The organism is Chryseobacterium sp. HNCC26DJ238 (assembly GCF_057180465.1).
Genome location: NZ_JBXUGI010000017.1, coordinates 1 through 57,671, shown reverse-complemented (window position 1 = coordinate 57,671; position 57,671 = coordinate 1). Strand labels below are relative to the sequence as shown.

The following is a 57,671-nucleotide window of genomic DNA, read 5'->3' as shown; positions in this document are numbered from 1 at the left end:
AAGTTTTTTTAAAAGCAACAGAAGTGATCGGTTTAGACTGATTCGCAGAACTGATAGCTAATGGGATCTGATAAATTCTGGGATTAGTCCCTCCTGCAGCATCCATAGCATTTGAAGTGCGGTTGATTCTTCCGATTCCCTGTATTGCAGCGCTTGTCCCACCGTACCAGTCTTGAAAGCTTACGTTCGCGAAAATCTGTGTCGTGCCATCCTGAAAATTAACTGTGATTTCTCCAACCGAAGGACCGCTTCCGCTTACTGCAAGAACATAAACATTATTCGCAGTATAAGGAACTGCCAGTGTAAGAGTTCCTGTGTCATTCGTATTGGGAAGCCTCAAAGAATTTTTTTCCGAATAGGAAGCCAGTTGAAAAGACAAGCCTGCTGTCGTTGTTACTGCTGAAGCAATCAATCCTGTCTCGGGCAGACCGTACGTGAGTGATGTCGCTGATGAATTTACTTTGAAATCTTTAGACATATACGCAAAATTATCCGTATCCTTATCTATACTTGCAGTCGTGGAACCTGAAGCCGCTCCAACACCATTTGCAATAACATCAAAGTTAAATCCGGATACAGTTAATTTTTGATAAGTCTGAGCCTGCAGCTGGGTCAAGGCGAATACAACACCTAACGAGAATAGTTTTCTTTTCATAATATGGAATATTTAAATGGTTAGTATCAGATTTTTGATTTGACTCAAAATAAATTTTGAGCAAAAAACTTAAAAAGTATTGTTCATTATCTAATCAGCCAGCATTTCCACATTGCTCATTCTACATTTAAAAACAGATAACACGTTAAATAATCAAACAAAATACCTCATCAATTACAATAATCATATAATTATTTCAAATATATAAAATTAATAACAATCAAAAACACATCAAATTTCACACTAAAAATCACTATACATTGATAATTATTATAGATTTATTTTTTTTGATGAATAAAATGAATAAAAATTCTTTTTCAACTAAAAAAAGTTTTGGTTTTGACTTTATTATTTTATTTTCAGCAAAAATCAACATACTTTATGACAAAAAAAACAGCAGATAAGACTGCTGCCTGAATGAAAGATTATTAATTACCTTATTTTTATCCAAATATCCTTTTATCCTAAACTGATCCTTATATTCCATTGTCATTATTATGCTGAAATCCGATTGCTCTCCTTGGTACCTCTACTGCTTTATAAGATTCGAGCTCAGATTTCAGAGAATGGATTCTCATTTGGAAATCATCCAAGTTATTGATGATGACATCACTTAAAAACCTGGCAATCTGGTTTAGGTATTCTTCGGTCAGTTTGGCACCAGCATCACGCAAAGCTCCGTTTAAAAGAGCGTCATCAATGATCATTTTCTCATCTTTTGTTTTCTGGTAACGGTTTTTAATCCGCTTTTTCAGGCTCTGTGTAAAATCAATCAGCATCGTGTTGCTGAATACTTTCATTTTGGAAGCAATCGTGCTCCAGAAGGGGATTTTATCTGCTTTATTATGCTTAAGAATTTTGAAAAGTAATGAATCCTTATCAAGATTTTTGGTCATAGAATACAAAATAATCTCTGACCGCTCTGCCGCATTGGGCGGGAAAACCGGGATCACGACATCAAATCTTCCCGGCGCCAGAATTTCTTCATCAATATCACTGACTGTATTCGCAGAGCCTACCATTAAAACATCTTCACTTTCAAATTTTGAGATATGATGAAGAATAACTTCCTGGGATTCAAGATTGCAGGAGGCAACGTCTGTATCTGCACTTCTGGCCATCATAATTTCGTCAAAGTCTTCGAGAAAAAGCAGTACCTTATCCTGTTTCATTATGTTTAAAAGAAAATCATTAAAAGTAGTTTGATTTCCGTCTACTGATGAAGTTCCCAGGTAATGTTTTTTAACTTCCTTAAACTGATAACTGATGATTTCAGCAATTTTGTTTGCCCAGAAAATCTTTCCGCTTCCAGGAGGACCGTACAGAATAATCCCGACAGGTCTGTTGATTCCCCAGTCTTTGATCTGCTGCGGATTCAGAAACGGCTCCAGGACCCCTGAAATATAAAAGAATAGATCTCTGTAACCGATAAAATCCCTTTTCTGCAATTTCGTTTTATTTCCGAAATAATTGTAGACAAATTTATAATTGCCTCCCAGCTTATTGTCAATTCCATAACTTGAAACCGAAGAACGGAAAAAACCGTTGTCAAAAATATTGGATTGATTTTCAAGTATCGCTTTTTCAATCTTCTCTTTCGGCTGATTAATGGTCTCAGCGATCTGCTCTACTGTTTTATGTTCATCTAAATCTTTTTCATACTGCTTTAAAAAATCTGCATTTTCACGGGCAAACTTTTCAAAATCTTCTTTCACTTCAAATTGAGTGGAAATACAGTCGATAAGGTCCAGATCAAAATCCTGAATAAACTGTTTGATACTCTCCGGTGAAACGTTGAGCTCTTTTGCAAGTTCGATTAACTTCATAAATCATCTTTGAATCAAATTTAATGAAAATTTTCAGAAAACGCGTGCCTCAGGCAGGAAGCATGAAGTTGCTGATGCATATTTTCATTTTCTAATATTCTGCACCCTTTCTCTGTTGAAATATTTCACCGCTGATAACCCTGCGCTAACTTCCATTCTTGACGATTTTGCCTGTTCAAAATAAATTTGGCATGCCCTGTAACATTTCACAAAAAAGAGAAACCTATTGTACATACAAATAAATTACATGGAAAAAGTTTTATCGGTCAAAAACCTGACTAAAAAATTCAAGAGAGTTGTTGTCAACAACATTTCCTTTGACGTAGAAAAAGGAAATGTGTACGGATTGCTCGGTCCTAACGGAAGCGGAAAATCCACCACTTTCGGGATGCTACTCTCCACCATCAATCCTACAAGCGGTGATTGGTTCTGGTTTGGCAAAAAAGGTACAGATGCCGAGACGCTCAAAAAAATTGGTGCGATCATCGAACAGCCCAATTTTTATCCCTATTTAAGTGCAGAAACCAATCTTAAAATTGTTGCTGAAATTAAAGGCACACCTTATTCAAGAATTGATGAAGTTTTGCAGACGGTAGGTCTTTTGGAAAGAAAGAAAGACACTTTTAAAACATTTTCTTTAGGAATGAAACAGCGTCTGGCAATTGCCTCGTCTTTGCTTAACAATCCTGAAGTTTTGATTTTGGATGAGCCAACGAACGGATTGGATCCTGAAGGAATTATCCAGATCAGGGAAATCATCGGCACCATTGCGAAACAGGGTATTACGATCATCATTGCAAGTCACCTTCTTGATGAGATCGAAAAAATATGCAGCCATGTTATTGTTTTAAAGGAAGGGAACGCAATCTATTCAGGAAGTGTAGACGGAATGACCACCAACACAGGATTTTTTGAACTGAAAGCGGATAACAACTCTCTGCTCCTAAGCGCACTGGAAGAACTTCAGTGGTTTACCTCCGTAAAAATTGACGGGGAATTAGTGAAAGCTCAGATTCGTGATGATGCATCCATCTCCGCATCCGGCCTGAACCAGAAACTTGCCGAAAAAGGTATTTTCCTGTCTCACCTGGCGAAGAAAAAGCAGTCTCTTGAAACTCAATTCCTTGAACTTGTAAAAAACAAATAATCATGATGAAACTATTAAAACTGGAATATTATAAAAACCTGAACTACAGACCATTCAAGGTTTTCACGATCTTATATTTCACTATCCTTATCGCATTACTGTTCATCGGCCTTGCTGATCTTAAACTTTTTGGAAGCTCAATCAATTTGAAAGAACAGGGAATGTATAATTTTCCGGATATCTGGAACTTCACCACATGGACAGTCGCTTTGCTGAAAATTTTCTTAGGACTGATCATTGTGTTTTCTATTTCGCAGGAATTCAGCAACAGGATGTTCAAACAAAATACCATTGACGGCTTAAGCCGTGAAGAATTTATCGGTTCAAAATTGCTTACGATTACGATCTTCACATTGGTATCTACGATTTTAGTATTTGTGATTACCTTATTTTTAGGAAAGAGTTATTCTACCGTTACAGATTCTGAAATGGTCTTTAAGGAGATTTTTTTTGTGGGTAATTATTTTGTAAAACTGTTTTCTTTCTTCTGCTTCCTGATGTTTTTATCTATTCTTCTGAGAAAATCTGTCTTTGTTTTCCTTGCTTTTTTCGTCATCTGGATCGGAGAAGCAATCCTTGGAGGAATTGAAGCCTATACAAGATTGACCGGAATGCAGGGTGCTCAGAGAAATGAAATTCTTCAGAATGAATTTTTCTTCAGCAAAATTTTGCCTTTGGAAAGTATGTCAAGCCTGATCCCAAACCCAATGCTGAGACTCAACATGGCAAAAGCAATGGGCTTAAAGTATGAATTTACCTATCCTACAGAGAGCTTAATTGCCTGCCTGGTATGGTGCGCCATCTTTATTGTAGCTTCATACTGGATCTTAAAGAGAAGAGACTGGTAATTTTCAGTTATCCGATATAAATTATTCAAATAGCAAGTGACTCAATATTGAGTCACTTTTTTGTTTAAATTTAAACCTATGATTTAAGGTAACAAGATCTATTATGTTCCGGGATTGATCAACGCGCTCTCATCTTCCCAAAGCTGCTTACCTGATGTTTTTCAGCTTTTTACTGTTCCTGCACATCTCCATCTTAAATTAAAAAAAGCTTTTCTAAATAAAAAAAGTTGTCTTTCGACAACTTTCATTTTTATTTTTTTGTTTTAGGAAGCGCGTTTGCTTTTTTAGCCTCTTCAAAAAGTCCCGGTTCGATGTGACAATATCCTCCCGGATTTTTATCCAAATAATCCTGATGATAATCTTCTGCACTGTAGAAATTTTTCAAAGTTTCAACTTCTACAACAACGGGTTTAGAATAATTCTTCGCTAATTTTTCAACCTCCGCCTTTACGGTTGCTTCGGTATTTTTATCGGTGAAATAAATTCCGCTTCGGTAATTATCACCCACATCATTCCCCTGTCTGTTCAGCGTAGTCGGGTCAATTGATTTAAAATAAAGTTCGATCAGCAGTTTCAGATCTACCTGGTCTGCGTCATATTTTACTTTTACGGTTTCTGTAAATCCTGTTGTATGGCTTACCACTTCTTCATAGGTAGGGTTTTTGGTTTTTCCGTTGGCATAGCCAACTTCTGTTCCTACAACGCCTCTCACCTGCTGAAATAAGTGTTCCGTTCCCCAGAAACACCCGCCTGCGAAGTAAATTTCTTTTACATTTCCTGCCTCCATAATTTTCTTATTTTCTTTTTCCTTATTAATTTCGTCTGTTTTTAATTTTTTAGAATCTCCGCAACTTGCTGCAAAAACAGCGATTCCGAGAAACAATCCGAGTAGTATGAATATGTTTTTCATTTTTTGTTTATTATGCTTAATCATTTTGTTGATATAATTTTCGAACACTTCTGTTAGATGCAAATTTCACGCTAAAATTAAATCAGCCTTTTATAAATTTTCATCTAAGCATTTATTTGATATTATATACGAAAAATTTTGAAAAAAGGTTTGTTTAAATGGTTTATGATTCCCGGTATCAATGATAATACTTAATTTTAATGCTAAAAACACAGAGATTTGTCAACTACTGACCGCTTTTAACTTGCACAACCTCCTGTACACGATAATTTTCATTAATTCACATTAACTGTATTTCGCAATCACTTAAAAATATTAAATTTGCATCCTTATCAATTTTTTTGATATTAAAAGCTATAAAAAATGACTTCACAGGAAATACGCCAACAGTTTTTAGACTATTTTAAAAGTAAAAACCACCTTATCGTGCCATCAGCTCCGATCGTGCTGAAAGATGATCCTACGCTGATGTTTTCCAACTCAGGGATGACGCAGTTCAAAGATTATTTTTTAGGTTACAAAGAACCTAAAGCCTCAAAAATTGCCGATACCCAAAAATGTTTAAGAGTTTCCGGAAAGCATAATGATCTGGATGATGTGGGTCGTGATACCTATCACCACACCATGTTTGAAATGTTGGGAAACTGGTCTTTCGGTGATTATTTCAAAAAAGAAGCCATCTCCTGGGCCTGGGAATTGCTGACAGAGGTGTACGGAATCCCTAAAGAAAATTTGTACGTCACCATTTTTGAAGGCGACGCAAAAGAAAATCTTGAAAGAGATACTGAAGCGTATGATCTTTGGAAACAGTTTGTTTCTGAAGACAGAATCATCAACGGGAACAAGAAAGATAATTTCTGGGAAATGGGCGCCAGCGGACCTTGCGGACCCTGTTCTGAAATTCATGTGGATTTGAGAACCCTTGAAGAAAAAGCTAAAATTTCCGGTTTGGAATTGGTGAATAACGATCATCCTCAGGTGGTTGAAATCTGGAATCTGGTTTTCATGCAATTCAACAGAAAAGCGGATGGTTCTCTGGAAAACCTTCCTGCAAGACACATTGATACAGGAATGGGATTCGAGCGTCTCTGTATGGCTTTACAGCAAAAAGAATCCAATTATGACACGGATGTTTTCACGCCGCTGATTGCTAAAGTTGAAGAACTTTCAGGAAAAAAATATACCGGAATTTTAACAGACGAAAAAGATATTGCGATCCGTGTTGTGGTAGATCACATCAGAGCCGTTTCGTTTGCAATTGCAGACGGACAGCTTCCTTCCAACGGAGGAGCGGGTTATGTCATCAGAAGAATTTTAAGAAGAGGAATTTCTTACGCTTACAGATTTTTAGACAGAAAAGAACCTTTCCTTTTCGAACTGGTAGCTGTGCTTCAAAATCAAATGGGAAAATTCTTCCCGGAGTTGGAAAAACAAGGCAAATTAGTTACTGAAGTGATTAAAAGTGAAGAAGAATCTTTCTTAAAAACAATAGAAACAGGTTTGTTGAGAGTTGATAAATTGATTCAGCAGACCATTTCAGAAGGTTCTAAAGTTCTGCCAAGTGTAGAAGTTTTTGAATTGTATGATACGTACGGTTTCCCGGATGATCTCACGAGAATTATCGCAGAAGAAAAAGGCCTGACCATTGACGAAGCCGGTTTCGAAGCTGAAATGGCAAAACAGAAGCAACGTTCTAAAAAAGATTCTGCTTCTAAAGTATACGATTGGGTTGTTTTAGAAGAAAAACCTGAAAACTTTGTAGGTTACGACCAAATCGAAGCAGAAACGTACATTACAAGATACAGAAAAGTAGAAAATAAAGACGGTGAGTTTTACCAGGTGGTATTGAGCAACTCCCCTTTCTATCCTGAAGGCGGTGGGCAGACCGGTGATAAAGGTGTGCTGGAAAATGCAGTTGAAAGTTTTGAGGTTTTAGAAACCAAAAAAGAAAACGGACTGATTATTTCCTTAATCAACGGACTTCCGAAAGATGCCGGAGCTGTTTTCTATGCTAAAGTCAATGCAACCGAAAGAAAAAATTCTCAGGCCAACCACTCTGTAACCCACTTGCTGCATGAGGCTTTGAGAGAAGTTTTAGGAACGCACGTTGAGCAGAAAGGTTCATTCGTCGGTCCGGATTATTTACGTTTTGACTTCTCGCATTTCAGCAAAATGACGGATGAAGAACTGGCTTTGATTGAAGAAAAGGTCAATGCAAAGATCAAAGAAAATATCGCTCTGCAGGAGTTCAGAAATATTCCGATTCAGGAAGCGATTGACAAAGGTGCGATGGCACTGTTTGGTGAAAAATATGGCGACAGCGTAAGAATGATCCAGTTTGGAAGTTCAAAAGAACTCTGCGGGGGAACTCACGTAAAACATACAAGTGAGATCGGTCATTTCAAAATCAATTCTGAATCTTCTGCAGCTGCAGGAATCAGAAGAATAGAAGCGATTTCCGGAGATCAGTCTGAAGAATATTTCAAAAATTTAGAAAAGCAGGTTGTTGAGTTGTCTCAATTGCTGAAATCAAAAGACCTTGTAAAATCAATTGAAAAATTGATCGAAGAAAATACAGCGCTAAAATCTGAAGTTGAATCGCTGAAAAAAGAAAAAGCGAAAGGAGAAATCGGCGACTGGAAAACGGCTTACGAACACAAAGGTGACAAACAGCTTTTGGTTAAGAAAACTTCTCTGGATGCCGGTTCGGTAAAAGATATTGTATTCCAGCTGAAAAAGGAGATCCCGACTTCTGTAACGATCGTTTTGTCTGATTACGACGGAAAACCGATGATTACGGTTGGAATTTCCGATGATCTGGCCTCAAGCTACCAGGCGGGAACGATCGTAAAAGATCTTGCTAAAGAAATCCAGGGCGGCGGCGGCGGAAATCCGGGCTTTGCAACCGCAGGAGGAAAAAATCTTGACGGTCTGGAAAATGCCTATCAGAAGGCTTTGAATCTTTAATATTTCCTAATAAAATCACCGCTTTGCGGTTTCTATAAACAACACTCCCTTTCAGTAGCTGAAAGGGAGTGTTTATTTAATGACATCTCACTGCTCTGCCGTCACTTCGAGTAGGTTTTGCAAAAAACCGTAGCGAGAAGTTTTGATTTAAAGACAAATTTTGTCCGTGGTTCACGGGTTCTCGATACATTTTTCTTCGCTTCGCTGCGAAAAACACTCGAACTGACGGAGCTCGAACTGACGGAACGATCTTAATTCGGGTAGACAGGACGTCACTTCGAGTAGGTTTTGAAAAAAACCGTATCGAGAAGTTTTTGTTTTAAAGACAAATTTTGTCCGTGGTTCACGGGTTCTCGATACATTTTTCCGCTTCGCTGCGAAAAACACTCGAACTGACGGAGCTCACTGATGTACAATAACTGATGATGAAAAAAATATTCTAAAATCCAAAAAATCCCTTTCACAAATGAGTTGTGAAAGGGATTCTTTTATATTGCAAACCACATATGGGGTTTAATATACTTTTTTTTCTAACTTCAAAATAGTATTTGAGTAGGTTCACTATTTTTTTACGAAAACATCTCAATTCTTTATTTATTTTTGATCAGATCTTCAAGTCTTGCCATCATATCATCTCTTTCTTTCAGCATTCTTTCGTAAAGTGCAATTTTTTCTTCATGCAGTTCAAAAAGTTTATCAATAGGATTATAATTATTGACGATTACTCCACCTGTAGCACTGTCATTAAAAGTATTGGTAATGATATTCACAGCTTTCTCCTCATTAAAGTTCTGGAATGCTTCTACAGGAATTTTCAATAGTTCAGCTATTTTTTCAAGTAAACGATCTTCGATGACTTCTTTCTGTTCCAGCAAAGAAACTTTCTTCTGATTCCAATCATCACCTAAGTCGAAAGCCAAAGCTTCCTGCTTGATCCCCAACATCTCTCTGAATCTCTTAATGTTTCTTCCCTGATGTACTTTCTGTTCCATTTGTGATTTATTTTGAAGTATGAATTTGAAATTTGATTAGTAAAGATAAAAAATTATAGCGGATTGGGAAATTTTGAGTTGAAAACCTCACAAAGAGTAAAAATTTAATTCTTACAGTACAGAATGTTGACTGTTATTTAATATTAATACAAAATTTTTGACTTTACAAAGCAATGTTTTGAGATCATCAATCAATTATGAAATTTTGGTTTGTCTTGGATTCCAGTTACTTCACTCCAAAACTAAAACTGCACGGTTATTTTATAGATAATAAATTTGTTTACAGCCGATTATTATTTTCACAAAACATTATATTTCCTTTTATAGTTTGTAACTTTTTTATCAATAGTTTTCAAACCCGTGAAAATCCGTCAAATTCACATCATAAATTAAATATCCAATAAATTTATCCAAGCATAAACTTTTTGGTTTCTGTTTTGTTACTGTATTTCACTAAAATATTATTTATATGAAAAACGTATTCATTATTCTTTTTGCTTCGTTGATGCTTGTGGCGTGTAAAACGAAGGAAGACAAAGTTCAGGATTTTGTCAAGATGTACAACAACTCATCCTCAATGATGGTCAACCAAATGATCAAATCGACAAAAGCGAGTTCTACCTCAGCGGAATTGGTCAACATCGATGTGACAACAACGTATCAGAGTGGTGATATGGAAACTCAACTGGTCAGTAAATCTCTTCCCGACCTGATTGCCCAGGCAATTCAAAGTGAAAAAATAGGAAAAGAGCTTTTTGAAGAAGGCGTTAAATTTAACCTGAAAGTTCACAGTGCAGATTCCAAAATTATTATTGATAAGACCATTGATAAGAATAATGTCAATAAATCTGTAGATTTTAAAGCGATCGCTTCAGGTGATAAGCCAAGCACCAATGATCTGAACCAGATTTTAGAAGCATTCAACAAAAATCTGCCGATGGTAGATCCCTCTACAGGAACAAAAATAGTAAGCATCAAAGCGGATAAGGATAAAAACCTTATTTATACGAACGAAGTTCCGGACAGCTATGTTCCAATGCTGAAAGTGGATGGTGCAGAACAAAAAATGAAAGAAGAAATGATAAAAATGCCTCAGGTACAGCAGGTATTCCAGCAGACTGCCGTTTTAGGAGTTAACAACCTAAAATATATCTACACCGATTCAAAAGGGACAGTCATTAAGGAAATTGTAATTTCTAAAAGTGATTTGAAATAAGAAAAACAGTATTAATACTTAATAATTTAAAGATTTAAATCATTTATTAAATACAACAATGCCGGGTAACTCCGGCATTTTTTATTTGGATTGATTCTAATTATTGAAGTTCCCGTAACAATATGAACCTAATCCTATATTAAAGTTAATTTTTTGGTATTCACGACGTAAACTTAAGTTCATATAAGACTCATAGTTTTGTCACAACTTAAACTATAGAAAATATGATGAAAGTTTCTCAATCGATTGCTGCATTATTGTTCGCCGCAGCGGTATTTCAAAGTTGTAATGATGACAAAGACAACACCGAAAATACAGTCAATGAAAACATTAAATTTGAAAACCTTTCAAAAGAGCCTGCCTTTGCTTTCGGAATGTCCGGTTTTGAAGATCTGAAGATCACAACACTGATCTCAAGTTCTGACGTCCTTGCCGGATCACCTAATTTTGTTTTCGCAGGTCAGCCTGACGGAATGGGAATCATGAAAGACCCTGCTTCAGACGGATATTTAATGATTACGAATCACGAGATCACACAGTCGGTTTCCAGAGTATATCTGGACAAGACATTCAAACCTGTCAAAGGCGAATATATCTTAAACGGAATCGGAGGAATGACAAGATTGTGTTCGGCAACACTGGCAACTCCTCAGGAACATGGTTTCAGCGCATTTTTAACTGCCGGAGAATCGGGTGAAGAAAGTATGGTACACGCCATCAACCCAATGGCTGCTGCATCACAGGCATCAGACAAAACAAGGGTAAAACCAGCATTAGGAAAAGCTTCCATGGAAAATGCGGTACCGCTTCCTAAAGATATATCCAACGGAAAATCTTATATCTTAATCGGTGAAGATCAGTCCTACTCTACTTCTCATCAGTCGGCAGGCCAGCTGATCATGTACGTAGCCAACACCCAGGGAGATCTTGATAACGGTAAATTATACTCTCTAAAAAGAACAGACAACAATACAACGGAAACCAATATTTCAAAAGGTTCCCAGTATGATGTTGAATTCGTTGAAATCCCGAATGCAAAAAATCTTACGGGAGCTCAGATCAATCAGAAAAACCTTGATATTAATGCGATCCGCTTTTCAAGAGTTGAAGATGTAGATTACAGGAAAGGAGCAGGAAAAGGAAGAGAAATCTACTTTACGGCAACCGGAGAATCTTCTGACGGGGTGACTCCAAAACCGGGACTGACGATGTGGGGAAGAGTCTATAAACTGGTTCTTAATGAAAGCAATATGCTGACCGGGAAACTGGAAGTTGTTGCCGAAGGTGACTCAAATCCGGGGAATAACCTGATCAATCCAGACAACCTCTGTGTGACCGAAAATTTCGTTTACATTCAGGAAGACGGAGATTCTTATTATCCTGCCGCAGCACACGATTCTTATATCTGGCAGCTGAATATCAGCACAAAACAGTATAAGCCATGGTTAAATATGAAGCACAACAGAAATGACGCTGCTTGGCAGACTGCTTACAACCAATCCGGAAATTTACAGAAATTCGGATCATGGGAATACGGAGCGATGATCGATGTTTCAGACATCATTGGCGTTCCCAATACTTTTGCAGTAAATATTCACTCTCATACATGGCAGAAAGATGCTTTCAAAAATGCTGACGGAGCCGGTGTAAATACCAATAAAGAAGGTGGACAGATCATTCTTATCAGAAACGTTCAGAAGTAGTTTTTAACCTTTTAAATAACCAGGTATCAGTAGAATCTTCTCTACTGATGCCTTTTTATATTCCATGAAATTTATCCTAAAATATCCTCTCGCCCTTTTTCTCGCTGTAACCTTTATCTTCTTTGGAATTTTACAGTGCCAGACGGATCAGAAACCCATTGTCAATGATCTGGTGAATATTAAAAAAGAAATTTTTAAAGATAATGTTGAGTTTTCAGCACAGGTCAACGAATTGATGACCCTGGTTTCAAAAGATGCTGACAACGCAGTTCTTCAGGAAAAATTCAGGCAGCTCAGAATAACCTATAAAAAGATGGAGTGGGCAATTGAGTATTTTCTTCCCAATACGGCAAGGTTCATGAACGGTCCCGCACTTCCTGAAATTGAAATGGAAGAACACACCGTCATCGAACCGGAAGGGCTCCAGGTAATCGAAGAAATGATCTATCCTTACGAAAAGAAGAATAAAGACGAACTCATCAGGATCATGAAAAAGCTGACAGCCAAAAGCAGTGCAGTAAAAGCTAATTTCCTGGTGATCACCATCAGCAAAGACCAGGTGTTTGATGCCTTGCGGCAACATATTTTCAGAATTTCAAGCCTCGGAATCGCAGGTTTTGACACCCCGCTCAGCGGAACATCACTGATGGAGATCCCAGCTTCTTTAGAAAGCATACACCGTACGCTGAAACAACTTTCAACCGAAAAATCAAAGGGAAATTCACTGAAACAGATCATCAATGAGATCAGGGTTTCCATTAACCTGCTGACGAAAAATCCGGATAAAAATACATTTAATTATATTGATTTTATCCCCGGTCATTTAAACAAAATTTCTTCCCTTCTGCTTCAGTTTAAAAAAGAAGAAAACATTCCTGATATTGAGGTTACTTCAGCCTTACATAAAAATGCCTCTACCTTTTACTCTAAAAACGCATTTGATCCTAATGCCTTTGTTCCGGGAAAAGAATATGAAATGTCCCCTGAAAAAGTAAGCCTCGGAAAACAGCTCTTTAATGATAAAATATTATCAGAGAACAATTCCAGAAGCTGTGCCACCTGCCATATCGCAGAAAAAGCCTTCACCGACGGTTTAGAAAAATCAATGTCACTGGAGAATTCTGCCCTGAAGAGAAATACGCCCTCCCTCAGCTATTCTGCATTTCAGCACGGGCAGTTCTGGGATATGAGAAAAGATGATCTTGAAGGACAGAGTTCTGATGTGATCACCAACAAAGAGGAGATGCACGGAGATATGAATGCAATTATTGCAAAAATCAATCAGGATAAAAAATATCAGAAAAATTTCGAGAAAATTTACAGAACCCAAAAAACAGAAGTCTGGCAGCTGCAGAATGTTCTTGCAAGTTACATCCGCTCACTGGCGACTTTCAATTCAGATTTTGACCGATACATGCGTGGAAACCCTTCGGCAATGACCGAAAAACAGAAAAAAGGATTTAATCTTTTTGTAGGAAAAGCGCAGTGTGCGATCTGTCATTTTGTTCCGTTATTCAACGGCACCGTTCCGCCCAACTTTTCCAAGACCGAACAGGAAGTTTTGGGTGTTGCAGAAAATGCTTCAAACAAAAAAGCCGACACCGATCCCGGCAGAGGAAAATTTCATGAGACAGTGGAATTCCTGCAGAATTCATTTAAAACACCAACCCTGAGAAACATCAGCAAAACAGCTCCTTACATGCACAACGGCGGTTATAAGACCTTGAAAGAAGTCATGGACTTTTACAACAGAGGCGGCGGTAAAGGATCAGGATTAAAAATTGAAAATCAGACACTCTCAGATGCAAAACTGAATTTAACCCCACAGGAAATTGACCAAATCATTGATTTTATGAGTGCTTTAAACGATCAATAAATCTATTTTTACCGCAAAAGGCACAAAAGAAATACTTGATAAAAGTAATAACAAAGTTATAAAAAGCGAACTCCTTATTCTATCATTTTGCCTGCTTTTGAATAGCTCAAATCCTATTAAAATCTTTTGTTTCTTTTGCGGTTAAAAAACATCACTCATCATTTTCCGCAGTTAAAATCAATATGCAAAACTTCATCCCAAAAACTTTCTTACGCAAAGAAATATCAGTAATTTTGTGGTAGATTTTTTTCATGAAAAAGGGGCTTGTTTTTATATTTCTGTGGGTATTTGTTTTTGGTTTTTCACAATCAAAACTCACAGTAATTAATGAAGCAAATGGAACACCGATTGCCGATGCCACTGTTTCCTGCAACGACAAAATCCTTGGCAAAACAGATGATAACGGATTTTTAGAATTTAAAGCCAAATGTAAAAACATTCAGATCACTGCAGCCAGTTATTTTAAGGAAAGCGCATTGGTGGAAAATGAAATGACCGTTACGCTCATCAATACCTCATCAAAAACACAGTCCATTGAAACGGTGATCCTCGAAGATAAAAGTGATCCTCAGGCGCTTGAAATTCTCAGAAAGGCAGACCAGCATTTTAAAAGCAATTCACCCAAAAGTTTAGATTCCTATTCTTATAAATCTTATGATAAGATTTCCTTAGATATTGATCAGGACAGTATTTCAGCATACAATGAAGTGTTTAATGACAATTTTAACCTGTTCAGAAAACAGAAAACCAAGGATTCCCTCAACGATGTTTCGGCCCGAAGGATATTTTCAAAAAGCAAGCTGTTTCTCTGGGAAAGGGCTCAGGAATATTTATATTCAAAAAAATCCGGTGAAAAAGTCAACATTTTAGACAACCGTATTTCGGGACTGAAACAGCCGATCTACGAAATGATTGCCCTGCAGGGAAACAGGGATAAAGTTCCCAGTCAGATCAAACCGGAAAACCGTGGTCTGTACCGTTTTTACCTCACAGACACTCTTGAGGTGGACGGCAGAAAAAACTTTGTGATCCGTTTCCGTGAAGTGAGTTATAAGAAATCTGTTAAAAGAAGAAAATTCAGCGGTTATTTATATATTGATACAGATACTTACGGTATCAAAAAGATCGAGAGCATCAGCAAAGATAAAAATGACGGTAACATCACGAGCACCTGGACTTTTTTCAATAACAAATGGTTTCTGGCAGAAGAGCGTGTAAAGTTGAGAATGGGCAGAATGAGCATGAATAATGCTGCGCCAACAACAGAAGATACAGAAACCCATCAGAAAAAACATAAGAGAAGCTTCGGAACCTATGCATATCTGAGTTCGACCTATTTCGACTACGAATCACCGATCGAAGAGGATCCGAAAAAATTTAAGGGATACACTTTTACGGTAAAAAATGCAGACGGAAGGACGCTTGAGAAATACCGTACAGATCCTTTATCTGAAAGAGAAAAAAACACCTATTCTGTGATCGACAGTCTCGGAAAAAGATATAATGTTGACCGAAAAGCCAGAATCTTAACCGGGCTGATCAACGGGCAGGTGCGTGTCGGAAGTTTCGATTTTGATATCGGAGAAGTGATCAATTATAACCTTTATGAAGGTTTCAGACTGGGTCTGAAAGGAAAACTGAATGAAAACTTCAATCCTTATTTCTCACCGGATTATTATTTTGCATACGGACTGAGTGATGAAAAACTCAAATATGGAATCGGACTTGATATCAAAACAACGCTGGATAAAAATTCTTTTTTCAGAATTGAATATTATGATGATGTCAACTCCTCCGGCGAATTTTACCGCAGACTCTGGACCTTCAGAATGCGCATGATGAATTACGGGAACAACATCAACAATGATAAATATTACCGTTACGAAGGTGCTTCTGTATCGTATCTGAATGATGTCACCAATGGCCTCACACTCGCCTTTGCCGCCAGAAGGAATACGGAGGAAGCAAAATTTGATTACAATTTCAGAAACAGCGGTTCCACTTTCGAGAATTTCAATACCCTTGTAACCCTGAAGTATTCTCCCAATTCCACCAACATCATGACACCCCAGGGAAAATCAGTGATTGATCAGAAATATCCGGAACTCTACTTTAATTTTGAGCAGAGCTTCAAAGCATTGGGCGGTGATTTTAATTACACCCGTTTCGACGCGCTTTTTGTGCAGAATTTTAAAACCGGCTTAGGCACCACCGGACTCAGACTCTATGGTGGATTGGTTTTGGGTGAAGCTCCTATCTGGAAACATTTCACAATGAATGGTCTTGCATCGCCGAGTCGGGACATCAACTTCAACCTTACCTCATACCTGGGGTTTGCAACACTGGAAGGAGGGAAATTTTACAATGACAGATTTGTAGCCTACTATCTCACGCATAAGCTTCCATGGTATTTTAAAAGTATCGGGCAGAATGTATCGAGTTTTGATTTTGTTGTACGGGGAACCATTGGTGACATGAAACATCCTGAATACCATGATTTCAGATTCAGAAAATTAGACCACCTCTATCAGGAAGTGGGGCTGGAATGGAATAATTTCCTTTCATCGTATTTTAACCTGGGTGTTTTTTACAGAGTCGGATATTATACAACCTACAGTTTTAAACAGAATTTTGCATTTCAGTTTAAACTGAAACTTTTAGAATTTTAAGAGGAGTAAATAATTAATAATCCGATTTTTTATCATCGGTCTACATCAGACAGAGATTTTATGTTCTCTGTTGAGTAAAAGAAAATCGCCTTCTTTTCAGTCAGCGAATTTTACACATAATCTTGGTTGACGGACAGTCAGGATAAATAATATAAAAATGAAAAAAATAGAAATTAAAGCAGAGCAGTTTTTCGAGTTACTGAGATTAAAAGACACTTCAATGTGGGCGATTTTCTCCCAGATGATCGATGGTGAAGAAAAAGAAATGATTTTCTTAGACAAAGAAGATAAAATTCTTTTCAATTATATTTTACCGGAAAATCAGGAGAAACTGGAAGAAGACAGAATAAAATTTTCTAAAGAATTTGCAGAAAAACAGGCTCATCTTAACTGATGCATAATTTTATTAAGAACTTTTAACATCTGCGGCACTTTATTTGCCATAGCTGATTTGATTTACGTGATTTTCGATTCATGAAATGATGGAAAAGTAAATCATTACTAACCAATCAAATTAATTGTCAGAGATTCTTTATGAAAAAATTTTATATCCTGCTGCTGTCATTCGGATACATCAGCATTTTCTCACAGTCGAAAATCACCGTTAAAAGTTCCGGAGATCAGTTAGTGATCCCCAATGCATCCGTTTTCTGTAATGACAGAATTATAGGAAAAACCGATGCATCCGGCGTGCTGAACTTTAAAACGAAGTGTAAAAAAGTAGAGGTTTCGGCAAGAGGTTTTTTTGAGGATGATGTGGTAGTGGATAAAGTAATGGAAGTCTTTCTGAGCAAAGCAGATCCCAAAACAAAAAACATCCAGACCGTAATCCTTGAAGACAAAAGTGATCCCAGAGCTTTGGAAATTTTGAGAAAGATCAACGAAAATTACAAACAAAACTCTCCTTTGAGCCTGGACTCCTATTCATTTAAATCCTATGAAAAAATTTCTCTGGATTTTGATGAGGACAGCATCAATGCATACAACGCTTATATTGCCAACAGAATCGATTCTTTGAAGAAACTGCCTCAGCAGCCGATGAAAGTACAGGAAAGAAAAGATTCTCTGGAATCTGTTAATCTGATGAAACTGGTCGGCAAAAGCAAAATGTTTTTGTGGGAAAGAGCTTCGCAAAGTTTATATTCAAAAAAATATGGTGAAAAAACCAATATCCTTGATAACAAAATTGCAGGTCTTAAAGAACCGATCTATGAACTGATGGCATTCCGTTCCAACAGAAATGTAATCCCTAAAGAAATAAAAGAAGAAAACAGAAATCTTTACCGGTTTTTCCTTACCGATTCCATTGAAATCGACGGTAGACAGAATTATGTGATCCGTTTCCGACAGGTAGATTACAAAGAAGCGGTAAACCGGAGAAAATTCAACGGATATATTTATGTGGACAAAGACACCTATGCTTTGAAAAAAATTGAGAGCAACAGCAAGATTAAAAGCGAAGGAAGCATCACGAGTATCTGGAAGCCTATTGAGAACAAATGGTTTTTAGTAAAGGAAAATTATAAGATAAAATTTGGTTCAACCACTTTTGACACTGATGACAAATCAGATAAAAAGAAAACCAAAGAAGAAAAAGAAGCCGATAAAAACAACATAAAGAAATTTGGAAGCTACGGTTTTGCAACGGCAGATTATTTTGATTTCAAAACTCCGATTGAAGAAAACCCCAAAGACTTTAAAGGATATACGATAGATGTTAAAAATTCAGACGGAAATCTTATTGATCAGTACAGGACTGAAAATCTGACGGCCCGTGAAGCGACAACCTATACAAAAATTGACAGTCTGAGCAGCAAATACAAACTGGATCAGAAAGCAAAAGCCCTGACAGGTTTACTGAAAGGAAAAATAAGAGTAGGCATTGTTGATTTTGATCTGGCAAGACTGATCGGCTATAACAAATATGAACATTTCCGTTTTGGGGCAGGAGCAAAACTGAACGAAAAATTTAATAAATATATTTCTCCGGATGCCTATTTTGCCTATGGAATTTATGATAAAGATTTTAAATTCGGTGCGGGGGTTGACATCCGTACGACACTTGAAAAAAATTCATTCTTCCGTGTTGAGTATTTTGATGATGTCATGGCTGCGGGCCGTTTTTCAGAAAACTTATGGAATTTCAGAATGAAAATTATGAATTCCGGAGTGGCCCTGAACAACGGAGTTTTCTTTGGTCACCAGGGATTCAAAGTGAGTTATGAAAATGATATCACGAATGGACTGACCATCAATGTTGCTGCTAAAAGAACTCAGGAAGAGTCAAAATTTGCGTACAGCTATAAAGGTCTCGGAAGCCAGTTTGATATTGCTTCTTCTACCATCACTTTAAAGTACTCTCCCAACTCAAAAAATATCATGACCCCTACCGGGAAATACACTTATGAGCAGAACCTTCCCGAGCTGTATCTGAATTACGAGCAGGGATTCAAAACATTAGACGGAGATTTTAATTTCAGCAGGTTCGATGCACTTTTCGTTCATAATTTTAAAACTAAATTAGGAGTTACCGGCATCAGAGCATACGGTGGTATCATCACGGGTGAAGCGCCAATCTGGAAAAATTTCACAATGAACGGTTTAGGAAACGGACATGGCGGATTAAATTTTAATCTCACCTCATACCTTGGTTTTGCAACAATGGAAGGAGGAAAATACTACAATGACAAATTTGTGGGTGCCTATCTTACCCACAGACTTCCATGGTATTTTAAGAGTTTCGGTAAAAATGTATCCAGCTTTGACTTTATCTACAGGGGAACCATCGGTGATATGAAGAATCCGGAATTCCACCAGTTTGAATTTGAAAAATTAGATCACCTGTATAATGAACTGGGTCTGGAATGGAATAATTTCCTTTCCTCTCAGTTTAACTTAGGCTTTTTCTACAGGGTCGGACATTACAACACACCGAAATTCAAAGATAATTTCGCCATTCAGTTTAAGTTGAAATTATTAGGATTTTAGATCATCAATATCAGTTATACACCCGGGACAAGATTTTGTTCCGGGTTTTTTATTGTTTCCGGAGATTTGCAGGGATATGATTTTTGGGTGATTCATAATAAAAATAAATTCGTTACAGAACATCGGAATGATTACTGATTTCAGTATACTTTCCATCATTTATCATGGTGAATCTCAATAAATCTGCATGATCTTTATAATTAAAACTAAATATTCTTAATAGTTTAAAATTGTATAAATCCTGAAATCAAAATATAGTTTTCAAAAATTAATATATTTGATAGAGAAAACAGGAACAGCTTACAATCAGCATCAAAAGCTTTAAAAAATAAAAAAACAGTTTTAGAAATTAATATATTTAAAATACCTGAAAAATGAAGAAACAGCCCTTACTGTCTTTCATAGGATTATTGGTTTTCATCCTCGGAAATGCACAAAATTATAAAAAACCCCTTACCGCAGCCATCAGGGAAACTGATCTTCGAAAAGATATGTAAGAGTTAGCAGCAGATCAGTTTTGGGGTCGTGAAGCAGGAACTTTAGATGAGTTAAAAGTATCCATGTGGCTGGCTGACAAAGCAAAAGAAGCAGGAATGAAGCCTGCAGGAGACCATGGAACTTTTTTTCAGTTTTTCGATATGTACAGACATCAAGTCAGTCCGCAAACCATTCTTAAGATCGGGGACCGCCAGCTTCAGTTATGGAAAGATTTCCTGGTTGCCGAACCGGTAAATGCCAGCATCGATTCTGACATTATTTATGCGGGGAACACAGAACCTGAAAATCTTTCGCAGCTAAATATAAAAGGAAAAGTACTCGCGGTAAATGCATCTGATAAAAATATAGATAAGGACATGACGCTTTTCGTACGAAGATATCCCGGATTTGTAAGAACAAAATATTACAGTAAAGCCTTTGAACTCGGCGCAAAAGGCATCATCTTCATCACTGATGACATTTCGGAAAAAAGCTGGGTAGAAGTTCTTCCGCAGATGACCAGAGGCAGTTACGGAGTGGAAGGTCTCAGAGAAAAGATCACAGGTAACATTCCTGTCTTGTGGATCAGAAAAGAAAATGCAGACTGGGTAAAAAACAATCCTCACCTCTCACTTAACCTCCTGACTGATACTTACAGATACCCTTCTGTCAATGTTATCGGTAAAATAGATGGAACCGATCCTGAATTAAAAAACGAATATGTACTCCTCAGCGGCCATCAGGATCATGACAGGATCAGACATCCCGTAAAAAACGACACGATTTACAACGGAGCTGATGATAATGCAAGCACGTGTGTAGCTATGCTGGCAATGGCAAGAGCTTATAAAAAACAGCCTTCAAAAAGAAGTATCCTGTTCGTATTCCATGGTGCCGAAGAACGAGGACTGCTGGGATCGAGATGGCACGCAGCCCATCCTGTTGTTCCTAAAGAAAAGATCATTGCCGTTCTGAACGGAGACATGATCGGGAGAAATGATAATAATGAAGCAGCTTTATTAGGAGGGAATGCTCCGCACAAAAACTCAGAGGAACTGGTAAAGATGGCTGAAGACGCCAACAGTGAAAGTACAAAATTCAAATATCTGAAAGACTGGGATTCTCCGAACCATGCAGAATACTTCTATTTCAGAAGCGATCATCTTCCTTATGCTAAAGCAGGTATTCCGGCTATATTTTTCACAAGCGTTCTGCATGATCAGTACCACACACCGCAGGATGAATCTGAAAATATCAATTATAAAAAACTCCACAAAATGACGGAATGGATGTACAGAACATCCTGGAAAGCGGCCAATGAAACTGAGCGCCCGAAGGTAATTCCTAATTTTACTTTGGAGAGATGACCGAAATAGTAATATAGCAATTTCGTTGAATGCTGTAAATCAGTTTAAATTATTTTTTTAATATTTTAATGAGCTCTTCAATCTGCTGACTTAGTTTTTCTGCAATTTTTTTATCCGAAAGATTAATGATAATACGTTGCTGAGCTATATTTTCATCAGTATCAATGAATTTATCAAATTTATTTTTTGGTTTTTCACTAAACAAATCATTCAGGTCAACATTAAAAATATTTGCTAACTTAGGAATATAACTTGATTTTATCTCTGTCGTTCCATTCTCCCAATTAATATAGGTAAGTCTATCAACATTGAGTATATCTGCAATTTCTTGCTGAGAATATTTGGTTTTACTTCGTAATTTTTTAAGATTTGCACCTATTTTCATCATTTTTGTTTTGTACAATTTATAAAATTTGTTTTAGAATATAGAAAATTCTACAAAATTTGTTGAATTTTCTATACATTGTTTTAAATGACATTTTTCTAATTTTAAAAAATTAATTAAAATATGAATGATGATGAAAAACCTTAAAAAACTAAGCAGAAATGATTTGAAAACAGTAATTGGTAGAGCTGTTGCAGCAACATGTTGGGTACATGTAGAGAAACAGAAAGGATTGGAAGTTAATTATGGTGACACAGGAGGGGGAAGTTGCCCAACACCCCCTAGTGGATATTCCTGTAAATACTTTCACGCATCTGGAAGCTGTTAAAAAAAGACTGTTTTTAATTTTATTAAAAACAGTCTTTTTGCTGATTTTTTAAATTAAATTTCTATCATGAAAAAGACAGTACTGATTTTTCTCCTGATTTTAAGCAGTTTTGTAAAATCTCAAAATTACAGGTTCTTCTATCATTTGGATTTTGTAAAGGATACTCTTGCTCAAGATCACGAGAAAAGGAATATGGTCGCATGGGTTAACAATGATAATTTTATTTTTTGTTCTGATGAATTATTAAAGACAGATTCAGCCTACTCGTATGATAAAAAGAAGATTTATTTATCTCCGGATGAAATTGAATTTATGATTATGAGAAATCAAACCGTTACTTATCAATATCACTTTATAAACACTCAATTATACAGAATAGCCGAGAAATTTCAGCCTCTGAACTGGGAGATAAAAAATAAAATTAAAAACATAGGCGGCCTGACCTGTCAATTGGCCACTGTTGACCATGCAGGGAGAAACTGGGAGGCATGGTTTTCGAAAAGCCATACAACAACATTCGGCCCTTATGTGTTTCATGGTTTACCCGGAATCATCGTTGAATTATATGATACAAAAAGACATTATACTTTTTCTTTACAAAAAATCAAAAATGAAGACAGAAAAATATCCGAATCAATTTTTGGAGGATCGAATTCTGATTTTCAAAAGCCTGTAACCGTTACACAAAATCAGCTTCAAAAAATTTATTTAGCGTACTACAGTGATCCTTACAGAATACTTAAAGAGAAAGGCATCATTGAAATGTATGACGAAAAAACAGGAACTGCCGAACCTCCTCCCGATTTCAATATCCTTTCAAAACAAAAACAGAAATATATCCGAAAAACGAACAATCCTATTGAACTCGATAAGGCGGTTAAATATCCAAGTAAGTAATCTGATAATTTTTTAAAAATTCATCAACCGTTTTCTTAGCTTCGGCAACATCATGCACCCGCAAAATTTTAGCACCCTGCTTCAAAACTTTCATATGAAGTTTTTGGGTTTCTTCGTTGATATCCAAAGCAGATTTACCCAAAGGTTTATAAATAAAAGATTTTCTTGAAATTCCGATCAGAACAGGAAAGCTCCCAAAACCGAAGAATTCTGTTTCATCGGTCATCTTCATCTGATCTTCGACGGTCTTCCCAAATCCAAATCCAGGATCCAGGATAATATCTTTGATTCCCTTTTTCAGTAACTCATCGGTTTTCCGGGAAAAATACTGATTGACGGAGAGAACTATATCTGCAAAAGAAGTTTTATCATGCATCGTTTCGTATGACGGGTTGACATGCATTACAATATACGGAAGTCCGGATTTTGATACCGAATCAAGCATCTCAGGATCAAACTGCCCTCCCGATATATCATTCACCAGATCAATCCCTTCATTAAACCCGAAACTGACCGTCTGAGCATAAAAGGTATCAAGAGAAACCAGCGCTTCAGGAAATTCTTTTTTGATCAGTGATATGATTCCCCCAATTCTCCTGATTTCTTCATCACTGCTTAGAAACGCTGCATTCGGACGTGTTGACTGCGGTCCGATATCGATAATTGAAGCACCGTCTTTTAATAATTTTTCAGTCTGACGGAGCGCATCTGTTTCGTTATTGAATTTTCCGCCATCCGAAAAAGAATCGGGTGTCAGGTTCAGAATTCCCATCAATCGGGGTAAAGTCAAATCTACCAGTTTCCCGTTGCAGTTGACTAAGTGAAATTTTTGAGGCGCAGGAACAGTGGAGTGCGGAAGAATTACATTATTTTTAAACATCCCGATGTGTCGAATTTATTATTGCAAAATTAAACTAAAACTTTAAAAATTTTTCACCGGAATTAACTTTTAGACATAAATAATACAAAACTGCTCAACACTTACCCTAAATAGTACAGTCCTCAACACTCCCACACTCAGATACCCTACCCTCGAATTCAAAAACTCTCTGCCTTTTTCCTCTCAGCTAAAACCTAATTCGTATATTTGAACTATTAAGAGAATGTATGCTAAAAACTTCAATACAGTACGGGAAAATCATCAGTGAGTGCCGTGATCTTTTCAGTAAAAAATTACAGGATTATGGTGCTGCATGGAGGGTTTTGAGACCAAGTTCAATTACCGATCAGATTTACATCAAGGTCAACAGAATCCGTACCCTGCAGATGACTGACGTTCAGATGGTAGATGAAAGTGAAGAGGGTGAATTCATCGCTGTAGTCAACTACTCAATTATCGGACTGATCCAGTTGGAAAAAGGTTTTTCAAATGACTTTAATGAAGACAGGGATGAAATCCTTCGACTCTATGATCAATATGCACAGGAAGCCAAAGCATTGATGGAAAGAAAAAACCATGATTACGGTGAAGCATGGAGGGATATGAGAATTTCATCAATAACAGATCTGATTTATCAAAAAGTTTTAAGAACAAAACAAATCGAGGATAATCAGGGAATGACCATCGTTTCGGAAGGTCTGGATGCCAATTATTTTGACATGCTGAATTATGCCGTTTTTTGTCTGATCAAATTCTCGGAAAAAGAAAACAATGTAGAACATCAAATTATTTAATATGATCAAAGGTTTATTACGCTTCGTTATCGCTGTCATTTTCATCCTTTCAGGATTTGTTAAAGCAGTGGATCTGGTCGGTTTCTCATTTAAAATGGAAGAATATTTTGCACCTTCCGTCTTCAATATGCCCTTTCTGGAGAAGTTTGCCTTACTGTTTTCAGTGATTGTCGTCGTCCTCGAACTTTGGCTTGGTTTTATGCTCCTCATTCGTTTTAAATTGAAATTCACCCTTTCTGCACTTATTGCACTCTGCGTTTTCTTTGGATTTCTGACCTTCTATTCTGCTTATTTCAATGTGGTGACAGACTGCGGATGTTTCGGAGATGCTATTAAATTTACGCCATGGGAAAGTTTTGTAAAAGATATTGTGTTATTGATCGGACTTTTAATTCTTTTTGCTTTATACCGTAAAGAATTCAGCAAAAAAAATGATTACACGAGTAAACCTAAAAACAACAAATTTTTAGCAACCGCATTCGGGCTGTTCTCAGTCATCATGATTTTCATTATGGCTCAGGGAATAATAAACGAACCGGTTATCGATTTCCGGGACTATAAAATCGGAACAGATATGAAAGCTGAAAAAGTAAAAATCAGCCAGAACCCTTCCGAATACAAAACTTTTTACACGCTGAAAAATTCAAAAACAGGAGAAGTTTTAAAAATAAACCAGGATGACTATATCAATCAGACAAAATACTGGGAAGAAGGTTCACCCTGGAAAATCGAAGAAGGTAAAAATGAATCTAAACTTATCAAAGAAGGGTATAAATCTGAAATTGTGAAATTTAAAATTGAAGATCCGACAGGAATTAACCTTACTGATGAGATCATCAATGCTCCAAAAGCGATTTTAGTTTTTTCTTACCACCCGCAGGAAGTTTCTCATGATCTCCTTCAGAAAGTAGAAGCTAAAGTAAATACTGATAAAACTGCAGTTGTTTATGGAGTCTCAACAATTCCGACGACTTTCAAAACCATAAAAAATGCAATGATGGACGGCACTGCCATCAAAACTATCGCTAGAAGCAATCCTTTTGTACTTACCTTACAGAACGGAAAGATTATCGATAAACAACCCGCTAAAAATTACGTTGATTAGTCAACTTCAAACTTTAAATCTATTCAAATGCAGAAATCAAATAAATCAATTGCCGGATACCACCTTTTAATGATTCTTTCTTCTGTAGACGGAGAATTTGCTCCAGCAGAAGGAATGCTCGTTCAGCAGTATCTGGCTGACGAATTTCCTTTTAAAATCAATCTCGATAACGAATTGGAAAGCATCGCACTGCTTCAGCCCGAAGAATGGAAAGATCATTTCGAGTTTCACGGACGCTGTTTTTTGGAAGACTCAACAGAAAAAGAACGTAAGAATTTTATTCAGTTTGCAAAAACACTCATCAAAGCTGATGATGTCGTTAGTGACGAGGAACATACTTTCTATATTCTTTTGAAAAATCTTTGGAATCTGGCTTAAACTAAAAAAGAAAGTCATGAAAAAAATTTATACAGGATTATTGGCCATGAGTATATCAGCAACCTTCCAGTCTCAGAAATTCCCTGATTTGAAAGCGCCTGTAGCAGAAAAACAGGAACACATAAGAAATATCCATTCGGATCAGGTAAACGATCCCTACTACTGGATGATCGACTATTTCAAGAAAGCAAAGGATTCAACAAAAGTCGTTGATTATCTGAAAGCAGAAAACTCTTACTGGGAAGGTATGATGAAAGATACAGAACCTTTCAGAGATCAGCTTTTTAAGGAGATGAAAGCCAGAATCAGGGAGAAAGATGAATCTGTACCGGTTTTTAAGAATGGATATTATTACTACAGCCGTACCGAAACCGGAAAGCAGTATTTCAAATACTGCAGAAAAAAAGCAAATCTCAATGCTCCTGAAGAAATCCTGCTTGATGTCGATCAGATGGCAGAAGGCCACGCCTACTATTCTGCATCAGGTTTCAGCATCAGCCCTGATAATACAAAAATGATCTATGGAGTTGATGACGTATCAAGAAGACAGTATACATTATTTATAAAAGATCTTACCACAGGAAAGACCACTGACCTGGGTATTAAAAATACCACAGGTTCCGCAACCTGGGCAAATGATAACAAAACCGTTTTTTATACCTCAAAAAACCCTGAAACCCTATTAACTGAGAAAATTTTCAGACATTCATTATGGACAGATGCAGCTAAAGATGTTTTGGTATACGAGGAAAAGGATAAAACCAATTACATCGGCGTCGGAAAATCAAAGAATGAAAAATTCATCATGATCTATTCCGGAGCAACAACATCTTCAGAAACAAGGTATCTGGATGCCAACAAGCCAAGCGAATCGTTCAAAGTTTTCCAGCCAAGAATGAAGGATGTCCTGTATGAGGTAACTCCTCTGGAAGACCGTTTTTTAGTTACCACCAATAAAGATGCACTAAACTTTAAAGTGGTAGAAACTCCTTTGGACAAGACCGGAGTAGAAAACTGGAAAGATTTTGTGCCGCACCGGAAGGAGGTACTGATGGAAGGAATCAGTGAGTTTAAAAATTACCTTGTTTTTAATGAGAGACAAAACGGACTTTCACAACTGGTCATCTATGACCAGAAAACGGGTAAAAAAGAATTTCTGAAATTCGACGAACCGGCTTATACCGTTTATCCTTCAGGAAACCCTGAGTACAATACGGATAACTTCCGTTTTGGCTATACTTCGATGGTTACTCCGGCTTCTCAGTTTGAACAGGACCTGAAAACAGGAAAAAGAATTTTACTGAAAGAACAGGAAGTTTTGGGCGGATACAATAAAGCCGATTATACAACTGAAAGGCTTTTTGCAACGGCTAAAGACGGAACAAAAATTCCGATTTCCATTGTTTATAAGAAAGGATATAAAAAAGACGGCAGCAGTCCGCTTCTGCTCTACGCTTACGGATCTTACGGAAACTCGATGGATGCTACATTCAGCAGTACCAGGCTGAGCCTTTTGGACAGAGGTTTTGCTTTTGCCATTGCGCATATCCGCGGAGGCCAGGAAATGGGAAGACAATGGTATGAAGACGGTAAGATGATGAAAAAGAAAAATACGTTTACGGATTTCATCGATGCCGGAGAATACCTGGTAAAGGAAAAATATACTTCGCCGAAACATCTGTATGCTCAGGGAGGAAGTGCCGGAGGTTTACTGATGGGGGCTGTAGTCAATATGAAACCCGATTTATGGAATGGCATCATTTCTCAGGTTCCTTTTGTAGATGTTGTCAATACAATGCTTGATGAAAGCATTCCGTTGACCACGAATGAATATGACGAATGGGGAAATCCCAATAATAAAGAGGCTTATTTTTATATGAAATCTTACTCTCCGTACGAAAATATTGAAAAGAAAAACTATCCGAATATTTTGGTTACGACAGGTTTACACGATTCTCAGGTACAGTATTTTGAACCTGCAAAATGGGTTGCAAAACTGAGAGATTTAAAAACGGATAAAAATATAGTATTACTAAAAACAGATATGGCTTATGGTCATGGTGGTGCATCAGGAAGATTTGATTACCTGAAAGACACTGCTTTGGTGTATGCTTTTATGTTTAAACTGGAAGGAATTAATAAATAATTTAAATAAACTATGAGAAGAAAAATAGTTGCAGGAAACTGGAAAATGAACAAAAATGTAATTGAAGCACAGCAATTGATGATTCAGTTATTAAGTTATAAAAACGACAATACAACCAACTGTGAAGTTTGGATCGCTCCTCCGTCTCTTTATCTGATGATGGCAAAAGACATTTTCGAAAAAGACGAAATCGGAGTTTTTTCCCAGGATATGAGTGAATTTGAAAGCGGTGCCTACACTGGTGAACTTTCTGCAGACATGCTGGAATCCATCGATGTGAACGGTTCTCTGATCGGTCACTCTGAAAGAAGACAGTACCATGGCGAAAATGATGAAAGCTGTAACAAAAAAGTAAAATTAGCGTTGGATAAAGGCCTTATACCTGTTTACTGTAACGGTGAGACCCTTGAACAGAGAAAAGCAGGACAACATTTAGACGTTGTAAAAAATCAGACAGAAACTGCTCTTTTTACCCTTACTGCTGAAGAAATCAAGAAAGTGGTGATCGCTTATGAACCTGTGTGGGCAATCGGAACCGGTGAAACGGCAAGTCCTGAGCAGGCACAGGAGATTCACGCACATATCAGAAACAGTATTGCTGAAAAATATGGTCAGGAAGTTGCTGACGAAATTTCTATCCTTTACGGCGGATCAGTAAAACCTGACAATGCAAAAGAAATTTTTTCTCAACCTGATATCGACGGTGGACTGATTGGCGGAGCAGCTTTGAAACTGGAAGATTTTTCTAAAATTATTGAAGGTTTTAATTAATCAAACAGGCTTAATCGCATTTCTACTGAATAAAAAAACACGTCAATCGACGTGTTTTTTCTTTTTGAATATTTCCGAAAAATTATTTTTCCTTTTTTGATCTCTGTAAAACTTCATCGACCATTCCAAAATCTTTGGCTTCAGTAGACGTCATCCAGTAATCTCTGTCGGATGCTTTTTCTACCCATTCGTATGTTTGACCTGAATGCTCAGAAATGATGTCGTACAATTCTTTTTTCAGTTTCAACATCTCTCTCAGGTTGATTTCCATATCAGAAGCTACCCCTTGAGCACCTCCTGAAGGCTGGTGGATCATCACTCTTGAGTGTTTCAGCGCAGAACGCTTTCCTTTTTCACCGGCCACCAGCAATACAGCCCCCATCGAAGCGGCAATACCTGTACAGATCGTTGCCACATCCGGCTTGATGATCTGCATCGTGTCATAAATTCCTAAACCTGCATAAACGCTTCCACCGGGAGAGTTGATATAGATCTGAATATCTTTTGCAGAATCAGAACTTTCCAGGAACAATAACTGAGCAGTTACGATATTGGCTACCTGATCGTCAATTCCGGTTCCTAAAAAGATAATTCTGTCCATCATCAGACGGGAGAATACATCCATTTGAGCAACATTCAACCTTCTTTCCTCCATAATATAAGGAGTAAGGTTTGTAGGACCATACATTCCCATATACTGATCGGTCGCCAGACCGCTGTTTCCTAAATGCTTTACAGAGAAATCTCTGAATTCTTTTTTAATGTCCATATTTCTATTGGTCTTATTTTTAAATTTATTAAGATGTAATTTACAATTTTTATTCCTAAATTTTTATAGGACTTTTTGGCACAAAAGAAGTTTATCTACTTAAAGTTTTAATGCCTGAATCTGTCAACCAACTGTGCAGTATTCCATTTTAGATTACAAAATAATGTAAGTACTTTGCAATCATACCTTTGCTCCATATGCAGGCAATAGTCTTTCACGTTGATTTCTCAGATTTTTTCCATTGTAGTTTTTGCAGGCAAAATAATTATCTTTTCACATAAATTCCTTTGATCGGAGAATATCCTAAAATCTCTGACAGCTGCATAGACGCCTGCTTAAGCAAGGTTATTTTTTTGATGGATTCATAATATTTAGATTCATCCTGCTGATCTGTTTCAAGGCTTTTCGTTGTTTCTCTGATCAGGTAATCAATGTATCTGAATTTATGAATCAGAATATCACCTTCGACCTGAGTATTGATTTTATCACCATAATTCGGAGGGAAAATATTTCTGGATGCCCAGTTTTCGAGATCATTTAAGGGCATAATGGCATCAACGACTTTCGAGGTAATTCCCTCATCCATAAATGTGACAAAAAAGTTTCCCTTCCGAAGTTCTTCATTGGCAATCCCTTCTTTAATACTGTCAATAATTATTTTATTCAGTTCAACCTGAAATTCGTAGTTTTCTTCTTCAAAATGGTGGAGAATCTCTTCGATGACCGTAATGTCGTATTTTTCGTTGGTTTCGTTTTCCCTGTGCAGGACAACATCACCGAAATTCAGCATCAGATTGACTAAATTATTTTCCTGGTTCAGGAGATCAAATATAATCGGATCTACCTGCTCTACAGTATCAGGAACTTTTTCAAGTTTTGGCTGGACATCTTCTTTCAGCTGAGCCCTTGGTGCCTGATTCTGCGTAATCTGCTTCTGAATATCCAGTTCATTAAAAAGACTCTGCTCCGAAAGTCCGAATTTATTGGATACTTCTTTCAGATAGACCTCCCTTTTCAAGGCATTCTGTACAAATCCGACAGATTTAACAATATTCCTGATCGCTTCTGCTTTTTTGATAGGATCATTCCCTGCTTCCTTCAATAAAATTTCAGCTTTGAAATCGATGAAATCCATCGCTTCATTTTCTATGAATTTTTCTACATAATCCTGCGGATGTTTTCTGGCAAAAGAATCCGGGTCATCCCCTTCAGGAAAGAGTAAAACACGAATGTTCATCCCTTCCGTCAACAGCATATCAATACTCCGGAAACTTGCTTTAATACCCGCATTATCACCATCAAAAAGGATGGTTACATTTTCTGTCAGTCTTTTGATCAGCTTGATCTGCTCGGTCGTCAGTGAGGTTCCTGAACTTGCCACCACATTTTCGATTCCTGAAAGATGGAGCGAAATCACATCCATATACCCTTCTACGAGCAGGCAGATATTTTTTCTGGAGATCGCCTGTTTACTCTGGTTTAAACCGTACAGGACATTTGATTTATGATAAATCTCTGTTTCCGGCGAATTGAGATACTTGGCTGTTTTGATATTACTTTTAAGGATTCTGGCTCCAAAACCCAAAACCCTGCCTGAAAAACTGTGAATCGGAAACATCACCCGTTCACGGAAACGGTCAATACCTGCCGGTGAATTTTCAGGAAAAATAGACAGTCCTGATTTTTCCAGAATTTCTTTGGAATAGCCTTTATTCAAAGCAAATTCTGTAAATGAATTTTTCTTTTCGGGAGAATATCCTAACTGAAATTTCTTAATAATATCATCCTTCAGCTCACGCTCCCTGAAGTAAGACAGCCCTATTGACCTGCCCTCTTCGTTTTCCCATAAAATATTCTGGAAATAATCATTGGCTATTTCATGAATCTTATACAGGATATCGCGTTCTGACTGTGCAATTTTTGCTTCCTCCGAAAACTCCCGCTGGTCTTCTTCAATTTCGATTCCGTATTTTTTAGCAGCGTGACGAAGTGCTTCAGGATAGGTGAAATTTTCAATCTCCATTAAGAAAGAAATCGCCGTCCCCCCTTTTCCAGTTGAGAAATCTTTCCATATCTGCTTACTTGGTGACACGACAAAACTTGGTGACTTTTCATCATGAAACGGACTCAAACCTTTAAAGTTGGATCCCGCTCTTTTCAACTGCACATATTCACCCACAATCTCCTCTACCCGGATTGTTGAAAATATTTTATCGATCGTCTGCTTGGAAATCATCTTGCAAAAGTAATGAAAATTGAAGTTTCATGATTCAATTCTACCGGTTTGTTATTCGATTTACTTTGTAATATTAGTATTTTTGCATCAAATAATATTCATGCAATTTAATATAAAACAGATACAGGACTGGCAAAACGTTGTAGAAGAAATTCTTCCGCAACTAAAGCATTCCATTTTACTTTTAAAAGGAAATTTGGGTGCCGGAAAAACTACATTTACACAGGTTTTACTTAAAAATCTAGACAGTCATGACGAGGTAAGCTCACCCACCTACTCTATTGTCAATGAGTACAGTACGCCAAAAGGAAAAGTCTATCATTTTGATTTGTACCGTCTGAAAAATATTGAGGATGTATTTGACATTGGCATCGAAGAATATCTGGACAATGCTTTCCTGTGCATCATAGAATGGCCTGAAGTTTATGAAGAAGAATTGTACGGATTAAAATACCATACCATGAGTATACACAATAACGGTGAAAGCAGAGAAATCAGTTTTGAGTAAAATTTAGCTGTGGCAAATAATAATGTATATCAAATGTATAGAGCCGAATGTAATGCCGATAACAATAAGCTAATTGCCAGCAACTACTTATTATGTATCTTTGTTCTTAGAAATCGATTGTATTTTTAATTTTCTGTAAGTCATAATTGAATTTAAAATGAGTACCACAAATATTTTTACTCCTTTTTCCGAGGAAGAATTAATGCCAAAGGAGGAAAAGTTGGAAGTTATAAGAAAAGGCAAACAATTCAGTATAGGAATCCCAAAAGAAACCTGTCTCAATGAAAGACGTACTTGCATAACACCTGATGCCGTACAGGTTTTGGTACAGCATGGTCATGAGATTATTGTAGAATCCGGTGCCGGGCAGGGATCATTCTTCACTGACCTTCAATACTCAGAATCAGGGGCAATCATTACGAAAGATCCAAAAGAAGCTTTCAGCCAGGATCTGATTTTAAAAATCAATCCGCCTACAGAAGATGAAATTGATTATTTCAAACCCAATACCTATCTGGTTTCTGCTCTTCAGATCAATTTAAGGGATAAAGAGTATTTCTTAAAATTGGCAGAGAGAAAAATCAATGCCATTGCATTTGAATTTATTGTAGATGAGTACAAGCAACTGGCTTTGGTAAGACTGATCGGAGAAATCGCAGGAACGGTTTCAATTTTATATGCATCAGAATTATTAGCTTTATCCAACGGGCTGATGTTAGGAGGCATCACTGGCGTACGACCGGCAGAAGTAGTAGTTCTGGGTGCCGGGATTGTCGGTGAATTTGCTACAAAAGCTGCTATTGGTCTCGGAGCCAGTGTCAAAGTATTTGACAATTCACTTTCAAAACTCAGAAGGCTCCACACTCTGGTGGACAGCAGGGTTCCGACATCCATCATAGATCCCAAGGAACTGAGCAAGAGCCTGAGACGTGCTGATGTGGTCATTGGTGCATTGCCAAGATTAAATATGCAGCCGATTGTCACAGAAGAAATGGTCTGCAAAATGAAAAAAGGAAGCGTCATCATCGATGTAGCGATTGACAACGGTAAAGTGATTGAAACTTCCGAGCTGACAACGATGGAAGATCCTTATATCATCAAACACGGTGTTATCCACTGCGGGCTTCCGAACCTGACCTCAAAAATGCCGAGAACAACGACCAAAGCAATTTCTAACTTTTTTCTTTCCTATATCCTGAATTATGATGTAGAAGGTGGTTTCGAAAACATGCTGATCCGCAAAAACGAAATGAAACAGAGTCTTTATATGTATAAAGGCAGACATACCAAAAAAGTGATCTGCGACCGTTTCGGACTTACGTATCATGATATCAATCTTTTAATTTTCTAGCAGATCTCTTAACCGTTATATGAAAAAAATCAAATTCTTTTTAATCGGTCTCGTTCCCGGACTTATTATTGTATTTTTCGTTCTAAATAAAAAAGGCGTAAGCTGCAGCGGATATTTACCGAACAGCCGCGTTATCGCTGAAACCCTTTCGAAAGATTTTACGTATTCTGAAAATTTCAAGGCTGAAATGACTGCCTTGAAAGTGGATGAAAAATTTGTGAAAGACAGTATCATTACTGAAGGAAAAGTAGATTTCGACAGAAGCAACGCACAGAAAAAGCCATGTCCTGATTACTTGATTTCATACCCGAAAGACAATCCGCGTTATGAAGCTACATTTTCTAAATGTGATGAGGAAGCTCAGTTGTTAAGCTTAAAGAAAATAAAATAATCTACTGCGATGGACGGAAATTATTACATGATACACGATTATCTGATTTTCGTCGGTGTATTTTCTATCTTCTTTTTTCTCACCGTCAGTATTTATTTGTTCAGCCAGAATCAGAGTTTCAGAAAAAAAAACACCAAACTCTCAGAAACCAATAAACTGATCGAGAAGCGCCTGAATGAAGTGCAGCTTGAGCATATCGGCACCAAACTGAATCCCCATCTTTTTAAAAACATTCTCAATTCCGTACAGTCCCACGCCTATCAGACTTATATGTCGCTGGATAAGTTAGCGAACGTTCTGGACTATATTTTATACGAAAGCAACAATAAATTTGTAAGCCCGAAAGAAGAATTCAGTTTTGCATTAAGTCTGATTGAAATCAATAAAATTAAAATCAACCCGCTGTTTGACTTCAGAATAAAATCGAAGATTGACAAGTCCGATGCGGTTTATGAAGAAAAAGTTTTTGCTCCCCTGATTTCTGTAGACCTGATTGAAAATGCATTTAAGCACACTGATTTTCTTGCGCCGGATTCATTTATAGCCATTCACCTTGAGCTGGAAAACAGAATTTTCACGATGAAAGTCAGCAACAAAGCTTCGTTAAAGAATGTTCTGGAAAAAGAGCACAGCGGTTTTGGAAGCCAATCACTGGATCAGCGTCTTAAAATGATCTACAGCAGCTTTTACTCCCTTCAGAAAAACTCAAAAAACGGTATTTTCACCGCAGAATTAAAAATTAATTTAGGAGAATTCTATGATAAAATGCGTTATTCTTGATGATGAGCTGCTTGCGATAAGTTACTTAAAACTTTTATGCGAACAGATTGACAATGTAGAAGTGGTAAAAGCTTTCAACGATCCTAAAATTTTCCTCAGTGAAATTAAAAATATAGACTGTAATCTCTGCATTCTGGATATTGAAATGCCGGGAATGACAGGACTTCAGGTAGCTGAACTGATTTCGGATTCAAAAAAAATCATTTTTACCACCGCCTATAAAGAATATGCAGCAGAGGCTTTTGATCTTAATGTGGTTGACTATGTCCGGAAACCTATCAAGAAAGAGAGACTGATTCAGGCATTTGAAAAAGCAGCAGATCTGCTCAGCCCTATTCCGCAGAAAGGATCGATCGAATGGAACAGCAATATAGGTAAATCAACGATTTTCACAGAACAGATCGCTTATATAAAAACTTCAGAAATTGACAGCCGAGACAAAGATATTATTCTGAAAGACGGTACAATCATCGTACTGAAAAACCTTAATTTCAAATCTCTGCTTGAAATGTTGCCCTCCAAATATTTTGCGCAGGTCAACAAAAAAGAGATCATTGCTCTGTCCTCTGTAAAAGTTTTATCAACCAGTGAAATTATCACCACCATTGCCACAGAAAATGATCATTTTTTAAAATTACAGATCGGCGATACCTATAAAGCTTCTTTAATGGAAAGATTCGGTAAATAGGATTGGGTGAGAAACCTTTCTTCTTTAATTCCTCAAAAGCTTTATTGCAATCGTCCTTAGATTTTTGTCTAAAAATTCACAGATTTCATAAATATCGTATGATGAAAAATTGATAACACGCAAATTTTAATTGCTGTCTGATAAAAATTGGATATTCACTGGAAAAATATAATAGATCATTCCTCCATACCTGGTGTTGTAACGAGACCTTAATTCACTCCTGATTTTGAAATGTTTCAGACTTTGTCATTTTCAGTGCAGAATTCAGCCGTTTGATTACATCCGATTAAAACATCTGTTGAGTCAGTTTATTTTTGCGCCAGATTAAATCATGTAATATGAAGAAAACTCTTTACTGCTGTGCAATTCTGACGGCCGGCCTTTGTTTTTCGCAGGAAAACAATTCAAACATAAAAGCTTCATGGGTGGAAGGAACCGTTGTTGCCGGATATGCAGATCATGGAGGATTTATCAATTTTACCGGTCCAAACGTCAGTTACAGACATCACGACACGAAAATAATGATAGGAATGCTTCCTTCACTAAGAATTAAGGAGGATCATTCAACAGGAACAAAAAATTCTCCTGTAATGCCGACACTCGGCGTTGGTCTTGCGGCAGTATATAAAAAGATCGCATTACAGGTTCCACTCTATTACAACAGCAAAACAGCAACAGAAAACGGAAGCTGGAAAATGGGATTGGGATTAGGGTACAGTTTCAGGTAAGTTTCATTACATTATTCTGTGCATTTGTTACATTTCAAAAAAAAGCATTTTTAACATCCGTTTATTCTACAGAAATTTGCATTTAATAAAATGATTAATGATTATGGGGAAATATAAAAATATCATCTTTTACTTCAGCACTATTGCTTTCTTTTCGTGTCTGATGTATTGGTTTTTTATTGAAGGAAAAACACTGGAAGCAGGTCAAAATATTGCTCCGAATAAAGCGACAGGTTCCACGATGTGGGAAAATTTCACAGATTCTTTCATGACCAACCTTCATCATCCACTGGCTCTTTTACTGGCGCAGATTGTGACCATTATCCTTGTAGCAAAATTATTTGGCTGGATTTGTATTAAACTGAAGCAGCCGTCCGTGATCGGTGAAATGATTGCGGGTATCGTCCTCGGCCCGTCCCTTTTCGGACTTTATTTCCCTGAACTTTCTGCATTTATTTTCCCTAAAGAATCACTTCCGAACTTACAGTTTCTAAGTCAGATCGGTTTGATACTTTTCATGTACATTGTTGGGATGGAACTTGACCTGAGTGTCTTGAGAAAAAAAGCACACGATGCAGTAGTGATCAGCCATGCCAGTATAATTTTCCCTTTTGCACTGGGAGTCGGACTTTCCTATTTCATCTATCAGGAGTTTGCTCCAGCGGGAATTCAATTCAGTTCTTTTGCCTTATTTATTGCCATTGCCATGAGTATTACTGCTTTTCCGGTTCTGGCCAGAATTGTTCAGGAAAGGAATCTTCACAAAACAAAGATCGGAACGGTTGTGATTACCTGTGCGGCCGCAGATGACATCACAGCCTGGTGTATTTTAGCAGCAGTCATTGCTGTCGTAAAGGCAGGATCTTTTTCAGGATCGGTATTTGTTATATTGATGGCGATTCTGTATGTTTTTATCATGATCAAAGCGGTACGTCCGTTTTTAATCAGGATTGCCGAATCACAGAAAGGTAAAGGTTTTATCAGCAAACCTTTGGTTGCTGTATTTTTTCTGATTCTGATTATTTCATCTTATGCAACAGAGGTCATCGGTATCCATGCCCTTTTCGGAGCATTCATGGCGGGAGCAATCATGCCGGAGAATGTGAAATTCAGAAATCTTTTTATTGAAAAAATTGAAGATGTTGCGTTGGTGCTCTTACTTCCGCTTTTCTTCGTATTTACAGGATTACGTACCCAGATCGGTCTGTTAAATGATCCCCATCTTTGGAAAATAGGAGGTTTTATTATCCTAACTGCAGTCACCGGGAAATTTGTAGGAAGTGCCCTTACCTCTAAATTCCTAAAAATGAGCTGGAAAGACAGTCTCACGATCGGAGCATTGATGAATACGAGGGGCCTAACAGAACTGATTGTTTTGAATATAGGTTATGATTTAGGGGTTCTGGGACCGGAACTGTTTGCCATGCTGGTCATCATGGCATTATTTACCACTTTCATGACAGGTCCGTGCCTTGACCTCATCAATTATCTTTTTAAAGGTAAAAAGTCAGCACTCGATGATGAAGATCAGCAGGACGATGATGCGAAGTATAAAGTTCTTCTGTCTTTCGAAACAGCGGAATCAGGAAGTACACTCCTTACCTTAGCAGACAATTTTACCCGTAAAATGAACGGAAACAAAAGCGTTACAGCCATGAATATCGCTCCGGTGGATGAACTGCATGCTTTTGATATTGAAAATTTTGAAAAAGAACAGTTTAAGAAAGTTATTGAAACGTCGAATGAGCTCCAGCTTGAAGTCACAACTCTTTTCAAAGCTTCCACCGATATCGAAAGCGATCTTACCAGTATTTCCAATAAGGGAAACTATGATCTGCTTCTGATCATGCTGGGAAAATCAATGTATGAAGGAAGCATTCTGGGAAGACTATTAGGCTTCACGACTAAAATCATTAACCCGGAAAGGTTGCTGAATACCGTTAAAGGAAAAAGCTATATTTTCAACACTTCCCCGTTTGACGACTTTACCCTGCAGATTTTAGACAAGACAAATATTCCAGTAGGTGTTTTAGTTGATAAAGGATTTACCGCAGCTGAAAAAGTTTTTGTCCCCATCTTCAACCTCAGCGATTTTTATCTTCTTGAATATGCCAAACGGTTAATTAACAATAACAATTCGCAAATTATCATTCTTGATGTCGCAGGACAGATCAGAAGCAATATTGAGGTGAAAGAACTCATCAGGAGTATCGAACAGGTCGCACCCAATCACATCACTTTATATAACGAGAAAAAAATTGAGAAGGAATTTCTGAAGTCTCAGGACCTGATGCTGATCAGCAAAAAAAGCTGGCGCAGCCTTATCGACTCCAAAAGTCTCTGGCTTTCGGATATTCCTTCAACTCTCGTAATCAGTAATCCTTAATGGTCAATGATGAATCCTACTCTGCAAATGAAAATCACTTCTCAGAAACCGGCTTTGTAAAAGGATCACCTTTTACTATTTTAATGAAATTAAAAAAAAAATTACTATCTTCGCTTTGTGATTAACAAAAACAGAGCATATTATTATAGAATTTTCACCTCAGATTTGGGATAGAGATTCTTGTTATATAACTTCAGACCTCGTCCTCGGACGGGGTTTTTTTATTTTAAATTAAGAGGAAAAGATATCTCTGTCACTGAAGTGGAATGCAAATGCCGATAAAGATTCAGCGACTGCATCGGACCGTTAAAAAGTATACTTATGAAAATCAGCATTATTGGTGTAGGATTGATCGGCGGATCAATTGCATTAAAGTTAAAAGAAAAAAATCTTGTCGATTTCATTTATGGAATTGATAACAATACAGAAAATCTGAAAGAAGCATTGTCATTACAGATCATTAATGAGCAGGCAGATCTGGAGGATGGAATCAGAAATTCTGATCTGATCATCATTGCCATTCCCGTAGATGCGGCAAGAAAGATCTTACCCAAAGTTCTGGATCTCATTTCTGATTCTCAAACCGTAATGGATGTCGGATCAACCAAAGCAGGAATTGTTGACTCGGTAAAAGACCATCCTAAAAGATCAAGGTTTGTTGCTTTCCACCCGATGTGGGGAACAGAAAATCACGGACCTAAATCTGCGGTTGCACGGAGTTTTTCCGGTAAAGCCGGAGTGATCTGTAACCGGGAAGAATCAGCACATGATGCATTGAATATAGTTCAGAATATTGTAGAAAATCTTGAGATGCACCTAATTTACATGGATGCTGAAGCACATGATATTCATACAGCTTATATCTCGCATATTTCGCATATCACCTCGTATGCACTTGCCAATACCGTTTTAGAAAAAGAAAAAGAAGAAGAAACCATTTTTCAGCTGGCGAGTTCAGGTTTTTCAAGCACCGTCCGCCTGGCAAAATCGCATCCCGAAATGTGGGTACCCATTTTTAAGCAAAACAAAGAAAATGTTTTGGATGTTTTGAATGAGCATATTTCCCAATTAAAAAAATTCAAATCTGCTTTGGAAAAGGAAAACTTTGAATATCTCGGCGAACTCATAGAAAATGCGAATAAAATACGGGGAATATTAGATAAATAGTTCTTCACTTACATCTTAATTAAACTTCTTTCGGGAAGTTTTTTTTATTCAAATTTAAAATAATATTTTTAACTTTATTAAAAAACATTTTAACTTTATTAAAATTATTATTACTTTTACAGAAACAAAACTTAATGAAGTTACCCATTATTTGTCCGAGTTGTGATCATACGCTTCAGGTAAGCCAAATGAAATGTCCGGAATGTAAAACTGAAGTCAACGGAAATTATGAGCTTCCTGTACTTTTAAAATTGGCAAGAGATGAACAGGACTTTATTCTCAATTTTTTTCTTTCCAGCGGAAGTATAAAAGAAATGGCAAAACAGGCCGAGCTCTCCTACCCGACGATGAGAAACAAAATGGATGATCTGATTGAAAAAATAAAAAGATTAAACGGCTAATCATAAATTATATCTATGAAAAGTATACCTGCAAGAATTGATTGGGAATTGATACTTCCTATTTTTCTGATTATTTTATTACCGATTTCTTTGGATGTGAAAAATGGAAATTGGGAAATCGTATTAGTACCTGCTGGAATTTTCGGAGTCATTGTTTTATTAATGTTGACAATTCGATATAATATAGATGCTGAGTTTTGTATATCAAAAATTCAATTTTCGGAACTACATAAATTAAAGTAAATGATATTTACAAAATAGAAAAAACAGGAAACTTAATTTCTTCGCCGGCTCCCCGTATCATCGGGAGAGTAGAAATTTATTTCACAAACGGAATCATCATTATTTCACCAAAAAATTTCAGCGACTTCGAAAATGATTTGCTTAAAATAAATCCCAATATTACTGTAAAAAAATAAAATATGACCTGGAAAACTATTTTTAATCCTTTTGAAAAATTTGACGAAAAGACTTTACTTTTTATAGGTATTATTTTCTTTCTACTTACCATTCCGCTATGCTTCTGGACGAACACATGTTTTATAAGTATCTACAGAATCGCACCGTTTACCACAAATAATTTATATGATTTAATTCTTCCTACTTTTATAAGTTTTGCCACAATGATCATTGTTCTGTTTATACTTGGCAAAATATTTTACCAAAAAACAAGAATAATCGACATCGCAAATGCCGTCCTTATTTCGCAGATTCCTCTTATCATTCTTGTATCTTTTGAAGGAATTGATTTCGTGAAAGTTGCAATAGAAAATGTAGTTAACTATCAACAGCAGCCAACCAAAATATTTCCTTTTGTAGATTTTTTGGTAATGATTTTATACACGATTGCAAATGTGGGATGCCTAATATATAGCATAGCAATTTTCTACAATGGCTTTAAAACAGCAACAAATATTAAAAAATGGCAACAAACAGTGATATTCTGTATTGTAACTTTTGTAATGGTAATGATATGCCAAATACTAAACAACTAAACACCTAATTCAATGAAAACCAAACTATTACTAGTGCTTATTTTATTAGCACAAACCTTTTACGCTCAAGAAATTACAGGCTCGTGGAAAGGAGAACTCGATTTAGGAGGGATGACGCTTCCTCTCGTTCTTAATATCAGTAAAGAAAATAACCATTATGTTTCGACAGCACAGAGCCCGAAACAAGGAAACAAAATCATGCCGGTAGACAAAACAGAATTCATCAATAATGAATTGAAATTTGAAATGAATGCGTTAGGCGCTTCTTACAAAGGACAGTTTAAAAATGATCATTTTGAAGGAACTTTTGAGCAAAAATCAAAGTCTTTTCCTTTAAATCTTTACAGAGATGATGGCAAAGAAAAAACGAAACCAAAAGTTCTGATATCAAAAGACATTAAAAAATCAGGAATTAATACCGCTAAAGTTGATGATTTTTTGAACTACATTACCCAAAATAAACAAGGAATCGGCAGCATTACCATCTTTAAAGAAGGGAAAGAAATCTATCAGAAAAATTTCGGGCAAGATCAGTTACCTAATGTAAAATGGGATTCTAATACCGGTTATCAGATCGGATCAATCAGCAAATTAGTTACTGCAATTATGCTGATGCAATTGGAAGAAAAAGGAAAACTAAGTCTTAATGACAAACTGTCAAAGTATTACCCTGACGCTCCCAATGCCGATAAAATCACCATAAAAAACCTAATGAACCACACCAGCGGATTGGGAGATTATGTCAGTTCATGGTTATTTGGAAAACCTATTGGTGACAAAGCGATTCTTGACACAATAAGAAAACACGGAGTTGAATTTCAACCGGGAGAAAAAGAGAGATATTCAAATTCGGGTTATTATCTTTTAAGCAGAATTTTAGAAAAGGTTGCTAAAAAGCCATACAATGTTTTGTTAAAAGAAAACATTACCAGTAAAGCCAATATGAAAAATACTTTTTCGGTTTTAGACAATCAAAAAAACATCTTCAAATCGTACGAAAATACAACCGGAAAATGGATGGAAGTAGAAGACTTTGACTTCCGTAACTGCATCGGCTTGGGCGATATAACCTCTACAACGTATGACATGAATTTATTCATCAATGCTTTATTTAATGATCAATTCATCAAAAAAGAAACATTAGATAAGATGCTTCCGGAAGGCGAAAAACCATTTGGATTGGGCGTAATGAGAGTACCTTTTTACAATAAAATTTCTTACGGACACGGTGGTGACACTTCCGGAACTCATTCATTGGTTTCTTACAGTCCAACTGAAGAATATTCAATCGCAATGGTTGTGAATGGTGAAAAATTACCTCACAGCAAATTATTTATTGGAATCGTAAGCCTTATTTATGATCACGAATATGAATATCCAAAGTTTAAAGAACTAAAAAAACTTTCCGAGAAAGAATTACAAAAATATGAAGGAAACTATCATTCTAAAGAGATTAAATTAGACTTTAAAATCTTCATAAAAGACGAAAATCTTTTCGCTCAGTTGACAGACCAACCGTCATTTCCATTAGAATATCTGGAAAGGGAAAAATTTAAATATGATAATGCCGGTGTAGAAATTATTTTCTCTCCCGAAAAAAAGCAATTAACTCTTATTCAGAACGGAAATACACTTGTTTTTGACAAGAAATAAACAGGCAAATAAAAAAGATGCCGACGTTTCATTGAAAACGTCGGCATCTTTTTTATTAACATTCCGGAACATTCACTGCAATCGCCAATCCACCTTCGGAAGTCTCCTTAAAACGGTCGTTCATCGACTGTGCCGTTTCCCACATGGTCTGGATTACCTGATCAAGACTTACCTTCGCTTTAGCAGGATCACTTTCCAGTGCAATATTGGCTGCTGTTATGGCTTTCATTGCACCCATCGTATTTCTTTCAATGCAGGGAATCTGTACCAGTCCCCGGATCGGATCACAGGTTAATCCAAGATGATGCTCCATCGCGATTTCTGCTGCCATCAGAACCTGACCGACACTTCCACCCAGAATTTCTGTTAAACCTGCCGCAGCCATAGCTGATGACACTCCCACTTCAGCCTGACAGCCGCCCATTGCAGCAGAAATAGTCGCATTCTTCTTAAACAGTGTCCCTATTTCACCCGCAACCAGTAAAAATCTGGCTATATCATCGTCACTGGTAAAAGGAGTGAATGCCTGTGCATACATTAAAACAGCCGGGATGACCCCACTTGCACCATTTGTCGGCGCTGTGATAATTCTTCCGAAACTCGCGTTTTCTTCATTCACAGCGAGCGCAAAGCAGGATATCCATTTATTGATATTCGTAAAATTTTCTTCTGCATCGACAACCTGCTGAAACCACTCATCTTTATTTTTATAAATTGTATCTCCCAGCAGTTTCCTGTTGATTCCTGTAGCTCTTCTCGAAACATTGAGTCCTCCGGGTAATACACCTTCTTTATTAACTCCCTTATAAATACATTCTTTGATATTTTCCCAGATATTTAAAGCTTCCTGTCTCGTTTCCTCTTGAGTTCTCCAGCTCTCTTCATTGATTAAAACCAAATCTGACATTTTATCGAAACCCAGTTTATCACAGTATTTTACAATATCTGAACCATGATGACAGGGATATAAAGTACGTACACAATGTTTTTCAATAGAGTTTTTTTCCTGACTTGCAATAAAACCGCCGCCCACCGAATAAAAATCCTGAACAAGCTCTGTTCCGTCTGCGAAAACAGCTTTAAAAATCATTCCGTTGGGATGAAAATCCAGAGATTTAGACATATTCAAAACCAGATGATGTCCGTACACAAAAGGGATTTCCTTTTCTCCACCCAAATTCAAGATCTGGGTTTGTTTAATATGACTGACAATATCATCAATTTTGGAAGTGTTAATGGTCTTAAAATCCTCTCCGTTTAAGCCAAGCATTCCTGCAATATCAGTTCCGTGACCGATTCCCGTTTTGGCCAGTGAACCGAAGAATTCCAGAAAAACTTCCTTTACCTCTTCTATTGATTTTTCTCTTTTTATAATTCTTATAAATGCTTCAGCAGCATTCCAAGGGCCCATGGTGTGTGAACTGGAAGGGCCTATTCCCACTTTGATAATTTCAAAAACCGATATAGATTCCATACTTGCTTTTCCTATTCATGAAAGGCAAATATACATGATAAATTTTAAAGAAATGAAGATGATATTTTGTAAAGAAAGAAACCCTGCCAGCGTTTAGAACGCTGGCAGGGTTGGACCGTAAAAGAAATAATCTTTATTAAACATCATCATTTAAGACTTTCCTCATGATGAGAAATATTTTAATGAAAGAAAACCTCTCTTTTGTTGAGAAACAAACACTGCCAGCGTTTGGAACGCTGGCAGGGTTGGATTGTAAAAGAAATAATCTTTATTTAAACATCATCATTTAAGACTTTCCTCATGATGAGAAATATTTTAATGAAAGAAAACCTCTCTTTTGTTGAGAAACAAACCCTGCCAGCGTTTAGAACGCTGGCAGGGTTTAATCGTAAAGAAATTATTCTAATCTAAATATCACCATTTGAGACTTTCCTCATGCTGAGACATATCTAAACCGATATTTTCCGATTCTTCGGAAACCCTGAGTGTTATAATGCGGTTGGTGATTTTATATAAAAGCAGTGACCCGAAAAATGTAAATACAGAAACTAAAACCAAAGCAATCATGTGATGGGTAAAAACTCCGATACCTCCATGCAGAAGGCTTGCGTTTTCACCGTGGGCAAAGATTGCAGTAAGAATCATTCCCATAATTCCTCCTACTCCATGACACGCAAAAACATCCAGAGTATCATCGACTTTCTTCAAAGCTTTCCAGTTCATCATCAAATTGGATACGATTGCAGCAGCAAATCCAATAAACAGGCTTTCCTGGATGGAAACAAAACCACACGCAGGAGTAATGGCGACCAAACCTACAACAGCTCCGATACATGCACCCAATGCTGAAACCTTTCTTCCGTTAATTCTGTCAAAAAATATCCATGTCATCATTGCGGAGGCTGAAGCAATGGTGGTCGTTCCGAAAGCAATTGCTGCTGTTGCGTTGGCGCTTAAAGCAGAACCTGCGTTGAAACCAAACCATCCGAACCAAAGCATTCCCGTACCCAAAATTACGTAAGGAATATTTGAAGGCTCATGGTGCGGATTTTTTCTGCGGCCTAAAACAATTGCACCTGCCAGAGCGGCAAATCCAGCACTCATGTGAACCACTGTTCCGCCTGCGAAATCTTTCACTCCGAAAAATTTGTTTAACAATCCCTCAGGGTGCCATACCATGTGACAGAGAGGGGTGTAAATAAAAAGGCTGAACAGGACCATAAAAACAAGGTATGAAATAAAACGTACCCTTTCAGCAAATGAACCCGTTATCAAAGCAGGGGTAATCACCGCAAACTTCATCTGAAATAGAGCAAATAAAATGAAAGGTATTGTAGAGGCCATTGTTTTGTGAGGGTAAATACTCACATGATTAAAAAACGGATAGGTCAGCGGATTACCGATAATTCCATAATGCTCACCATTAATTTCAAAACCGATTGAGTCTCCGAAGGATAAGGAGAAACCAACCACGATCCATAGTATGGAGATGACGCCCAATGCAATGAAACTCTGCAGCATCGTGGAAATCATATTTTTCTTACCCACCATTCCGCCATAAAAAAAGGAAAGTCCCGGAGTCATCAGTAATACCAATCCGGCAGCTGCTAAAATCCAGGCTACATCAGAACCGACAATACTCTCCTCCCCTAAGAAATCCCCTGTATTTGGAAAATCAACACTCGGTTTCCAAAACAGTCCGCCAATTGCGACTAATGAAATTATTATAAAGGATACTTTCCATTTTAAGCCAACTTTCATATCTATTTTTTGTTGTTTGCAGATTATATGGAAACATACCAAACCATAATTTATTCCCATATATCAAATTACCCCGGCAAAATTAAATATAAATTTCAATAAATTAGCATTAAAAACAAATTAACCCTCATTAAAAATAAGGGTTAATTAAATATTTAAATGAAAATATCTTTCAACAGCTTGGAAACCTCTTTATATTTTGTAGCAGGAAACAGATGGGTTCCTCCTTTGATAATATAATCAGGTTTTGAATATTTGACAGGAAAAACAATATCCCTATCTCCTAAAATCTGAATAACATTTGGATTTTCTTTAAATTTCCATTCTGCAATCCTTTCAACAGACCATTTCAGGTAGTAGGGATCCCGAACTTGAAAGTATTTAATAATTTTAGGATTTTTAGGATCAAAAAAACTTCTTAATTTTGAATAGAAAACAGAAGTCTGATCATTGAAGAGACCGATGGGCAAATATTTTGGAATTTTAGTAAACTCTCCCATTTTGATGAGGCGGGATTTCTCTTTATCAGATTTTATACTGCCCATAATGACTACTTTTTCGGCCGGCTTCAGTTTATTCAGTTCCTGCACCATGATTCCGCCGAAAGAATATCCTAACAGATAAAAGGGTTTGGTATCATCAATTTTCTCAGCCATTCTGCTGACATAATCTGCAAAACTTTCATCAAGATCAGGAATGATCCAGTCAATAAAGATAATTTCATGTTGTTCTGGAAATGTCAGTTTTTCCAAAACTTTGAAATCTGCACCCAAACCACTGACTACATATATGTTCATGTTACTTTTTAATTTTAATCAAAGTCAAACTGTTCTCTAAATACAAAATCCACAAAGATCTTATTCAGACTCTTTTTGTCTATTGTTCGTCTGTAAATGTATTCTCTTCAGCAAAGCTTACTTAATAAATGTCTGTTACTATTATCTATTTATGAATACTAAAATAAAAAATGGACAGCTTAATCTAAGCTGTCCATGATCATTTATGAAAATTTTAACCTTACAAAGGTCTTTCATTGTCAACTTTCTGAGTGGATACTTTAAACTGAATATCCATTTCGTCTTTGATAAAATAATCTTTCAGAGAGTTCTGATAGAAAATCCTGAAATCTTTTCTGTTTAAAGAGAATACAGAAGACTCAATCTCTACTGTAAATTGGGTAATATGAGCGTTTGCAGGGAATGAAATTGTTTTTCTGATCCCTTTGATGGTAATATCACCTACAATCGTAGAATTATATTCACTGTTAGCCAGGGGAATAATCTTTTTCAGATGGAATTTTGCAGTCGGGAATTTTTTCACCTCGAAAAAATTCGTCCCTTTCAATTCGTTGGTCAGTTTTACCTGATCATCACCTGAAAGATCAGCAACCACTAAACTTCTCATATCGATCACAAATTCACCGTCTACAAAGACTGTTTTATCAAAATTAAATTTCCCGCTTTTCAGTTTTAAACTACCATAATGAGACGAAGCTTTGGTTTTAACGACTTTGTGTCCCCACCACTTGATCTCAGAAGTAATCACTTTTGAAATTTTATCTCCTTTTTTCTGAGCAAATACAAATGATATGCTCAAACACATCATCACAAACAATAATAATCTTTTCATTCTTTTTTATTTACAATTCAACAAAAATAAAAAAAAGTGTAGAACTTCTACACTTTTAACAATATTTTTTTGATTAAATTATTTCGCAGTCACTTTTACAAGCATATCGATATCATCTTTCACAAAAACATCTTTCATCGAAGATTTGTAAGCGACATCAAATTTCTGTCTGTCAAAAGAAAATTTATTGGACTCTAAACTTACGGTTCCGTTTGCGTAATTCACTTTTGCAGGGAAAGAAACGGTATTGGTTTTTCCTTTTACGGTAAGATTCCCTGTAACCAGCCTGTTGTATACTTTATCATTGTTTTTCTTAACTGAAGTGATTTTAAAACTTGCCGTAGGGAATTTTTCAACTTCAAAGAAATCTCCGTTTTTAAGGTGACCGTTCAATTTGCCCTGGTACTCACCTGAAAGATCTGTAGCATTGATAGAGTTCATATCTAAAACGAAATCACCTCCTGCAAGCTCATTTCCTTTCATAACCAGATTACCTGACTTCACTTTTACTGTACCGTCGTGCGAACTGGATTCAGTTTTAGCAACTTTATAACCCCACCAGTGAACATCAGAAGTGACTACTTTTTTTGACTGACCGAAAGCTAATCCACCGGCTAAAACTGCTAACAACAATATTTTCTTCATGAATAAAATTATTTAATTATTTATTACTGCAAATGTAATTATCTTATTAATAAATCCATCTTGATGTACATCAATAATCACAAATATTTTCATGACTAAAATCATTTATCAAAAAACTCCGAATTTCTCCGGAGTTGTATTTTTTAATCTTTATAATAAGCGGTGTACAGTGCGGCACCATTGATGCTTGTGCTATCGGTGTTGATCAGGTAGATCGGGATATTTTTCAACATATCCTCCATCTTGTCACTGATTTTAAATTTCTCGTAGAATTTATCTTTATCGATATACTGTCTGATAACCTGGGGAATATCACCGGTAATCAACAAACCTCCGGTTGCCTTTAATTTCAGTGTAAGGTTATTTGCTTCTCTGGCTAAGAATTCCAGGAATGTATCTAAGGCAATTTTGCAGATCAATACATCTTCTTCAACGGCAGCCCTGAAAATTTCTTCCGTGAAATTTCCACTTCCGTTGGAAAGTCTTTCAGAAAGCCATTCCGGTTCAGGATGTCTTTTGACATCTCTCAGAAATCTGTAAATATTAAACAGTCCGGTTTTAGACAATACATTTTCCCAGCTTACAATTCCGTAGATATTATTCAGGAATTGGTAGAACTCTACCTCAACATTGGTTCTGGGAGAAAATTCCGAATGGCCTCCTTCTGTTGCAAAAGGTCTGAGGTATTTCCCGTCAAAGAAATATCCCGCTTCACCCAATCCGTTTCCGGGAGCTAAGATTGCTACATTTCCTTTTTCCAGATGACCGCTGCTGTAAATAGGATCGAGATCACTGTCTTCAAGAAGTGCAATACCATAAGCTGAAGCTTCCTGGTCATTTAACATAATAACATCTTCAAAACCAAATGATTGCTTGTATTCTTCAATATCAAAACTCCAGCCTATTCTTTCAGGATTACTTTTTCCATTCAAAACCGGTCCGGGAACTGAAATTCCAAGGCGTTTAACATTTTCCAGCTGCTCTTCCTGAATAAACTGAGTAAGAATCTCGGAGAAAGCAGAATATTGTTTAGTAGGATAATTTTTCTGAGTTTTAGTTTCAATTCCACCATTACCGGAGATAAAATAAGCGATCGTAGTAACATCTTCACGTAGGTTTACACCAATGATGGAAACATTATCATTACTGCTATTTTTTACTCCCGGTAAAAAAAGTGGAAATTTTGGGTTTAAGTTCATAATCGCTAATTTTATCAAATATAATAATTGTTTTGGTAATCCGTGTCAGAGAAAACAAAACCTTTTCAAAAAATCGAAAAGGCTTGGTTAATAATTAATTATATGGTTTTACATTAATTTCCTAATGGAATATTGTAAGAAAATCCTGCTCCGATACTTCCCACATTATAGTCCTGATTTACGAGATCCCCGTTACTTCCTGAGAATACCTTTTGATATTGAAGGAAAAAATTCCAGTCTCTGTTGTGATATCCGATCTCCGGTTTTAAATAAAAACCACCATCAGGCCTTTCTGCTGTAGAATTCGATGCAACTTTGTTGTCACCTACTAAAAATCCATATCCAAGGTCAGCTCCGAAGTAAAAGCCGGTCTGTTTAGGATAGATTCTGAAAAGTGCAGCTACAGGAACAACCCCTACATCATTATTATCATATCCATTATTGTTTTTCGCAAAATAATGAGTGTAACCCGTTGCGATACCCAGACCAAATCCCGGAGTAATAAGATTCTGATAAGCTACATCTACACCCACTGCTGCAGAGAGGTTATCCGCAGGAACTGCAATACCTGCCGTTGCTCCCACTTTAATCATGTTATTCATACTTGCACTCTGCGCACTTACTAAACCTGCAGTTAATATTCCTGCTCCTAATATTGCTTTCTTAAACATTTTCATAACTCTGATTTTTATAAATTTTACTGAATGGTGACAAGTAAAAATCATGCCAAAACAATTCACTATCCCTCGTTAAAAATCTTAAAAATTTCATAAAATACTACAAATCAATATATTAATTTCCTTATTTATTAAATAGTTGTTTAACTTTACATGATTGATGTTCTATAAATAATTATATTACTGATTTATATGTTTTAACCTCTTATCTATTTCATTATCAAAAAATAAAATCATGATTATGGTTTCTTCATTACTCAACAACAAACACCTTCTGTGGAGGGCAGGCTTCGGACCTGAGACCGGGCAGATTGATAAGCTTAAAACAAGTGACAGAAAAGCTCTTTTACAGGAACTCTTCACTGAAGGAATTTTCACCCCAATCATTTATCAGACTGCAGACATTAACCCTGTTGAATATACAGATCCAAAAGCTACTGCTGCCCAAAAAAGGGAAATTCAGAAAATCAACCAGAAGCAGAATACAGAACTGAATCTTAATTTTCTTGAGAAAATGGTGAAGAGTAAAGAACAGTTGAGGGAGAAAATGTCTTTTTTCTGGCATGGGCATTTTGCAACGAGAATTAACAATCCGAAGTTCAATCAACAGCTTTTAAATGTGATCCGTACCAAAGCATTGGGAAATTTTAAGGATCTGCTGTTTGAAGTAAGCCAATCACCTGCGATGCTGAGCTTTCTCAATAATCAGCAGAATAAAAAGGATCATCCCAATGAAAATTTTGCCCGTGAAGTCATGGAACTCTTTACGATGGGTCGAGGAAAATACACCGAGAAAGATATTCGCGAAGCTGCCAGAGCGTTTACAGGATGGGGCTATGACAAGGAAGGGGTCTTTAATGAGAGAAAAAAACTCCATGATCCCGGCATTAAAACGTTTCTTGGGAAAACCGGAAATTTCACGGGTGATGATATTTTAAATATCATACTTGAACAGAAATCCACAGCAGAGTTCATAACCACTAAAATTTATACTTTTTTTGTCAATGAGAAACCGGATCCTGAGATTATTAAAAATCTCAGTCAGAACTTTTATCAGTCCGGTTATGACATAAAAAAACTGATGCAGGAAATCTTTTCAGGTTCATGGTTCTACGATCCTAAAAACATTGGAAACAGAATAAAATCCCCTACAGAACTTCTTGCCGGAATGATGAGAATACTGCCGATGGATATCCAAACCCCTGAAAACATTACTGTTTATCAAAAACTGCTGGGGCAGATGTTGTTATATCCACCAAACGTTGCGGGATGGCCAAACGGCAAATCGTGGATTGACAGTTCGACCCTGATGCTGAGGCTTCAGATTCCACAGATCTGGTCTGGATTGCGACCTATGGAATATGCTGCAAAAGAAGACGACGATATGGATATGGGGATGAAATCCCGGGAGGCTTTAAATAAAAGCTTCAAAAACCCCAATATTACTATTAACTGGAACGAAGTGGATCAGGCTCTGGCTGAGAAAAAAGCAGAAGATTACCTGATTGTCAACTCAGCTTCTGTAGAAATGAATACCGTACATCAGTTCTCTGACAAGAGTATCAAAATGAATGTAATCAACCTGATGTCAACACCGGAATATCAATTGATGTAGTGCCCGATTTTGAATAGCAAACTTAAGACAAATCCTTATGATTATCAAAAGAAGAGAATTTTTAAAGATCAGTTCACTGGCAACCGCTTCATTACTGGTTCCTAACTTTTTACATTCCATGACTTTAGACCATGCACTGAATCCAAATCAGAAAATACTGATTGTTCTTCAGTTTACAGGAGGGAATGACGGTTTGAATACGATTATCCCCACCCGGAATGACATTTATTTTAAAGAAAGAAATACGATCGCAGTGACCGATTCCTTAGCGCTGAATGACGAAACCGGAATCAACCCTGCGCTTTCTTATTTTAAAGAACTTTTTGACAGCGGTGAACTTTCCCTCATGAATAATGTCGGCTATCCCAATCCCGATAAATCTCATTTCCGAAGTATGGACATCTGGCATTCTGCAAGCAGAAGCAATGAATTTTTAGAAACCGGGTGGATTGGAAGATATCTGGATGAAGAATGTTATCAATGTGATCATCCTACCCAGGCTCTGGAAGTAGATGATATGTTGAGCCTCGCTTTAAAAGGTGAAAACAATAAAGCTTTTGCTTTTAAAGATCCGAAAAAACTTTATCAGACGAGCCAGGAAAAGTATTTCAAATCACTGTATGAAAACGATCATCATCATGATGACGAAACCGTTTCCTACCTGTACAAAACTTTAGGTTCAACCATCAATAATGCTGATTATATCTTTGAAAAAAGTAAAGCGAAAAAATCAACTCAGGAATATCCTGATTCTAAACTTGGAAAAGACTTTAAAACTGTTGCATCATTGATTAAATCAGATATCAATACACAGGTTTATTATCTTTCGATCGGAAGCTTTGATACGCATGTCAATCAAAATGAAAGACAGCAAAAACTATTCGGAGAGATCAATGATGCCGTAAAATCTTTTGTTGCTGATATGAAATCCAACGGACTGTTCAATGATATTTTACTGATGACTTTTTCGGAATTCGGAAGAAGAGTTGCCCAAAATGCCAGCAAAGGAACTGATCACGGAACTGCCAACCAAATGTTCTTTATCAGTGGCGGATTAAAGAAAAAAGGAATTCTTAATGCACTGCCCGATCTGCAGAACTTAAATGAAGGAGATCTGGTCTATACCGAAGATTTCAGGAAAGTTTATGCCACCATTCTCAAAAACTGGCTCAATGCTGATTCTTCAAAGGTATTAGGATGGAAGAACGGAGTATATGATTTTGTATAAAAAAAAACCTTACAAATCAAATTGCAAGGCTTAGGACATAACGTTAATTATTAGTGGGGTGAGGGAATCTGCTTATTCACATCTTTCACCTCTTTTTTTACTGTTAATTTTTTGATTATAAATTCTATTATAATCGGCGTAACCAATGTTAATATGGTTCTGAAAAGTCTTGATCTCATACTATTTATTTTTCAGAATAATTACAATTTCTGCGCCAAAACGCTCAACTCTGGCCAAGATGGATGATGAATGATAGGTAATGGGTAATGAGTAATTGGTAATTAGTAATGGGTAATAGGTGATGGGAAATAGATGATGGATATTCAATTTAAAATTGTTCTTTAGTTTAGATGGTGTCAAACAAGTTTATACAATCCCTCAGTTTGCAGAATCTTCACGGTAATTTTCATTGGCTATCCGTATGCTTCTGGCAATTCTCTGTTTCAGTTTCCTCGGTGCGAGAACTGTCAGGAACTCTCCCATCCCCAAAATCATCCGTTCCAATTCAAAATTGAGCTGTACACAGATCTTAAAAGTCGTTCCGTTTTCATCCTCACTGATTATTTCCTGTGAATGATGAAAAGGTTTGGTTTTCACATAAGGTGCATGCTTCGAAGTGACCACAAAAATAACATTTTGCGGACGCTGCGTTTCTGAAACTGTAGCTCCGATGACTTCTCCAAAATAACGGTCCGCATCAAAATCCCGGTCGATATATTCTGTAACATTATCAATTTCAATTTCCTCCATTCTGTCTAAGGCCAGGTTATAAATTGCCTTCTTGTGCCAGCAGATCAGAAACCAGCGGTTATTGTATTCTTTTAACAACTGAGGATGAACGGTGATGATATTGGATTCCTTTGCTTTAAAACTCTTATAACAGATCTTTAAAACCTTTTTATGCAAAATACTTTCGTACAGAACATCAATATGCTCCAAACCCCTGAGCCGTTCATTTTTATCTAAATGTATAATCGATTTCTGATTCGTTGAATGGATCGAGTCTTCCAGTTTCTGAATGACCCCATTCATTTCCTTGAACATCGAAAAATCTTTAAACTGCTTTAAGATCTGGATGGCATTATTCATTGTTTTCAGATCATTTTCATTGACCGAGATCTGATGAATGCTGTAACCGGGATCACTGTAACGGTAATATTTCCTTTCATAAACCTCGATCGGTGCTTCATAACCGAATTTCTCACTACGCATATTCTGCAGGTCGAGCTGAATGGTCCTTTTGCTTACAAAAGATTCCTTGCCTTCAAATTCAAACAGCGCCTCGGAACATTCATCAATCAGATCTTCCAAGGTGTACTGTCTGTATTTGTTTTTCAGACATTTATCTAAAGTCTTGTACCGGATGAGTGCATTTTTATTGGATGACATAGACTTAGGTTTAGTTTAAGAATAAAACATATAGAATTCCATTTCTTTGACTCAGTGATGATAATTCAAAGAATTTTTGACGGAGTTAGTAAGATTCCGTCATTCTTGCAGGTTACTTCTTTTTCAGAGCCTCACCTTCGAAAGAAACTCCGTCCCAGCCATATTCAATAAAATTTCTGATATTCTGGTGATCCGTCCCTTCCGGATTCTGCAGTACATCTTCTCTGTAAAACGCCCCGAAAAGAGCTAAGGTATCTTCTTTTGACAAATCATTCAGCTTCGCCAGGCTGAACACTTTACATGAACCATTGTTCTGATTTGCCTCATTGACGGTATTTCCGTTCGTGAATTTAGTCGGAGTAAAATCGTAATGCTCATCTACAAATGAAATGACCTCATTAAACTGAATTCCTTCCGCTGATTTTCCTAATTGTTCGAATAACATATTTTTTATTTTTTTTTTTATTATTAAATTGAAAAAAGTCACCAATTTCTTTTAACACATTAGTCACATTAGAATTTTAAAGTTAAATACTTTGAAAACATTTCAGAACACATCAAAAAAAATCTTCGGTTTTTTAAAAAGCTAATGTGCTCTAAAATAACCTCAATCATTAAAAAAAACTAATGTAACTAATGTGTCAAAAAACTAATGTGCCCTAACATATCCTCAATCATTTAAAAGTAAATTGAAAAAGTCACCAATTTCTTTTAACACATTAGTCACATTAGAATTTTAAAGTTAAATACTTTGAAAACATTTCAGAACACATCAAAAAAAATCTTCGGTTTTTAAAAAACTAATGTTCTCTAAAATATCCTCAATCATTAAAAAAAAACTAATGTAACTAATGTGTCAAAAAACTAATGTTCCCTAAAATATCGTCAATCATTTAAAAGTAAATTGAAAAAGTCACCAATTTCTTTTAACACATTAGTCACATTAGAATTTTAAAGTTAAATACTTTGAAAACATTTCAGAACACATCAAAAAAAATCTTCGGTTTTTTAAAAAGCTAATATGCTCTAAAATAACCTCAATCATTAAAAAAAACTAATGTGACTAATGTGTCAAAAAACTAATATGCCCCTTACTGGTAAACATTTCAAAAATAATCAAAAAAAATTCATCTACGCAAAAACATTGCACACTTTAGCAATTACTTTGCACTATCAAATAACATAAACATGAACACATTCAACACAATCAACGGAAACGATTTAATCGAATTAGGTTTCAGACCGGGAAAATGGTTTAACGAAGCTTTACAATATATCAATGAAAATCAACTTGATGAAAACAGTATGACATCTTATCTTGAACAGTTCAGATCACCCGATCCGATTCCGCTTCATGCAGCACCAAAAGATTTCATCATCAACATCAGAGCAGAACATGAAAGCGAAAATGACAACGTGGAAAAAGTCATCAACACGATGAAAGTCCTGATGAAAACCCCGACTTTGGTTTCTGGTGCGATCATGCCGGATGCCTGTCCGACAGGTCCTGAAGGTCAGATTCCTGTAGGTGGGGTTGTCGTGGCTAAAAATGCCATTCATCCCGGATTTCATTCTGCAGATATCTGCTGTTCGGTGATGCTGACAGACTTTGGAAAAGCTGATCCTAAGAAAGTGCTGGATGCAGCCCATTCGATTACGCATTTCGGATACGGAGGAAGACCAAGAGGTGAACAAATGGAAATGTCTCAGGAATTAATGGACGCTTTCAGGGATAATTTCTTTTTAAAAGATGAAAGGCTGATCAGTATTGCCCGTTCCCATATGGGGACCCAAGGTGATGGAAACCATTTCTTATTTGTAGGAACATCAAAGAATACCGGAAACACCATGATGGTGACCCACCACGGCTCAAGAGCTCCGGGAGCAATGCTCTATGATAAAGGAATGCATATTGCCAACCGTTTCAGACAGGAAATTTCTCCTGAAACACTGAAGGAAAATGCATGGATCCCATTTGATACAGAAGAAGGAAAATCATATTGGGAAGCATTGCAGTTGGTCAGAGCATGGACAAAAGAAAACCATGAAGCGATTCATAATGCGGTACTGGAGAAATTACAGATCGAAAAGCAGGACCGATACTGGAACGAACATAATTTCGTTTTCAAAGACGGAGACTTATTCTACCACGCAAAAGGAGCAACGCCGCTGGATGATAAGTTTATGCCGGATATTACAGGACCGAGATTAATTCCTTTAAATATGGCAGAGCCGGTTTTAATTGTTCAGGGGAAAACGAATGAGAGAAATCTTGGTTTTGCACCCCATGGAGCGGGAAGAAATTTCAGCAGAAGTCAGCATAAAAGATCATTGGCTCATAAAACAATCGAAGAAGTTTTTGAAGAAGAAACCAAAGGATTAGATATCCGATTCTTTACGAACGATATTGATATTTCTGAATTGCCAACTGCTTATAAAAGCGCCAAAAACGTTAGAGCGCAGATTGAAGAATACGGATTGTGTGAGGTATTGGATGAGGTGATGCCTTACGGATGTATCATGGCTGGAGATGTTCAGAAGAATGCGCCATGGAAAAAGAAGAAAAAATATAGAAAAGCTTAGATTTTTTGATAAAGATCTTATTTTAAAAATCTTCATACTGTTTATCATTCCGTCGGAATCTCTGCAAAGTTATTTGTGATATTAAGATTCCTA

Annotated in this window: 48 protein-coding genes and 2 pseudogenes (1 of these 50 running past the window's edge); 33 read left to right on the top strand and 17 right to left on the bottom strand. The window is 36.8% G+C overall.

Features of this window, described 5'->3' with window-relative positions:
• Nucleotides 1-655, bottom strand: the 5' portion of a protein-coding gene (locus AC2A07_RS15840; RefSeq protein WP_484051189.1) for a T9SS type A sorting domain-containing protein. 305 nt of this gene lie to the left of the window's left edge; only the first 655 of its 960 coding nucleotides appear in the window; its start codon is at nucleotides 653-655; the stop codon falls past the left edge of the window.
• Nucleotides 656-1,131: 476 nt separating this feature from the next.
• Entirely contained in the window at nucleotides 1,132-2,481 is a 1,350-nt protein-coding gene (locus AC2A07_RS15835) for an AAA family ATPase (RefSeq protein WP_484051188.1), read from the bottom strand.
• A gap of 247 nt (nucleotides 2,482-2,728) precedes the next feature.
• Here AC2A07_RS15835 and AC2A07_RS15830 point away from each other — a divergent pair, with 247 nt between their 5' ends.
• Complete coding sequence (locus AC2A07_RS15830; RefSeq protein WP_484051187.1) at nucleotides 2,729-3,628, top strand: ABC transporter ATP-binding protein; 900 nt, start codon at nucleotides 2,729-2,731, stop codon at nucleotides 3,626-3,628.
• 2 nt (nucleotides 3,629-3,630) lie between these two features.
• Nucleotides 3,631-4,476 carry an ABC transporter permease gene (locus tag AC2A07_RS15825; RefSeq protein ID WP_484051186.1) on the top strand — a complete coding sequence of 282 codons (846 nt, stop codon included), beginning with the start codon at nucleotides 3,631-3,633 and terminating at the stop codon, nucleotides 4,474-4,476.
• Nucleotides 4,477-4,738: 262 nt separating this feature from the next.
• Here AC2A07_RS15825 and msrA read toward each other — a convergent pair.
• Nucleotides 4,739-5,263, bottom strand: a pseudogene (gene msrA, locus AC2A07_RS15820) (peptide-methionine (S)-S-oxide reductase MsrA); the annotation flags it as partial.
• Between the two features lie 486 nt (nucleotides 5,264-5,749).
• Here msrA and alaS point away from each other — a divergent pair.
• Complete coding sequence (gene alaS / locus AC2A07_RS15815; protein WP_484051185.1) at nucleotides 5,750-8,353, top strand: alanine--tRNA ligase; 2,604 nt, start codon at nucleotides 5,750-5,752, stop codon at nucleotides 8,351-8,353.
• Nucleotides 8,354-8,943: 590 nt separating this feature from the next.
• On the opposite strand, the gene AC2A07_RS15810 is transcribed toward alaS, so the two are convergent.
• Nucleotides 8,944-9,345, bottom strand: coding sequence for an XRE family transcriptional regulator (locus AC2A07_RS15810; RefSeq protein WP_484051184.1), 402 nt, complete (start codon nucleotides 9,343-9,345; stop codon nucleotides 8,944-8,946).
• Nucleotides 9,346-9,814: 469 nt separating this feature from the next.
• On the opposite strand from AC2A07_RS15810, the gene AC2A07_RS15805 reads away from it, so the two are divergent.
• From AC2A07_RS15805 to AC2A07_RS15775, 7 genes and pseudogenes are all read left to right on the top strand, one after another.
• Complete coding sequence (locus AC2A07_RS15805; RefSeq protein WP_484051183.1) at nucleotides 9,815-10,561, top strand: hypothetical protein; 747 nt, start codon at nucleotides 9,815-9,817, stop codon at nucleotides 10,559-10,561.
• Between the two features lie 227 nt (nucleotides 10,562-10,788).
• Nucleotides 10,789-12,264, top strand: a complete 1,476-nt coding sequence (locus tag AC2A07_RS15800; RefSeq protein WP_484051231.1) for a PhoX family protein — start codon at nucleotides 10,789-10,791, stop codon at nucleotides 12,262-12,264.
• A gap of 64 nt (nucleotides 12,265-12,328) precedes the next feature.
• Nucleotides 12,329-14,140 carry a cytochrome-c peroxidase gene (locus tag AC2A07_RS15795; RefSeq protein ID WP_484051182.1) on the top strand — a complete coding sequence of 604 codons (1,812 nt, stop codon included), beginning with the start codon at nucleotides 12,329-12,331 and terminating at the stop codon, nucleotides 14,138-14,140.
• Nucleotides 14,141-14,391: 251 nt separating this feature from the next.
• Nucleotides 14,392-16,809 (top strand): DUF5686 family protein, encoded by a 2,418-nt coding sequence (locus tag AC2A07_RS15790; protein WP_484051181.1) that lies wholly within the window; start codon nucleotides 14,392-14,394, stop codon nucleotides 16,807-16,809.
• 157 nt (nucleotides 16,810-16,966) lie between these two features.
• The gene (locus AC2A07_RS15785) at nucleotides 16,967-17,203 is read left to right on the top strand and encodes a hypothetical protein (protein ID WP_314497122.1); all 237 of its coding nucleotides are present in this window, start codon (nucleotides 16,967-16,969) and stop codon (nucleotides 17,201-17,203) included.
• Between the two features lie 140 nt (nucleotides 17,204-17,343).
• A complete protein-coding gene (locus AC2A07_RS15780) occupies nucleotides 17,344-19,797 on the top strand; it encodes a DUF5686 family protein (RefSeq protein WP_484051180.1) in 2,454 nt (817 codons plus the stop codon).
• A gap of 374 nt (nucleotides 19,798-20,171) precedes the next feature.
• A pseudogene (locus AC2A07_RS15775) lies at nucleotides 20,172-21,641 on the top strand (M20/M25/M40 family metallo-hydrolase).
• 49 nt (nucleotides 21,642-21,690) lie between these two features.
• Here the strand turns inward: AC2A07_RS15775 and AC2A07_RS15770 are convergent.
• Nucleotides 21,691-22,029 carry a helix-turn-helix domain-containing protein gene (locus tag AC2A07_RS15770; protein ID WP_484051179.1) on the bottom strand — a complete coding sequence of 113 codons (339 nt, stop codon included), beginning with the start codon at nucleotides 22,027-22,029 and terminating at the stop codon, nucleotides 21,691-21,693.
• A 124-nt stretch (nucleotides 22,030-22,153) separates the two neighbouring features.
• On the opposite strand from AC2A07_RS15770, the gene AC2A07_RS15765 reads away from it, so the two are divergent.
• Nucleotides 22,154-22,354, top strand: coding sequence for a bacteriocin-like protein (locus AC2A07_RS15765; protein WP_484051178.1), 201 nt, complete (start codon nucleotides 22,154-22,156; stop codon nucleotides 22,352-22,354).
• A gap of 66 nt (nucleotides 22,355-22,420) precedes the next feature.
• Entirely contained in the window at nucleotides 22,421-23,251 is an 831-nt protein-coding gene (locus AC2A07_RS15760) for a GLPGLI family protein (RefSeq protein ID WP_484051177.1), read from the top strand.
• Here AC2A07_RS15760 and folP read toward each other — a convergent pair.
• Entirely contained in the window at nucleotides 23,232-24,131 is a 900-nt protein-coding gene (gene folP, locus AC2A07_RS15755) for a dihydropteroate synthase (protein ID WP_484051176.1), read from the bottom strand. The two genes, AC2A07_RS15760 and folP, sit on opposite strands and share 20 nt — an antisense overlap.
• A gap of 227 nt (nucleotides 24,132-24,358) precedes the next feature.
• Between folP and AC2A07_RS15750 the strand changes: the two genes are divergently transcribed.
• Genes AC2A07_RS15750 through tpiA form a run of 5 tightly spaced genes read left to right on the top strand, consistent with a single transcriptional unit; the run spans nucleotide 24,359 to nucleotide 29,325 of the window.
• Nucleotides 24,359-24,925, top strand: coding sequence for a DUF1599 domain-containing protein (locus AC2A07_RS15750; RefSeq protein ID WP_314497113.1), 567 nt, complete (start codon nucleotides 24,359-24,361; stop codon nucleotides 24,923-24,925).
• A gap of 1 nt (nucleotide 24,926) precedes the next feature.
• Entirely contained in the window at nucleotides 24,927-26,030 is a 1,104-nt protein-coding gene (locus AC2A07_RS15745; protein ID WP_484051175.1) for a BT_3928 family protein, read from the top strand.
• Between the two features lie 27 nt (nucleotides 26,031-26,057).
• A complete protein-coding gene (locus tag AC2A07_RS15740) occupies nucleotides 26,058-26,408 on the top strand; it encodes a TerB family tellurite resistance protein (RefSeq protein ID WP_314497109.1) in 351 nt (116 codons plus the stop codon).
• Nucleotides 26,409-26,424: 16 nt separating this feature from the next.
• A complete protein-coding gene (locus tag AC2A07_RS15735) occupies nucleotides 26,425-28,554 on the top strand; it encodes a S9 family peptidase (RefSeq protein ID WP_484051174.1) in 2,130 nt (709 codons plus the stop codon).
• A 12-nt stretch (nucleotides 28,555-28,566) separates the two neighbouring features.
• Nucleotides 28,567-29,325 carry a triose-phosphate isomerase gene (gene tpiA, locus AC2A07_RS15730; protein WP_314497103.1) on the top strand — a complete coding sequence of 253 codons (759 nt, stop codon included), beginning with the start codon at nucleotides 28,567-28,569 and terminating at the stop codon, nucleotides 29,323-29,325.
• Between the two features lie 82 nt (nucleotides 29,326-29,407).
• Here tpiA and clpP read toward each other — a convergent pair whose 3' ends face one another.
• A complete protein-coding gene (gene clpP, locus AC2A07_RS15725) occupies nucleotides 29,408-30,094 on the bottom strand; it encodes an ATP-dependent Clp endopeptidase proteolytic subunit ClpP (protein WP_314497101.1) in 687 nt (228 codons plus the stop codon).
• Nucleotides 30,095-30,359: 265 nt separating this feature from the next.
• Nucleotides 30,360-32,330 carry a DNA primase gene (gene dnaG, locus AC2A07_RS15720; RefSeq protein WP_484051173.1) on the bottom strand — a complete coding sequence of 657 codons (1,971 nt, stop codon included), beginning with the start codon at nucleotides 32,328-32,330 and terminating at the stop codon, nucleotides 30,360-30,362.
• A 100-nt stretch (nucleotides 32,331-32,430) separates the two neighbouring features.
• Between dnaG and tsaE the strand changes: the two genes are divergently transcribed.
• The 13 genes from tsaE to AC2A07_RS15655 all read left to right on the top strand — a co-directional run bounded on the left by tsaE (nucleotide 32,431) and on the right by AC2A07_RS15655 (nucleotide 43,378).
• Nucleotides 32,431-32,838 carry a tRNA (adenosine(37)-N6)-threonylcarbamoyltransferase complex ATPase subunit type 1 TsaE gene (tsaE, locus tag AC2A07_RS15715; protein WP_484051172.1) on the top strand — a complete coding sequence of 136 codons (408 nt, stop codon included), beginning with the start codon at nucleotides 32,431-32,433 and terminating at the stop codon, nucleotides 32,836-32,838.
• A 157-nt stretch (nucleotides 32,839-32,995) separates the two neighbouring features.
• Nucleotides 32,996-34,189: an NAD(P)-dependent oxidoreductase gene (locus tag AC2A07_RS15710; RefSeq protein ID WP_314497093.1), complete on the top strand. Its 1,194-nt coding sequence runs from the start codon at nucleotides 32,996-32,998 to the stop codon at nucleotides 34,187-34,189.
• A gap of 19 nt (nucleotides 34,190-34,208) precedes the next feature.
• Nucleotides 34,209-34,580, top strand: coding sequence for a hypothetical protein (locus tag AC2A07_RS15705; RefSeq protein ID WP_314497090.1), 372 nt, complete (start codon nucleotides 34,209-34,211; stop codon nucleotides 34,578-34,580).
• 9 nt (nucleotides 34,581-34,589) lie between these two features.
• Nucleotides 34,590-35,360, top strand: a complete 771-nt coding sequence (locus tag AC2A07_RS15700; RefSeq protein ID WP_484051171.1) for a histidine kinase — start codon at nucleotides 34,590-34,592, stop codon at nucleotides 35,358-35,360.
• A complete protein-coding gene (locus AC2A07_RS15695) occupies nucleotides 35,338-36,048 on the top strand; it encodes a LytR/AlgR family response regulator transcription factor (RefSeq protein WP_484051170.1) in 711 nt (236 codons plus the stop codon). The genes AC2A07_RS15700 and AC2A07_RS15695 overlap by 23 nt, the downstream gene beginning before the upstream one ends.
• A 338-nt stretch (nucleotides 36,049-36,386) precedes the next feature.
• On the top strand, nucleotides 36,387-36,776 hold the full coding sequence (locus AC2A07_RS15690) for a hypothetical protein (protein ID WP_484051169.1): 390 nt from the start codon (nucleotides 36,387-36,389) through the stop codon (nucleotides 36,774-36,776).
• A gap of 103 nt (nucleotides 36,777-36,879) precedes the next feature.
• A complete protein-coding gene (locus AC2A07_RS15685; protein ID WP_484051168.1) occupies nucleotides 36,880-39,162 on the top strand; it encodes a cation:proton antiporter in 2,283 nt (760 codons plus the stop codon).
• Nucleotides 39,163-39,483: 321 nt separating this feature from the next.
• On the top strand, nucleotides 39,484-40,329 hold the full coding sequence (locus AC2A07_RS15680) for a prephenate dehydrogenase (protein ID WP_484051167.1): 846 nt from the start codon (nucleotides 39,484-39,486) through the stop codon (nucleotides 40,327-40,329).
• Between the two features lie 134 nt (nucleotides 40,330-40,463).
• Nucleotides 40,464-40,730, top strand: coding sequence for a DUF2089 family protein (locus AC2A07_RS15675; RefSeq protein ID WP_484051166.1), 267 nt, complete (start codon nucleotides 40,464-40,466; stop codon nucleotides 40,728-40,730).
• A gap of 15 nt (nucleotides 40,731-40,745) precedes the next feature.
• Nucleotides 40,746-40,973, top strand: coding sequence for a hypothetical protein (locus tag AC2A07_RS15670; protein WP_484051165.1), 228 nt, complete (start codon nucleotides 40,746-40,748; stop codon nucleotides 40,971-40,973).
• The gene (locus AC2A07_RS15665) at nucleotides 40,964-41,149 is read left to right on the top strand and encodes a PH domain-containing protein (protein WP_484051230.1); all 186 of its coding nucleotides are present in this window, start codon (nucleotides 40,964-40,966) and stop codon (nucleotides 41,147-41,149) included. Before AC2A07_RS15670 ends, AC2A07_RS15665 begins: the two co-directional genes overlap by 10 nt.
• Nucleotides 41,150-41,152: 3 nt before the next feature.
• Nucleotides 41,153-41,725: a hypothetical protein gene (locus AC2A07_RS15660; RefSeq protein WP_484051164.1), complete on the top strand. Its 573-nt coding sequence runs from the start codon at nucleotides 41,153-41,155 to the stop codon at nucleotides 41,723-41,725.
• Nucleotides 41,726-41,737: 12 nt separating this feature from the next.
• Nucleotides 41,738-43,378 carry a serine hydrolase domain-containing protein gene (locus AC2A07_RS15655; protein WP_484051163.1) on the top strand — a complete coding sequence of 547 codons (1,641 nt, stop codon included), beginning with the start codon at nucleotides 41,738-41,740 and terminating at the stop codon, nucleotides 43,376-43,378.
• A gap of 55 nt (nucleotides 43,379-43,433) precedes the next feature.
• Here the strand turns inward: AC2A07_RS15655 and AC2A07_RS15650 are convergent, their stop codons facing one another.
• The 7 genes from AC2A07_RS15650 to AC2A07_RS15620 all read right to left on the bottom strand — a co-directional run bounded on the left by AC2A07_RS15650 (nucleotide 43,434) and on the right by AC2A07_RS15620 (nucleotide 50,763).
• Nucleotides 43,434-44,852: an L-serine ammonia-lyase gene (locus AC2A07_RS15650; RefSeq protein WP_484051162.1), complete on the bottom strand. Its 1,419-nt coding sequence runs from the start codon at nucleotides 44,850-44,852 to the stop codon at nucleotides 43,434-43,436.
• Nucleotides 44,853-45,266: 414 nt separating this feature from the next.
• A complete protein-coding gene (locus AC2A07_RS15645; protein ID WP_484051161.1) occupies nucleotides 45,267-46,613 on the bottom strand; it encodes an ammonium transporter in 1,347 nt (448 codons plus the stop codon).
• A gap of 155 nt (nucleotides 46,614-46,768) precedes the next feature.
• Complete coding sequence (locus AC2A07_RS15640; RefSeq protein ID WP_484051160.1) at nucleotides 46,769-47,410, bottom strand: alpha/beta hydrolase; 642 nt, start codon at nucleotides 47,408-47,410, stop codon at nucleotides 46,769-46,771.
• Between the two features lie 220 nt (nucleotides 47,411-47,630).
• On the bottom strand, nucleotides 47,631-48,242 hold the full coding sequence (locus tag AC2A07_RS15635) for a YceI family protein (RefSeq protein WP_314497063.1): 612 nt from the start codon (nucleotides 48,240-48,242) through the stop codon (nucleotides 47,631-47,633).
• Between the two features lie 78 nt (nucleotides 48,243-48,320).
• Nucleotides 48,321-48,887 carry a YceI family protein gene (locus AC2A07_RS15630; protein WP_314497060.1) on the bottom strand — a complete coding sequence of 189 codons (567 nt, stop codon included), beginning with the start codon at nucleotides 48,885-48,887 and terminating at the stop codon, nucleotides 48,321-48,323.
• A gap of 143 nt (nucleotides 48,888-49,030) precedes the next feature.
• Nucleotides 49,031-50,086 (bottom strand): glucokinase, encoded by a 1,056-nt coding sequence (locus AC2A07_RS15625; protein WP_484051159.1) that lies wholly within the window; start codon nucleotides 50,084-50,086, stop codon nucleotides 49,031-49,033.
• A gap of 113 nt (nucleotides 50,087-50,199) precedes the next feature.
• Nucleotides 50,200-50,763, bottom strand: a complete 564-nt coding sequence (locus tag AC2A07_RS15620; RefSeq protein WP_484051158.1) for a hypothetical protein — start codon at nucleotides 50,761-50,763, stop codon at nucleotides 50,200-50,202.
• A 241-nt stretch (nucleotides 50,764-51,004) separates the two neighbouring features.
• Here AC2A07_RS15620 and AC2A07_RS15615 point away from each other — a divergent pair, with 241 nt between their 5' ends.
• Both AC2A07_RS15615 and AC2A07_RS15610 read left to right on the top strand, forming a co-directional pair.
• A complete protein-coding gene (locus AC2A07_RS15615; RefSeq protein ID WP_484051157.1) occupies nucleotides 51,005-52,378 on the top strand; it encodes a DUF1800 domain-containing protein in 1,374 nt (457 codons plus the stop codon).
• A gap of 37 nt (nucleotides 52,379-52,415) precedes the next feature.
• The gene (locus AC2A07_RS15610; RefSeq protein WP_484051156.1) at nucleotides 52,416-53,606 is read left to right on the top strand and encodes a DUF1501 domain-containing protein; all 1,191 of its coding nucleotides are present in this window, start codon (nucleotides 52,416-52,418) and stop codon (nucleotides 53,604-53,606) included.
• 378 nt (nucleotides 53,607-53,984) lie between these two features.
• On the opposite strand, the gene AC2A07_RS15605 is transcribed toward AC2A07_RS15610, so the two are convergent.
• Both AC2A07_RS15605 and AC2A07_RS15600 read right to left on the bottom strand, forming a co-directional pair.
• Nucleotides 53,985-54,995 (bottom strand): helix-turn-helix transcriptional regulator, encoded by a 1,011-nt coding sequence (locus AC2A07_RS15605; RefSeq protein ID WP_484051155.1) that lies wholly within the window; start codon nucleotides 54,993-54,995, stop codon nucleotides 53,985-53,987.
• Between the two features lie 112 nt (nucleotides 54,996-55,107).
• Nucleotides 55,108-55,440 (bottom strand): HopJ type III effector protein, encoded by a 333-nt coding sequence (locus AC2A07_RS15600; RefSeq protein WP_484051154.1) that lies wholly within the window; start codon nucleotides 55,438-55,440, stop codon nucleotides 55,108-55,110.
• A 743-nt stretch (nucleotides 55,441-56,183) separates the two neighbouring features.
• On the opposite strand from AC2A07_RS15600, the gene AC2A07_RS15595 reads away from it, so the two are divergent.
• Nucleotides 56,184-57,578: an RtcB family protein gene (locus AC2A07_RS15595; RefSeq protein ID WP_484051153.1), complete on the top strand. Its 1,395-nt coding sequence runs from the start codon at nucleotides 56,184-56,186 to the stop codon at nucleotides 57,576-57,578.
• Nucleotides 57,579-57,671 lie beyond the last annotated feature (93 nt).

What these genes read in the sequence shown, in the direction of transcription:
- clpP (WP_314497101.1), bottom strand. Translation starts at nt 30,094, where the DNA reads ATGGACATTAAAAAAGAATTCAGAGATTTCTCTGTAAAGCATTTAGGA.
- AC2A07_RS15615 (WP_484051157.1), top strand. Translation starts at nt 51,005, where the DNA reads ATGGTTTCTTCATTACTCAACAACAAACACCTTCTGTGGAGGGCAGGC.
- AC2A07_RS15625 (WP_484051159.1), bottom strand. Translation starts at nt 50,086, where the DNA reads ATGAACTTAAACCCAAAATTTCCACTTTTTTTACCGGGAGTAAAAAAT.
- alaS (WP_484051185.1), top strand. Translation starts at nt 5,750, where the DNA reads ATGACTTCACAGGAAATACGCCAACAGTTTTTAGACTATTTTAAAAGT.
- tsaE (WP_484051172.1), top strand. Translation starts at nt 32,431, where the DNA reads ATGCAATTTAATATAAAACAGATACAGGACTGGCAAAACGTTGTAGAA.
- AC2A07_RS15655 (WP_484051163.1), top strand. Translation starts at nt 41,738, where the DNA reads ATGAAAACCAAACTATTACTAGTGCTTATTTTATTAGCACAAACCTTT.
- AC2A07_RS15685 (WP_484051168.1), top strand. Translation starts at nt 36,880, where the DNA reads ATGGGGAAATATAAAAATATCATCTTTTACTTCAGCACTATTGCTTTC.
- AC2A07_RS15830 (WP_484051187.1), top strand. Translation starts at nt 2,729, where the DNA reads ATGGAAAAAGTTTTATCGGTCAAAAACCTGACTAAAAAATTCAAGAGA.
- AC2A07_RS15770 (WP_484051179.1), bottom strand. Translation starts at nt 22,029, where the DNA reads ATGATGAAAATAGGTGCAAATCTTAAAAAATTACGAAGTAAAACCAAA.
- AC2A07_RS15705 (WP_314497090.1), top strand. Translation starts at nt 34,209, where the DNA reads ATGAAAAAAATCAAATTCTTTTTAATCGGTCTCGTTCCCGGACTTATT.
- AC2A07_RS15695 (WP_484051170.1), top strand. Translation starts at nt 35,338, where the DNA reads ATGATAAAATGCGTTATTCTTGATGATGAGCTGCTTGCGATAAGTTAC.
- AC2A07_RS15760 (WP_484051177.1), top strand. Translation starts at nt 22,421, where the DNA reads ATGAAAAAGACAGTACTGATTTTTCTCCTGATTTTAAGCAGTTTTGTA.
- AC2A07_RS15595 (WP_484051153.1), top strand. Translation starts at nt 56,184, where the DNA reads ATGAACACATTCAACACAATCAACGGAAACGATTTAATCGAATTAGGT.
- AC2A07_RS15645 (WP_484051161.1), bottom strand. Translation starts at nt 46,613, where the DNA reads ATGAAAGTTGGCTTAAAATGGAAAGTATCCTTTATAATAATTTCATTA.
- folP (WP_484051176.1), bottom strand. Translation starts at nt 24,131, where the DNA reads ATGTTTAAAAATAATGTAATTCTTCCGCACTCCACTGTTCCTGCGCCT.
- AC2A07_RS15630 (WP_314497060.1), bottom strand. Translation starts at nt 48,887, where the DNA reads ATGAAGAAAATATTGTTGTTAGCAGTTTTAGCCGGTGGATTAGCTTTC.
- AC2A07_RS15700 (WP_484051171.1), top strand. Translation starts at nt 34,590, where the DNA reads ATGGACGGAAATTATTACATGATACACGATTATCTGATTTTCGTCGGT.
- AC2A07_RS15800 (WP_484051231.1), top strand. Translation starts at nt 10,789, where the DNA reads ATGAAAGTTTCTCAATCGATTGCTGCATTATTGTTCGCCGCAGCGGTA.
- AC2A07_RS15805 (WP_484051183.1), top strand. Translation starts at nt 9,815, where the DNA reads ATGAAAAACGTATTCATTATTCTTTTTGCTTCGTTGATGCTTGTGGCG.
- AC2A07_RS15610 (WP_484051156.1), top strand. Translation starts at nt 52,416, where the DNA reads ATGATTATCAAAAGAAGAGAATTTTTAAAGATCAGTTCACTGGCAACC.
- tpiA (WP_314497103.1), top strand. Translation starts at nt 28,567, where the DNA reads ATGAGAAGAAAAATAGTTGCAGGAAACTGGAAAATGAACAAAAATGTA.
- AC2A07_RS15680 (WP_484051167.1), top strand. Translation starts at nt 39,484, where the DNA reads ATGAAAATCAGCATTATTGGTGTAGGATTGATCGGCGGATCAATTGCA.
- AC2A07_RS15780 (WP_484051180.1), top strand. Translation starts at nt 17,344, where the DNA reads ATGAAAAAATTTTATATCCTGCTGCTGTCATTCGGATACATCAGCATT.
- AC2A07_RS15735 (WP_484051174.1), top strand. Translation starts at nt 26,425, where the DNA reads ATGAAAAAAATTTATACAGGATTATTGGCCATGAGTATATCAGCAACC.
- AC2A07_RS15635 (WP_314497063.1), bottom strand. Translation starts at nt 48,242, where the DNA reads ATGAAAAGATTATTATTGTTTGTGATGATGTGTTTGAGCATATCATTT.
- AC2A07_RS15825 (WP_484051186.1), top strand. Translation starts at nt 3,631, where the DNA reads ATGATGAAACTATTAAAACTGGAATATTATAAAAACCTGAACTACAGA.
- AC2A07_RS15710 (WP_314497093.1), top strand. Translation starts at nt 32,996, where the DNA reads ATGAGTACCACAAATATTTTTACTCCTTTTTCCGAGGAAGAATTAATG.
- AC2A07_RS15750 (WP_314497113.1), top strand. Translation starts at nt 24,359, where the DNA reads ATGCTAAAAACTTCAATACAGTACGGGAAAATCATCAGTGAGTGCCGT.
- AC2A07_RS15600 (WP_484051154.1), bottom strand. Translation starts at nt 55,440, where the DNA reads ATGTTATTCGAACAATTAGGAAAATCAGCGGAAGGAATTCAGTTTAAT.
- dnaG (WP_484051173.1), bottom strand. Translation starts at nt 32,330, where the DNA reads ATGATTTCCAAGCAGACGATCGATAAAATATTTTCAACAATCCGGGTA.
- AC2A07_RS15640 (WP_484051160.1), bottom strand. Translation starts at nt 47,410, where the DNA reads ATGAACATATATGTAGTCAGTGGTTTGGGTGCAGATTTCAAAGTTTTG.
- AC2A07_RS15690 (WP_484051169.1), top strand. Translation starts at nt 36,387, where the DNA reads ATGAAGAAAACTCTTTACTGCTGTGCAATTCTGACGGCCGGCCTTTGT.
- AC2A07_RS15745 (WP_484051175.1), top strand. Translation starts at nt 24,927, where the DNA reads ATGATCAAAGGTTTATTACGCTTCGTTATCGCTGTCATTTTCATCCTT.
- AC2A07_RS15795 (WP_484051182.1), top strand. Translation starts at nt 12,329, where the DNA reads ATGAAATTTATCCTAAAATATCCTCTCGCCCTTTTTCTCGCTGTAACC.
- AC2A07_RS15605 (WP_484051155.1), bottom strand. Translation starts at nt 54,995, where the DNA reads ATGTCATCCAATAAAAATGCACTCATCCGGTACAAGACTTTAGATAAA.
- AC2A07_RS15765 (WP_484051178.1), top strand. Translation starts at nt 22,154, where the DNA reads ATGATGATGAAAAACCTTAAAAAACTAAGCAGAAATGATTTGAAAACA.
- AC2A07_RS15790 (WP_484051181.1), top strand. Translation starts at nt 14,392, where the DNA reads ATGAAAAAGGGGCTTGTTTTTATATTTCTGTGGGTATTTGTTTTTGGT.
- AC2A07_RS15810 (WP_484051184.1), bottom strand. Translation starts at nt 9,345, where the DNA reads ATGGAACAGAAAGTACATCAGGGAAGAAACATTAAGAGATTCAGAGAG.
- AC2A07_RS15675 (WP_484051166.1), top strand. Translation starts at nt 40,464, where the DNA reads ATGAAGTTACCCATTATTTGTCCGAGTTGTGATCATACGCTTCAGGTA.
- AC2A07_RS15670 (WP_484051165.1), top strand. Translation starts at nt 40,746, where the DNA reads ATGAAAAGTATACCTGCAAGAATTGATTGGGAATTGATACTTCCTATT.
- AC2A07_RS15620 (WP_484051158.1), bottom strand. Translation starts at nt 50,763, where the DNA reads ATGAAAATGTTTAAGAAAGCAATATTAGGAGCAGGAATATTAACTGCA.
- AC2A07_RS15650 (WP_484051162.1), bottom strand. Translation starts at nt 44,852, where the DNA reads ATGGAATCTATATCGGTTTTTGAAATTATCAAAGTGGGAATAGGCCCT.
- AC2A07_RS15785 (WP_314497122.1), top strand. Translation starts at nt 16,967, where the DNA reads ATGAAAAAAATAGAAATTAAAGCAGAGCAGTTTTTCGAGTTACTGAGA.
- AC2A07_RS15740 (WP_314497109.1), top strand. Translation starts at nt 26,058, where the DNA reads ATGCAGAAATCAAATAAATCAATTGCCGGATACCACCTTTTAATGATT.
- AC2A07_RS15660 (WP_484051164.1), top strand. Translation starts at nt 41,153, where the DNA reads ATGACCTGGAAAACTATTTTTAATCCTTTTGAAAAATTTGACGAAAAG.
- AC2A07_RS15835 (WP_484051188.1), bottom strand. Translation starts at nt 2,481, where the DNA reads ATGAAGTTAATCGAACTTGCAAAAGAGCTCAACGTTTCACCGGAGAGT.